General features: G+C 76.0%; 46 protein-coding genes and 1 pseudogene (1 of these 47 running past the window's edge). 14 read left to right on the top strand and 33 right to left on the bottom strand.

Translation table 11 applies throughout. The features are described 5' to 3' along the window. The 9 genes from OSB71_RS07460 to OSB71_RS07420 form a co-directional block, all read right to left on the bottom strand. Positions 1-735 carry the 5' end (the start) of a PHA/PHB synthase family protein gene (locus OSB71_RS07460; protein WP_265945554.1) on the bottom strand. 945 nt of this gene lie to the left of the window's left edge, so only the first 735 of its 1,680 coding nucleotides appear in the window; the start codon lies at positions 733-735; its stop codon lies beyond the left edge, outside the window. Continuing rightward, positions 732-1,640: an alpha/beta fold hydrolase gene (locus tag OSB71_RS07455; RefSeq protein ID WP_323055254.1), complete on the bottom strand. Its 909-nt coding sequence runs from the start codon at positions 1,638-1,640 to the stop codon at positions 732-734. The genes OSB71_RS07460 and OSB71_RS07455 overlap by 4 nt, the downstream gene beginning before the upstream one ends. Positions 1,641-2,535: 895 nt before the next feature. Then, a complete protein-coding gene (locus OSB71_RS07450; protein ID WP_416237211.1) occupies positions 2,536-3,975 on the bottom strand; it encodes a nucleobase:cation symporter-2 family protein in 1,440 nt (479 codons plus the stop codon). Positions 3,976-4,209: 234 nt separating this feature from the next. Next, a complete protein-coding gene (locus OSB71_RS07445) occupies positions 4,210-5,598 on the bottom strand; it encodes an 8-oxoguanine deaminase (protein WP_265945550.1) in 1,389 nt (462 codons plus the stop codon). A gap of 190 nt (positions 5,599-5,788) precedes the next feature. Continuing rightward, positions 5,789-6,721, bottom strand: coding sequence for a factor-independent urate hydroxylase (gene pucL / locus OSB71_RS07440; protein WP_265945548.1), 933 nt, complete (start codon positions 6,719-6,721; stop codon positions 5,789-5,791). Between the two features lie 8 nt (positions 6,722-6,729). Further along, positions 6,730-7,119: a hydroxyisourate hydrolase gene (gene uraH / locus OSB71_RS07435; protein ID WP_265945546.1), complete on the bottom strand. Its 390-nt coding sequence runs from the start codon at positions 7,117-7,119 to the stop codon at positions 6,730-6,732. 5 nt (positions 7,120-7,124) lie between these two features. After that, positions 7,125-7,631, bottom strand: a complete 507-nt coding sequence (uraD, locus tag OSB71_RS07430) for a 2-oxo-4-hydroxy-4-carboxy-5-ureidoimidazoline decarboxylase (protein WP_265945544.1) — start codon at positions 7,629-7,631, stop codon at positions 7,125-7,127. A gap of 498 nt (positions 7,632-8,129) precedes the next feature. Next, positions 8,130-8,489 (bottom strand): helix-turn-helix domain-containing protein, encoded by a 360-nt coding sequence (locus tag OSB71_RS07425; protein WP_265945542.1) that lies wholly within the window; start codon positions 8,487-8,489, stop codon positions 8,130-8,132. After that, complete coding sequence (locus tag OSB71_RS07420; RefSeq protein WP_265945540.1) at positions 8,486-8,752, bottom strand: thiamine-binding protein; 267 nt, start codon at positions 8,750-8,752, stop codon at positions 8,486-8,488. Before OSB71_RS07420 ends, OSB71_RS07425 begins: the two co-directional genes overlap by 4 nt. Before the next feature lie 169 nt (positions 8,753-8,921). On the opposite strand from OSB71_RS07420, the gene OSB71_RS07415 reads away from it, so the two are divergent. From OSB71_RS07415 to OSB71_RS07380, 8 genes and pseudogenes are all read left to right on the top strand, one after another. Beyond that, positions 8,922-9,770, top strand: coding sequence for a TIM barrel protein (locus OSB71_RS07415; protein WP_265945538.1), 849 nt, complete (start codon positions 8,922-8,924; stop codon positions 9,768-9,770). Between the two features lie 69 nt (positions 9,771-9,839). Beyond that, the gene (locus tag OSB71_RS07410) at positions 9,840-10,742 is read left to right on the top strand and encodes a 2-hydroxy-3-oxopropionate reductase (RefSeq protein ID WP_265945536.1); all 903 of its coding nucleotides are present in this window, start codon (positions 9,840-9,842) and stop codon (positions 10,740-10,742) included. 158 nt (positions 10,743-10,900) lie between these two features. Then, complete coding sequence (locus OSB71_RS07405; RefSeq protein WP_265945534.1) at positions 10,901-12,358, top strand: catalase; 1,458 nt, start codon at positions 10,901-10,903, stop codon at positions 12,356-12,358. A gap of 335 nt (positions 12,359-12,693) precedes the next feature. Beyond that, positions 12,694-13,422: a hypothetical protein gene (locus tag OSB71_RS07400; RefSeq protein ID WP_265945532.1), complete on the top strand. Its 729-nt coding sequence runs from the start codon at positions 12,694-12,696 to the stop codon at positions 13,420-13,422. Between the two features lie 275 nt (positions 13,423-13,697). Continuing rightward, positions 13,698-15,473 carry a glyoxylate carboligase gene (gene gcl, locus OSB71_RS07395; RefSeq protein WP_265945530.1) on the top strand — a complete coding sequence of 592 codons (1,776 nt, stop codon included), beginning with the start codon at positions 13,698-13,700 and terminating at the stop codon, positions 15,471-15,473. Positions 15,474-15,727: 254 nt separating this feature from the next. Next, positions 15,728-16,177 (top strand): annotated as a pseudogene (locus OSB71_RS07390) (hypothetical protein); the annotation flags it as partial. Between the two features lie 122 nt (positions 16,178-16,299). Then, complete coding sequence (locus OSB71_RS07385) at positions 16,300-17,337, top strand: endonuclease/exonuclease/phosphatase family protein (protein ID WP_265945528.1); 1,038 nt, start codon at positions 16,300-16,302, stop codon at positions 17,335-17,337. Positions 17,338-17,449: 112 nt separating this feature from the next. Then, positions 17,450-18,649: a MarP family serine protease gene (locus tag OSB71_RS07380; RefSeq protein WP_265945526.1), complete on the top strand. Its 1,200-nt coding sequence runs from the start codon at positions 17,450-17,452 to the stop codon at positions 18,647-18,649. An 84-nt stretch (positions 18,650-18,733) separates the two neighbouring features. Here the strand turns inward: OSB71_RS07380 and OSB71_RS07375 are convergent, their stop codons facing one another. The 6 genes from OSB71_RS07375 to OSB71_RS07350 form a co-directional block, all read right to left on the bottom strand. Then, a complete protein-coding gene (locus tag OSB71_RS07375; RefSeq protein ID WP_265945524.1) occupies positions 18,734-19,324 on the bottom strand; it encodes a lytic polysaccharide monooxygenase auxiliary activity family 9 protein in 591 nt (196 codons plus the stop codon). A 280-nt stretch (positions 19,325-19,604) separates the two neighbouring features. Beyond that, positions 19,605-20,777 carry an XdhC family protein gene (locus OSB71_RS07370; RefSeq protein WP_265945522.1) on the bottom strand — a complete coding sequence of 391 codons (1,173 nt, stop codon included), beginning with the start codon at positions 20,775-20,777 and terminating at the stop codon, positions 19,605-19,607. 64 nt (positions 20,778-20,841) lie between these two features. Continuing rightward, entirely contained in the window at positions 20,842-22,278 is a 1,437-nt protein-coding gene (locus OSB71_RS07365) for an NCS2 family permease (RefSeq protein ID WP_265945520.1), read from the bottom strand. A gap of 264 nt (positions 22,279-22,542) precedes the next feature. Beyond that, positions 22,543-24,939 carry a xanthine dehydrogenase subunit D gene (pucD, locus tag OSB71_RS07360; protein ID WP_265945518.1) on the bottom strand — a complete coding sequence of 799 codons (2,397 nt, stop codon included), beginning with the start codon at positions 24,937-24,939 and terminating at the stop codon, positions 22,543-22,545. Between the two features lie 2 nt (positions 24,940-24,941). Further along, a complete protein-coding gene (locus tag OSB71_RS07355; RefSeq protein WP_265945516.1) occupies positions 24,942-25,559 on the bottom strand; it encodes a (2Fe-2S)-binding protein in 618 nt (205 codons plus the stop codon). Then, complete coding sequence (locus tag OSB71_RS07350; protein WP_265945514.1) at positions 25,550-26,458, bottom strand: FAD binding domain-containing protein; 909 nt, start codon at positions 26,456-26,458, stop codon at positions 25,550-25,552. Before OSB71_RS07350 ends, OSB71_RS07355 begins: the two co-directional genes overlap by 10 nt. A 252-nt stretch (positions 26,459-26,710) precedes the next feature. Between OSB71_RS07350 and OSB71_RS07345 the strand changes: the two genes are divergently transcribed. Further along, entirely contained in the window at positions 26,711-28,402 is a 1,692-nt protein-coding gene (locus tag OSB71_RS07345; protein ID WP_265945512.1) for a PucR family transcriptional regulator, read from the top strand. A gap of 119 nt (positions 28,403-28,521) precedes the next feature. On the opposite strand, the gene OSB71_RS07340 is transcribed toward OSB71_RS07345, so the two are convergent. The 11 genes from OSB71_RS07340 to OSB71_RS07290 form a co-directional block, all read right to left on the bottom strand. After that, positions 28,522-30,336: an ATP-binding cassette domain-containing protein gene (locus OSB71_RS07340; RefSeq protein WP_265945510.1), complete on the bottom strand. Its 1,815-nt coding sequence runs from the start codon at positions 30,334-30,336 to the stop codon at positions 28,522-28,524. After that, complete coding sequence (locus OSB71_RS07335) at positions 30,333-32,066, bottom strand: ABC transporter ATP-binding protein/permease (RefSeq protein WP_265945508.1); 1,734 nt, start codon at positions 32,064-32,066, stop codon at positions 30,333-30,335. Before OSB71_RS07335 ends, OSB71_RS07340 begins: the two co-directional genes overlap by 4 nt. Further along, on the bottom strand, positions 32,060-33,418 hold the full coding sequence (locus tag OSB71_RS07330; RefSeq protein WP_265945506.1) for a nitroreductase family protein: 1,359 nt from the start codon (positions 33,416-33,418) through the stop codon (positions 32,060-32,062). The genes OSB71_RS07335 and OSB71_RS07330 overlap by 7 nt, the downstream gene beginning before the upstream one ends. 10 nt (positions 33,419-33,428) lie before the next feature. Beyond that, complete coding sequence (locus OSB71_RS07325; RefSeq protein WP_265945606.1) at positions 33,429-34,817, bottom strand: YcaO-like family protein; 1,389 nt, start codon at positions 34,815-34,817, stop codon at positions 33,429-33,431. 2 nt (positions 34,818-34,819) lie between these two features. Next, a complete protein-coding gene (locus OSB71_RS07320) occupies positions 34,820-36,448 on the bottom strand; it encodes a CocE/NonD family hydrolase (RefSeq protein WP_265945504.1) in 1,629 nt (542 codons plus the stop codon). Continuing rightward, positions 36,445-37,296, bottom strand: a complete 852-nt coding sequence (locus tag OSB71_RS07315; protein WP_265945502.1) for a hypothetical protein — start codon at positions 37,294-37,296, stop codon at positions 36,445-36,447. Before OSB71_RS07315 ends, OSB71_RS07320 begins: the two co-directional genes overlap by 4 nt. Positions 37,297-37,402: 106 nt before the next feature. After that, complete coding sequence (gene amiA, locus OSB71_RS07310) at positions 37,403-37,516, bottom strand: streptamidine family RiPP (protein WP_265945500.1); 114 nt, start codon at positions 37,514-37,516, stop codon at positions 37,403-37,405. Between the two features lie 79 nt (positions 37,517-37,595). After that, the gene (locus OSB71_RS07305; RefSeq protein WP_265945498.1) at positions 37,596-38,411 is read right to left on the bottom strand and encodes an ABC transporter ATP-binding protein; all 816 of its coding nucleotides are present in this window, start codon (positions 38,409-38,411) and stop codon (positions 37,596-37,598) included. Between the two features lie 70 nt (positions 38,412-38,481). Beyond that, positions 38,482-39,489 carry a FecCD family ABC transporter permease gene (locus OSB71_RS07300; protein ID WP_265945496.1) on the bottom strand — a complete coding sequence of 336 codons (1,008 nt, stop codon included), beginning with the start codon at positions 39,487-39,489 and terminating at the stop codon, positions 38,482-38,484. Further along, positions 39,486-40,613 carry a FecCD family ABC transporter permease gene (locus OSB71_RS07295; protein ID WP_265945494.1) on the bottom strand — a complete coding sequence of 376 codons (1,128 nt, stop codon included), beginning with the start codon at positions 40,611-40,613 and terminating at the stop codon, positions 39,486-39,488. The genes OSB71_RS07300 and OSB71_RS07295 overlap by 4 nt, the downstream gene beginning before the upstream one ends. Further along, complete coding sequence (locus OSB71_RS07290) at positions 40,610-41,593, bottom strand: ABC transporter substrate-binding protein (protein WP_265945492.1); 984 nt, start codon at positions 41,591-41,593, stop codon at positions 40,610-40,612. The genes OSB71_RS07295 and OSB71_RS07290 overlap by 4 nt, the downstream gene beginning before the upstream one ends. A 144-nt stretch (positions 41,594-41,737) precedes the next feature. Here OSB71_RS07290 and OSB71_RS07285 point away from each other — a divergent pair, with 144 nt between their 5' ends. Continuing rightward, positions 41,738-42,955: a hypothetical protein gene (locus tag OSB71_RS07285; protein WP_265945490.1), complete on the top strand. Its 1,218-nt coding sequence runs from the start codon at positions 41,738-41,740 to the stop codon at positions 42,953-42,955. 346 nt (positions 42,956-43,301) lie between these two features. Here the strand turns inward: OSB71_RS07285 and OSB71_RS07280 are convergent, their stop codons facing one another. Continuing rightward, positions 43,302-43,802, bottom strand: coding sequence for a helix-turn-helix domain-containing protein (locus OSB71_RS07280; protein WP_265945488.1), 501 nt, complete (start codon positions 43,800-43,802; stop codon positions 43,302-43,304). 344 nt (positions 43,803-44,146) lie between these two features. On the opposite strand from OSB71_RS07280, the gene OSB71_RS07275 reads away from it, so the two are divergent. Then, positions 44,147-44,929, top strand: coding sequence for a hypothetical protein (locus OSB71_RS07275; protein WP_265945487.1), 783 nt, complete (start codon positions 44,147-44,149; stop codon positions 44,927-44,929). A gap of 232 nt (positions 44,930-45,161) precedes the next feature. Here OSB71_RS07275 and OSB71_RS07270 read toward each other — a convergent pair whose 3' ends face one another. Continuing rightward, a complete protein-coding gene (locus OSB71_RS07270) occupies positions 45,162-45,986 on the bottom strand; it encodes a GntR family transcriptional regulator (protein WP_265945485.1) in 825 nt (274 codons plus the stop codon). A 129-nt stretch (positions 45,987-46,115) separates the two neighbouring features. On the opposite strand from OSB71_RS07270, the gene OSB71_RS07265 reads away from it, so the two are divergent. Together OSB71_RS07265 and OSB71_RS07260 are read left to right on the top strand one after the other, a co-directional pair. Then, complete coding sequence (locus tag OSB71_RS07265) at positions 46,116-46,976, top strand: (2Fe-2S)-binding protein (RefSeq protein WP_265945482.1); 861 nt, start codon at positions 46,116-46,118, stop codon at positions 46,974-46,976. Positions 46,977-47,118: 142 nt separating this feature from the next. Next, positions 47,119-48,096 (top strand): DUF2637 domain-containing protein, encoded by a 978-nt coding sequence (locus tag OSB71_RS07260; protein ID WP_265945480.1) that lies wholly within the window; start codon positions 47,119-47,121, stop codon positions 48,094-48,096. Between the two features lie 361 nt (positions 48,097-48,457). Here OSB71_RS07260 and OSB71_RS07255 read toward each other — a convergent pair whose 3' ends face one another. From OSB71_RS07255 to OSB71_RS07240, 4 genes are all read right to left on the bottom strand, one after another. Then, on the bottom strand, positions 48,458-49,912 hold the full coding sequence (locus OSB71_RS07255; protein ID WP_323055253.1) for a DNA-3-methyladenine glycosylase 2 family protein: 1,455 nt from the start codon (positions 49,910-49,912) through the stop codon (positions 48,458-48,460). 206 nt (positions 49,913-50,118) lie between these two features. Further along, on the bottom strand, positions 50,119-51,198 hold the full coding sequence (gene rsgA, locus OSB71_RS07250) for a ribosome small subunit-dependent GTPase A (RefSeq protein WP_265945476.1): 1,080 nt from the start codon (positions 51,196-51,198) through the stop codon (positions 50,119-50,121). A gap of 436 nt (positions 51,199-51,634) precedes the next feature. Next, positions 51,635-53,701: a SpoIIE family protein phosphatase gene (locus tag OSB71_RS07245; protein ID WP_265945474.1), complete on the bottom strand. Its 2,067-nt coding sequence runs from the start codon at positions 53,699-53,701 to the stop codon at positions 51,635-51,637. A gap of 96 nt (positions 53,702-53,797) precedes the next feature. Then, entirely contained in the window at positions 53,798-54,907 is a 1,110-nt protein-coding gene (locus OSB71_RS07240) for a YihY/virulence factor BrkB family protein (RefSeq protein ID WP_265945472.1), read from the bottom strand. Between the two features lie 126 nt (positions 54,908-55,033). Between OSB71_RS07240 and OSB71_RS07235 the strand changes: the two genes are divergently transcribed. After that, a complete protein-coding gene (locus tag OSB71_RS07235) occupies positions 55,034-56,692 on the top strand; it encodes an acyl-CoA dehydrogenase family protein (protein ID WP_265945470.1) in 1,659 nt (552 codons plus the stop codon). A gap of 70 nt (positions 56,693-56,762) precedes the next feature. Here the strand turns inward: OSB71_RS07235 and OSB71_RS07230 are convergent, their stop codons facing one another. Continuing rightward, positions 56,763-57,359, bottom strand: a complete 597-nt coding sequence (locus OSB71_RS07230) for a dihydrofolate reductase family protein (protein ID WP_265945468.1) — start codon at positions 57,357-57,359, stop codon at positions 56,763-56,765. Positions 57,360-57,406: the final 47 nt, after the last annotated feature.

Here is a 57,406-nt window from a genome sequence, read left to right as displayed (position 1 = left end):
GATGGTGTGCCCTCTGTCGAGAAGCGACTCGACGATGCTCTGCCCAGGCGCGATATCCGCAATGTAGTAGCGGTTGACCCACGGCGGACTGACCAGGATCGGCGTGGAGAACACGCTTCCTGTCTTCGCCTTGTACTGGATGACCTCCATGATGCGGTTCCGGTAGACGACGGAACCCTCCGTCGCGGCCACGTCCCGGCCCTTCACGAACTTCCCCAGATCCGTGAGCGGCGGCAGTCTGCGTACCGCTGTGATATCGGAGAGGAAGTTCCGTGCGCCAGCCAACAGACTCCGGCCGCCGGTATCCAGCGCTGTCCGCAGGGCCGCGGGGTTTCCTGCCGGGAAGTTGGTGGGGGCCAGGGCATCGGCCACGAACTGAGCGACCCCCTGCGCCACACCGCGCTCGCGGGCCCCCAACGGGAGGGCTTCCACGATCTCCGACACGCACCTCTGCGCCAACAAATGGTTCTGCTGGAGCAGATGGAAGTACGGATTGGCTGACCAGACCGGGTGTGTGAAGCGCCAGTCCTTGGGAGCCGGCTGCACCGGGTTCGCCGCAGTGTGAGACGGACCCTCGTTCCACGTGGCCCAAGCCGTCTTCGCTAGTTCCGTCGCGTACCGTTGCTCCGCCCGGACGCTCTCATACAGTGCCCGCAGCAGCAAGCTCCACTGCTCCGGCCTTCTCGGGCCGTCTTTGGCGTGCGCGCCCTTCCCGGGCTCCTCCGCGCCCCTCATCCGTGGCTACCTTTCGCGCCCTTCGCGTCACCAGAGTCCTTCGCACGCACCTCCCGCAGATCGTCACGGACGAACGGCCCCAGAGCGTCGATGAACTCCTCGTGGCACTCCAGGTAGGAGCCGTGTCCGGTGGTAGGGATGATCGCCAGGCTTCCGCTCGGCAGCCTACGCGCCGACGAAACGGCATGGCGCACGGGAAACAGGAGGTCGGTGAGCCCCCAGATGACGAGAGTCGGCACACGGATCTCGCGCAGCCGGTCCTTGTACACGTGGCGCTGGCCCAGCAGGCCGACTCCTTCACGCACTGTCCTGAACGACTGGAGGAGAAACGTCGGCGAATGGGAGAGCCGGATCTGCGTGGCCCACACATACCACGGAACCCTCCAGGGCTGACGTAGTTGCACCGCGCCGGCAGCCACCCTGCCCACATCGAACCCGGGCAGCAGCAGCACTGCGATCGCAGCCTTCGCCAGGGGCAACGGAACAAGCGCCTCGGCTATCAGCAGGGGGTTCACCGACCGGCCCAGACCGGCTGAATCCGCCAACGCCAAGCGCGTGACCCGGTCGGGGTGCGCAAGCGTGAAGGCGAGTGCCAGCGCCCCGCCTGTCGAGTGGCCCACCAGTACCGCCTTGTCCACCTTCACCTCGTCCAGGAAGGCAGCGATGAACGAGGCGAGACGTTCGGGCTCGAGGCTGTCCAGCGGGCTGGTGTAGCCGAAACCCGGCAAAGCCGGGGCGATAACCCGTTGAGTGCCCCTCAGGTCCTCCATAATCCGCCACCAGTCGCGTGGACTGGTGGCGTTTCCGTGTAAGAGCACGACCGCCGGCCCTTGTCCCGCCTCGTAGTACATGGTGGAAACACCCTGGACCGTGACACGCCGCTCCGTTGTTATCTCTGAAACCACCGGTCCTCCTCAATTTCTGACCACGCACATCACCGTACTGTCCAGTAATGCACGCGGGAGCCGTAGTTTCGGACTGTCCGGAAGTCTTACCCCTCAATTTCATGTGGCATATCCCCGAGCCCCATTCTCCTGCTTCTCAGCCCAGCAGCATGGAACTTCCGGCTACACATGATGAACCTCGACCACACACGCACCACGTCCAACTGTGAAAGCCGCGGTCGTGAGAAGAGAGCGCCCTCACGTCGCCGCCGATCACGCGCGTGTGCGGCGGTGCGCCGTACGCTCCTGCCACACGAGGGGTGCGAACAAGCCGCAGGCCGTCCGGCGACCAGCCCAGCCGAACAGCCCACATGGCGCGAACACGTCGCCCTCGGCCGGTGGGCGGGCTTGCCACGGCCCCGCCCGGCGGACGGGTGGTCGGGCGGAGGGCGGTGTGCGACGTGGAGAGACCTCGGGGCGGAGAGGGCAACGACCCGCACGCCTCTCGGGGAGCTTCCGCTGGCTTCTGCGCCCGCCTCCGGAACCGCAGGCCCCCGCTCGTTCCCCGCGCTACCGGCGGGACCGGCCAACGAAGGGCGGAGGACCTGAGCCCACGCGGCGGGCACCCGCTCGGGCACAGGAGCGGGTCGTGCCGCCGCGGACAGTCGGGCACGGGCCGTGAGGGCGCTACGCCCGGGTGCGTACGCGGCACGCGAACGGTCGTCGTCGCGCGCCGTTCGCGCCGCCGGTGCGCAACCGGTACTGCGCCGCTCAGCCCGTACCCGTCCGGGCCACGTCTCGGCGACGCCCACGCCCGGGCCGAAGCCGCGGCGAGTGCCCCGGAACGCCGCGGCCCCGGCCCGGGCGTGGGGAACGGCACGGGACGGGGCTCGCGGAGGACGCCGGACGCGCGGGGTCAGTGCAGGTGGGCGGCCGCCTGCGGGGTGACCTTCGGTTCCGTGGGGGCACCCAGCGGGGCCCGCGGGTCCCCTTTGCGTGCCCGCAGGTGGTTGAAGAGCAGGTTGAGCAGGACCGCCAGGATGCAGCCGGTGCTGATGCCGGAGTCCAGGATGATCGTGGCGCTGTCCGGGAAGCGCTCGTAGAAGCCGTGGGCCATCTCCGGGGCCAGCCCGACGCCGAGGGTGACCGCGACGATGAGGGCGTTCTCCCCCTGGTCCAACCCGGCCTGGACCAGCGTCTGGATGCCGCTCACCGCGATGGTGCCGAAGAGGACGACTCCGACGCCGCCGAGCACCGGCAGGGGCACGGCCGAGACGAGCGCGGCGGCCAGCGGGCACAGGCCCAGCACGATGAGGATGGCCCCGCCGACCGCGACGACGAAGCGGCTGCGCACCTTCGACATCGCCACCAGGCCGACGTTCTGCGCGAAGGCGCTGGCCGCGAAGCCGTTGAAGACGGGCGCGACGGCGCTGCCCAGGGCGTCGGCGCGCAGGCCGGCGGCGATGGTCCGCTCGTCCACCGGCTTGTCCACGATCCGGCCCAGCGCGATCATGTCGGCCGTCGACTCGGTCATGATCACCAGCATCACGATGCACATGGAGAGGATCGCCGGGATGGAGAACTGCGGCGGCCCGAAGTGGAAGGGGGTGGGGAAGCCGAGGAGCCCGGCCTCCCCCAGCCCGGAGAAGTCGGCCATGCCCAGCGGGACCGCGATGACCGTGCCCGCGACCAGGCCGACGAGGATGGCGACCGACTGCAGGAAGCCGCGGGCGTAGCGGCGGACGGCCAGGGTGATGACGAGGGCGACCGCGGCGAGGCCGATGTTCCCCATCGGCGCCGCACCCCCCTCCCCGGCCCCGTCGACGATCCAGCCGAACGCGACGGGCAGCAGCGAGAGCCCGATGAGGGTGATGACGCTGCCGGTGACGACGGGCGGGAAGAAGCGGACGAGCTTGCAGAACCAGCTACTGAGGGCGAAGGCCAGGAGCCCGGCGACGATGACGGCGCCGAAGATGACGGGCAGGCCCGAGCGGCCGCCCTCGGCCGCGATGATGGCGGTCATGGCCGCGACGCCGCCGAAGGAGACGCCGTTGACGAAGGGCAGGCGGGCGCCGATCCGCCAGACGCCGAGGGTCTGGAGCAGGGTGGCTATGCCCGCGGTGAACAGGCTCGCGGCCATCAGCAGCGTCGTGTCGGCCGGGCCGAGCTGGGCCGCGGCGCCGATGACCAGGGGGACGGCGACCACCCCGGCGTACATGGCGGCCACGTGCTGGAGCCCGCTGGTGATCATTTTCAGTGGGGGCAGGACTTCGTCCACGGGGTGCCGTGACGCCTCTGCTCGCGCGCTGTCGGTGCCGGTGCTGCTGGTGTTCCCGGTTCCGGGCCTAGCGGACACTCGGTCCTCCTGTCGGTTACTGCGCCGCCGGGGACGCGGCGAGGGTTTCAGGGAGGTTGTGCGGTGTGGTGCCTGGAGTGGGGGGAGCGGAGCGGAGGCGGAGGGGGTACCGGGGCGGGGGCGCGTACCGTAGGGCGCGCCCCCGCCCCGGCCGTTCGTTCAGGGCCCCGCTCGGGCCCTGAACCACCGACCGGGAGCCGTCCCTCCCGGCCGGAGTCTTGGTGGGGCGGACCGTCAGGACGCGTCGGCCGCGATCCGGGCGAGGCGCTGGGCCTGCTCCCGGGTGTCGCGCGCGACGGCGTCCTCGTCCACCGTGGTGAGGCGGCCCGCCTCGACGACGGGCCGGCCGTTGACCAGGGACAGCGTCACGGGCGCGGCCGCGCCGAAGACCAGCGCGGCGACCGGGTCGGCGATGGAGGCGTGGCCGATGCCGTCGAGCTTCCACAGCACCAGGTCGGCCAGCTTGCCGGCCTCCAGGGAGCCGATCTCGGCCGCGCGGCCGAGGACCTGGGCGCCGCCGAAGGTGCCCAGGCGCAGGGCCTGCCGGGCGTTGAGCGCGTGCTCCCGGTGACCGCCGAGCCGGTTGATGAGCAGGGCGTTGCGCAGTTCGGTGTGCAGCTCGCCGGACTCGTTGGATGCGGTGCCGTCCACGCCCAGCCCGACGGGGACGCCCGCGGCGAGCATGTCGGGCACCCGGGCGATGCCGGCGGCCAGCCGGGCGTTGGACGACGGGCAGTGGGCCACGCCCGTGCCGGTGCGGGCGAACGCGGTGATGTCGGCGTCGTTCATGTGGACGCAGTGCGCCATCCACACGTCCTCGCCCAGACAGCCGGTGGACTCGAAGTAGTCGGTGGGCCCCATGCCGAACCGCTCGTGGCAGAACTTCTCCTCCTCCACGGTCTCCGAACCGTGCGTGTGCAGCCGCACGCCCTTGCGCCGGGCCAGCACGGCCGCCTCGCGCAGCAGGTCGGTGGAGACGGAGAAGGGCGAGCACGGCGCGGCGGCGATGTGCAGCATGGAGCCGAAGGAGGCGTCGTGGTACCGGTCGATGGCCGCCTCGGTCTCCGCGAGCGCGACGTCCAGGCTCTCGACGGCGAAGTCCGGCGGCAGGCCGCCGTCCGACTCGCCGCGGTCCATCGAGCCGCGCGCGGCGGTGAAGCGCACGCCCATCTCGCGGGCCGCGCGGATCTCGGCGCCCAGCAGGTCACCGGCGCCGCGCGGGAAGACGTAGTGGTGGTCCATGGCGGTGGTGACACCGCCGCGGGCCATCATGCCCAGCGAGCCCTGGGCCGCCGCGTGGACCATCTCCTCGTCGATGCGCGCCCAGACCGGGTAGAGCGTGACGAGCCAGTCGAACAGGTTGCAGTCCTGGGCGAGACCGCGGGTGATCCACTGGTAGAAGTGGTGGTGGGTGTTGACCAGGCCGGGGGTGGCCAGGTGGCCGGTGCCGTCGATCCGCCGGACGACGTTCTCCAGGCCCCGGGGGGCCGCGCCCGCGCCGACCGCCTCGATCACGTTGTCCGCGACGACGACGTGTCCGGCGGCGTACTCGGTGTCGTCCGCGTCCACGGTGGCGATGGCGCAGTTCTCGACGACGATGCGCTCAGGTGCTGTAGCAGCCATGGGATTACCTCGTGCTTCCCAACCGTCGGTTGCGGGCCCTTGAGGTCGGGCGGGGTGCCGACCGGGCCCGGTGTGTGCTGCGCAGATGCCCCCGCTCACCCCCGGAGATGCGTGACGCCGGCGCGCGCGTCAGGGGTCCGGTGGGCGGCTCGTCCGGGTGGACGGGCCGCCCGCCGGGTGTGCCGCGGTCCTACAGGTTCGTCATGTCGACCGGGATCTGCGGCTCGCAGCCGTCCCGCAGGATGGTGGCCTCGATGAGCCCGTAGGGGCGGTCGGCCGCGAAGTACACCGCCCCGTCGGCGCTGTCGTTGGTCAGCCCGAACGGTTCGAGGTCCACCAGGAAGTGGTGCTTGTTCGGCAGCGAGAAGCGGATCTCGTCTATCTCGCTGCGGCTGTTGATGACCCGCGCGCCCATCTGGTAGAGCGTCTGCTGGAGCGAGAGGGAGTACGTCTCCACGAACGCGTCCAGCAGGTGCTGCTTGGTGCGGGCGTAGCTGCGCTCCCACTGGGGCATGCGCTGCTCGTCGCTCGTCCAGTTGTGCCGCCACCAGCCGGTGACCTCGGTCGCCAGGATGCGGTCGTAGGCCTCCTTCAAGGTGGTGTACCGGTCCTTGACGTACCCCCAGAACTCCGAGTTGGTGGAGTTCATGACGGTGAGGTCCTTCAGGCCGGAGAAGACCTGGAAGCTCTCGCCGTCGTAGGTGACCTGCGCGGTGCGCGTCTCCTGGCCGTTGCGGACGAAGGAGTGCCGCACCTCGTCGGCGCCGATGAAGCGGCCGCCGGAGTCGGAGGTGGCGATCCGGTCCCAGGCGTACTCCTCGACGCGGATGCGCGCCCGCTTGATCGGCTCCTGGGACTCGACGAAGTGCCGGGCCAGGTGGATGCCGAACTGCTCGGCGGACTCGATCCCGTGCCCCTTGGCGAAGGCGAACACCGTGTTCTTGGTGGTGTCCGTGGGCAGCACGTGGGCGTTGGAGCCGGAGTAGTGGACCTCGTCCATGTCGCCCGAGAGGGCGACCGAGACGTTCAGGTCCTTGATGTGGTGGGTGTCGCCCTCGCGGGTGATCTTGACGACGCGGTTCTCCGCTTTGCCGTACTGGTTCTGGCCGAGAATCGTGGGCATGTCAGGTGTCAGCTCCCTCGGTACACGGAGTAGCCGAACGGGTTGAGCAGCAGCGGTACGTGGTAGTGCTCGCCCGGGTTGACGGCGAAGACGATCGCCACCTCGGGGAAGAAGACACCGCTGTCCCTTGCGCGGGGGGCGTCCTGCTGTTCCTCGGCTTGCTGGGTGGAGAAGTACGGCTCGACCTCGAAGTCCAGCCGCACGTGGGTGGTGCCCTCCGGCAGCGCCGGAAGGTCCTTGCAGCGCCCGTCGCCGTCGGTCCGCGAGGCGCCGTGCGCGGTCCACGCGCCGGCGCTCCCGGCGCGGGCCGACAGCCGGACGGCCACGCCGCCCGCCGGGCGTCCGATGCTGGTGTCCAGGATGTGGGTGGACACCGAGGCGGTCGTCGGGGTGCTCATCTGGTTCAGGCTCCTTGGGCGAGGCGGGTCAGCCGGATGCGGTTGATCTTCACCAGTTCGGTGCGGACGTTCTCCCGCTCCCGCTCCGGCGTGTTCCGCATCCGGGCGCGGATCGCGTCGCGCATCTGCTCGCCGGTCAGGCCGGTGGCGCAGATGAGGAAGACGTGCCCGAACGCCTCCTGGTAGGCCAGGTTGAGTTCGAGCATCTCGGCCTGGAGCTCCGCGGAGGCACCGGCCATCCCCCGCTGCTCGCGCGAGGAGGCCGGGTCCCCCGGCTTGGGGCGGCCGATGGGCGGGTGTCCGGCCATCGCCTCGGCGAGATCGGCGTCGCTCAGCTCGGCCATCGCGGCGTCGCTCGCGGTGAACAGGGCCGCGGCGTCGGCGTACGGACGCTGGGCCAGCAGCTTGCTCACCCACGTCGACGAGGCGCAGACCTCGTGGAGCGCGGCGCGGGCCTCGCCCTCGTCAGCGGTGTTGAACCGGGTCAGCCCCGGTGCCGTACTCGAAGTCACGGGAGCCTCTCTGGCCGTGGTGCGGGCTGTGCTGCGCAATAGCTAAGCCCCCGGGGAACGCCCCGTCAACACTTTGTTGAACATTGTTGCGGCGGGGGCGCGGGGCGGCCCCGGGGCGGCCCAGCACCCGACCCGCCGCCCCAGGCGCGGGCGTCGCCGCGCCTGGGGCGCGCCCTGGTTCCGCCCCGCCCGAGGGGCCGCCCCCGGGCCCGCGCCCGCCCGCGCCGGCGCTGCGCGGCAGAGCGGAGAAGAGCGTGCGGGGTCGCCGCCGCCCGGCCGGAGAGCACGGCGAGCACCCCCGCCGCGACGGCCCGACGGAGCCGGGCGCCGTGACCCCGCCAGGCTCCTCCGGGCCGGGACGACGACCCGTGGCACGCGGGGCCGGGCGGCAGAGGCCAGCGCGCACCCGGGAAAGGGCTCCGAACCGGCGCGGGAGCACGGCACGACCCGGCCGCCGGCGCTCCGGGTGCGGGTGGCGGCGGCCGGGGCGCCGGGGAGCTACTGGCGGTTGAGGTAGTTGTAGACCGTGAAGCGGCTGACGCCGAGCGCGGTGGCGACCGTCTCGACGCCGTGCCGGACGGAGAACGCGCCCCGCGACTCCAGCAGGCGCACCACGCGCTGCTTCGACTTGCGGTCCAGCTCGCTCAGCGGGCGGCCCTCGGTCCGCTCCAGGCCGGCCAGGATGTGGTCCAGGGACTCCGAGAGGTGGGGCAGCCGGACGGCGAGGACGTCCTCGCCCTCCCAGGCGAGCACCACGTCGCCCTCGCCCGCCCGCTCCACGGCGACGATCTCGCCACCCATCGCGTCCACCAGCGGCTTGACCGCCGAGGTGAACGGGTGTTCACCCACGCTACTCATGCGTCACCGGGCCCCTGGTCGTCGGAACCGACCACGTTGACCTGCAGGGACACGCGCGTCGCCCCGGCGGTCAGGGTCCGGCGTAGCATCTCGTCCACCACGGCGAGCACCTCGTCCGCCGCCCCCTCGGCCGTGTTGCCGAAGGGCCCCACGTCGACGGCGTCCAGGCCCCCGCGCTGCACGATCTCGCGCGCCACCACCGCGTGCGGCGGGGCTTCGTCCAGGTCGAACGGCTCGGTCGTGAACTCCACTTTCAATCGCACGGGCTCAACGTACCCCGCGCCGCCCCCGCCCCCACCCCCTCGGGGCCGCCCGTCCCGGACTCGCGCGACCCGATCGGGACTCCCCCCTTGACAATGTGTTGAGCCAAGCGGCAGTCTTCCATCAGATAGAAACTAACTTCCGCAATACGGAAGGAGCGGGTCACCCCTCATGGGCTACACGGACACGCGCTTCACTGTGAACCTCTCGATCCTCTTCACGGAGCTCCCGCTGCTGGAGCGGCCCGCCGCCGCCGCGGCCGCGGGCTTCACCGCGGTGGAGCTGTGGTGGCCGTGGGTCGACACCCCCACCCCGGACCAGGCGGAGCTGGACGCCCTGCGCGGCGCGCTCACCGACGCGGGGGTCCGGTTGACGGGGCTGAACTTCTACGCGGGCCGGCTCCCCGGCCCCGACCGCGGCGCCCTGTCGGTGCCCGGCGAGGAGTCGGAGCGCTTCCGGGCCAACGTGGACGTGGCCGCCGACTTCGCCGCCTCGGTGGGCTGCACGGCGCTCAACGCCCTCTATGGCAACCGCGTGGACGGCGTGGACCCGGCCGTCCAGGACGAGCTGGCGCTGGAGAACCTCACCCTGGCCGCGCGGGCCGCCGACCGCGTCGGCGCCGTGCTGCTGATCGAGGCGCTGAACCGGCCGGAGTCGCCGAAGTACCCGCTGGTGAGCGCCCCGGCCGCCGTCGAGGTCGTGCGGCGGGTCAACGCCGCCACCGGCCTGTCGAACGCCGCGTTCCTGATGGACCTCTACCACCTGTCCATGAACGGGGAGGACCTGGGCGCGGTCATCGAGGAGTACGCGGCCGTCACCGGCCACGTGCAGATCGCCGACAACCCCGGCCGCGGCGCGCCCGGCACCGGCGACCTGGACTTCCCCGACCTGCTCGACCGGCTGCGGAAGGCGGGGTACGACGGCTGGGTCGGCCTGGAGTACAAGCCGGGCGACGCGCCCAGCGCCGGCGCCTTCGCGTGGCTGCCCGCGCCGCTGCGCCCCGCGCCCGCCGCGGGCTGACGCGCGGCACCCGCGCGGCCGCCCCACCGAACCCCGCTGTACGCACGGCACCGAAAGGCACCTGACGTCATGAGCAACGCACTTCCGAAGATCGCCTGGATCGGCCTGGGCATCATGGGCTCCCCCATGGCCGAGAACCTGATCAAAGCGGGCTACCCCGTCACCGGCTTCACCCTGGAGCGGGAGAAGCTCGACCGGCTCGCGGCGAACGGCGGCACGGCCGCGGCCTCGGTCGCCCAGGCCGTCGCCGACGCCGACGTGGTCATCACGATGGTGCCGGCCGACCCCCAGGTGAAGGCCGTCATCCTCGGTGACGACGGCGTGCTCGCCCACGCCAAGCCGGGCGCCACGATCATCGACATGTCCTCCATCACCCCGCAGACCTCCATCGCGGTCGCCGAGGCCGCCGCCGCGGCCGGCAAGGACCTGAAGGTCCTGGACGCCCCGGTCTCCGGCGGCGAGGCGGGCGCCGTCGAGGCGGTGCTGTCCATCATGGTCGGCGGCGAGCAGTCCGTCTTCGACGAGGCCAGGCCGATCCTGGACACGCTGGGCAAGACCGTCGTCCTGTGCGGCCCGCACGGCTCCGGCCAGACGGTCAAGGCGGCCAACCAGCTCATCGTGGCCGTGAACATCCAGGCGTGCGCGGAGGCCGTGGTCTTCCTGGAGAAGTCCGGCGTGAGCCTGGACGCCGCGCTGGAGGTCCTCGGCGGCGGCCTGGCCGGCTCGACCGTGCTGGCCCGCAAGAAGGACAACTTCAAGAACCGCGACTTCGCCCCGGGCTTCCGCATCGACCTGCACCACAAGGACATGGGCATCGTCACCGACGCCGCCCGCAGCGTCGGCGCCGCCCTGCCGGTCGGCGCGGTCGTGGCCCAACTCGTCGCCTCCCTGCGCGCCCAGGGCGACGGCGGCCTGGACCACTCGGCCCTGCTGCGCGCCGTCGAGCGCCTCTCGGGCGAGCGGACGGCCTGATCCACCCCGGACTCCGGGCGGCGGCGCTGACAACCTGTCCTGTCGCGCCCAGGCGCCGCCGCCCGGTAATTCAACAAACTGTTGACGTGCTGCTGTAGCCGTCCTTACGCTCCATCTCCGCGGAAGGGGTCTTCCGCGCTCCCGTACGGAAGGTCACCATGTCGAAGCCCACGCTGACGACCGAGTCCGGCGCCCCGGTCGCCGACAACCAGAACTCCGCCGCCGCAGGCGTCGGCGGTCCGCTGCTGATCCAGGACCAGCACCTGCTGGAGAAGCTGGCCCGGTTCAACCGCGAGCGCATCCCGGAGCGGGTCGTGCACGCCCGGGGCTCCGGCGCCTACGGCCACTTCGAGGTGACCGACGACGTCTCCGGCCTCACCCGGGCGGCCTTCCTGGGCACCGTCGGCCGGCGCACCGAGGTCTTCGTCCGCTTCTCCACCGTGGCCGACAACCTCGGCGGCGCCGACGCGGTGCGCGACCCGCGCGGCTTCGCGGTGAAGTTCTACACCGAGGAGGGCAACTACGACCTCGTCGGCAACAACACCCCGGTCTTCTTCATCAAGGACCCGCTGAAGTTCCCCGACTTCATCCACTCCCAGAAGCGCGACCCCTTCACGGGCCGCCAGGAGCCGGACAACGTCTGGGACTTCTGGGCCCACGCCCCCGAGGCCACGCACCAGGTCACCTGGCTCATGGGCGACCGCGGCATCCCCGCCTCGTACCGGCACATGAACGGCTACGGCTCCCACACCTACCAGTGGACCAACGCCGAGGGCGAGGCGTTCTTCGTCAAGTACCACTTCAAGACCAACCAGGGCATCCGCTGCCTGAGCAGCGAGCAGGGCGCCGAGCTCGCCGGCCGGGACGCCAACAGCCACCAGACGGATCTGCTCCAGGCCATCGAGCGCGGCGTGCACCCGTCCTGGACGCTGTACGTGCAGGTCATGCCCGCCGCAGAGGCCGCCGGCTACACGTTCAACCCGTTCGATCTCACCAAGGTGTGGCCGCACGCCGACTACCCGCTGCGCCGGGTGGGCCGCCTGGTGCTGGACCGCAACCCGGACAACGTGTTCGCCGAGGTGGAGCAGGCCGCGTTCTCGCCGAACAACTTCGTCCCCGGCATCGGCCCGTCCCCGGACAAGATGCTCCAGGGCCGCCTGTTCGCCTACGCGGACGCGCACCGCTACCGCCTGGGCGTCAACCACACCCAGCTCCCGGTGAACGCGCCGAAGGCGACGACGGCCGACAACTACGGCCGGGACGGCCTCATGGCCACCAACCCGCAGGGCCGCGGGGCCAAGAACTACGAGCCCAACTCCTACGGCGGCCCGGTGGAGACCGGCCAGGCGCTGGCCGCGCCGTTCGCCGTCTCCGGGCACACCGGCACACACCAGACGCCGCGGCACGCCAAGGACGACGACTTCTTCCAGGCCGGCGAGCTCTACCGGCTGATGTCGCCGGAGGAGCGCCAGCGCCTGGTCGCGAACATCGCCGGCGGGCTGTCCCAGGTGACCCGCGACGACGTCGTGGACCGGAACCTCGCCCACTTCCACGCCGCCGACCCCGAGTACGGCCGGCGCGTCGAGGAGGCCGTGCGCGAGCTGCGCGAGGGCTGAGCCCGCCCGCGCGCGGAGGAGCCGCGCGAGGGCCGATTGGGAGGTCGGCCCGAGCGCGTCCCGCACCGCCGGCCCGTGGACGAGGGGTGGCCGGCGGTGCGGGACACCACGGTGACCCGCTTCAGGCACCCCCTTCGGCACTCCTTCCCGCACTCCTCCGGCGCACGCCCCGGCGGCACGCCTGCGCGGGCGCCGCGGGAGGGGGCCGTCGGCAGACCCGCCCGGCGGCGCGAACGTCCTGTCGCGTCCAGCCTCGCCCCGCCGGGCGCACCACCACCCCGCCCCGGTCCCGCGGTTCGCCCGCGGGACCGCGCCGTTTCGGGGACGATGGCCCCATGGCGGAGACGACGCGGCCCGAACCCCGCTACGAGCCGGTGCGCTGCCCGGTGTGCCGGCGCGAGCACGTCTACACACCACCCGCCTACCCGTGCCCGTGCGGTGCGCCGGTCGCCCTGCCGCTGGTGCCGGGGGCGGCGCCGGTCCGGGTGCGCCACCGCACCTGGGACGCGTCCTGGGTCGCCGTCCGCTGCGGCTCCTGCGGCCGGGAGGGCGACTGGCCGCAGCCCGAACTGGGCTGCGCCTGCGGCACGCTGCTGGCCCTGCCGGTGGACCGCGCGGCGGCGGGCACCCCTCAGGCGGCGTCGGGGGCCGCCTCCGGGGTGGTCGAGAGCACCGGCGCGCGTCCGCCTGAGCGGCCCGCCTTCTCCCCCACGACGATCCGTACCGGACGCGACGCCGTGCTGGCCGCCGCGCACTACCTCCACTGGCTGGGCTTCCACGGCGTCCGGGCGGTGCACGGCTCGCCCGCGTCCGGCATCGACCTGCGCGGACCGGGCGTCGTGGCCCGCGTCGACCCGTCCACGACGGCGGTCGGCGCCCGGGCCGTGGAGACGCTGTGGCTCACCGGGCTGCACGCCTCGGTGGCCACCGCCTGCTTCGCCCTCGCCGGCTACGCGCCCGAGGCTCGGGCGCGCGGCGAACTGCTGGACGTCCCGCTGTTCGTGCTGGACCTCACCGGGACGCCGCAGCCGGTGAACCAGGCCGCGGAGCGCCTGGCGGGCTGACCCGGGGCCGGGCCCGGGGCGCGCCCGGGTACCGCCGTGCCGTGCGCGGCACGGCGCCTCGGCGGCAAGCGGCCTGGGCCCGGACCGGCGCGGCGCCGGAGGCCGCGCCCCACCCGCGCCATTATTCCGCACAGCGGAATTGCTTATTCGCATTGCGACATAAAGCTTGACGCCACCCGCTCCGGCTCCGTACTCTCATTTCATATCGTAGAACGTGAATTCCGCCATGTGGAAGTCGAGCGGAAAGCCACGCACGGTCAACCCAGGAGCACTCCATGCCTCGTATGACCGCCGCCCGCGCGGCCGTTGAGATCCTCAAGCGTGAAGGCATCGACACCGCGTTCGGTGTGCCGGGCGCGGCGATCAACCCCTTCTACGCCGCCCTGCGCGCCAGCGGCGGCGTCGAGCACACGCTCGCCCGGCACGTGGAGGGCGCGTCCCACATGGCCGAGGGCTACACCCGGGCCCACCCCGGCAACATCGGCGTGTGCATCGGCACCTCCGGGCCAGCCGGCACGGACATGATCACGGGGCTGTACTCCGCGAGCGGCGACTCCATCCCGATCCTGTGCATCACCGGGCAGGCCCCCACCGCCCGGCTGCACAAGGAGGACTTCCAGGCCGTCGACATCCAGTCGATCGCCAAGCCGGTCACCAAGATGGCCATGACGGTGCTGGAGCCGGCACAGGTGCCCGGCGCCTTCCAGCAGGCCTTCCACCTGATGCGCTCCGGGCGGCCCGGGCCGGTCCTGATCGACCTGCCGCTGGACGTCCAGCTCGCCGAGATCGAATTCGACCCGGAGACCTACGAGCCGCTGCCGGTGCACAAGCCCGCCGCGACGCGCAGGCAGGTCGAGAAGGCCATCGGCATGCTCAACCGGGCCGAGCGGCCGCTGATCGTCGCGGGCGGCGGCATCGTCAACGCCGACGCCTCCGCGCTGCTGGTGGAGTTCGCCGAGCTGACCGGCGTCCCGGTCGTGCCCACCCTCATGGGCTGGGGCACCATCGCCGACGACCACGAGCTGAACGCGGGCATGGTCGGCCTGCAGACCTCGCACCGCTACGGCAACGCCACGTTCCTGGAGTCCGACTTCGTCCTGGGCGTCGGCAACCGCTGGGCCAACCGCCACACCGGGGGCCTGGACGTCTACACCGAGGGCCGCACCTTCGTCCACGTCGACATCGAGCCGACGCAGATCGGCCGCGTCTTCGCACCCGACTACGGCATCGTCTCCGACGCGAAGGCCGCGCTGGAGCTGTTCGTCCAGGTCGCGCGCGAGCTGAAGGACGCGGGCGAGCTGCCCGAGCGCGGCGCCTGGGCGGCCTCCGCGCGCGAGCGCAAGACCTCGCTGCTGCGCCGCACGCACTTCGACGACATCCCGATGAAGCCGCAGCGCGTCTACGAGGAGATGAACCGGGCGTTCGGCCCGGACACCCGCTACGTCACCACGATCGGCCTGTCGCAGATCGCCGGCGCGCAGATGCTGCACGTCTACAAGCCGCGGCACTGGATCAACTGCGGCCAGGCCGGGCCGCTGGGCTGGACGGTCCCGGCCGCGCTCGGCGTGGCCACCGCCGACCCCGGGGCGCCGGTCGTCGCGCTCTCCGGCGACTACGACTTCCAGTTCATGATCGAGGAGCTGGCCGTCGGCGCCCAGCACCGCATCCCCTACGTCCACGTGCTGGTGAACAACTCCTACCTGGGCCTGATCCGGCAGGCACAGCGCATGTTCGAGATCGACTTCCAGGTGAACCTGGAGTTCGAGAACATCAACTCCCCCGAGCTCGGCGTCTACGGCGTCGACCACGTGAAGGTCGCCGAGGGCCTGGGCTGCAAGGCCATCCGCGTCACCGACCCGGCCGAGCTGGGGGCCGCCTTCGAACAGGCGAAGAAGCTGGCCGCCGAGCACCGGGTGCCGGTGGTCGTCGAGGCCATCCTGGAGCGGATCACCAACATCTCCATGGGGGCGGCCGACATCGACAAGGTCAACGAGTTCGAGGAGCTGGCCACCGAGGCGGGCCACGCGCCCACGGCGATCGCGCCGATGTGACCGACCGGGCGGGCCGGCCGGCCCGCCCCCGCACCCCTCGCCCGACAGGCCGGGGACAGCAGGCCGAGGGCCCGGGCACCGCCCGGGCCCTCGGCCTGTGCCGCGCACCGCCGGTGCGTGCGCGGCACCGCGCCGGCGGTGCGCGGCACGGGCGTCCGACCAACTCATCAAATTTGACTAGTTGCGGGCGGCGTCCTACCGTGAAGCGCGTCGCCCCAGGTGACGACGCCCGTTCCCGGCCGCGAGGAGTGCCCATGACGTTCCACTACGAGACCGCCGCCCGGCTGACCGACTACACGCCCACCGAGGAGGACCGGCGCAGCCTGGAGGAGTGGTTCGCCCGCTACGACGCGGACAGCGCGCGGGGCGACGTGGCGGCGCTCGCGGACGCGGCCCGCTTCCCGCTCAACCTGGTCACCGACGACTCGGCCGGGGACGCCTGGTGCGGTCGGTGGGACCGCGCGGAGTTCACCGACACGATGACGGGCGTCATGGGCGACGCGGGCGGGGAACCCGGGGAGATGTCGTTCGCCTCGGAGCGCACGCCGGTGTTCCTCGGCCCCGCCCTCGCCGTCGTCTTCAGCCGGTCGACGATGACCGCGGGCGGCGAGAGCCGGGAGCTGGTCTACGCCGACGTCCTGGTCCGGTCGAACGGGCGGTGGGCCTTCCAGACGATGATCCAGCAGGGCTGGGGCGACATGCTGAAGGACGCGGGGCCTGGCGCCTCCCCCCCACGCCGGCCCGGACACCGGCCCGGACACCGTGCGGGACATGACGGACGGGTGAGTTCCACGGCTGGGCGGCGCCGATGGTGCACGATCGGGGTGTGCGGACTCAAGAGTACGACCAGCCGACGAACGTCACCGTCGCGCCGACGCCCGTGCCGGAGCGGGTGGCCGCGCCGGTGCCCTCCCGGCCCCGGCCCCGGCGCCGCTGGCTGACCGCGTCCGCCGCCGCCCTGCTCCTCCCGCCGAGCGCCGCGCTCACGGCACGGGCGCTGGACGCGGACGGGCCCCTGCCACTCCCCCAGCTCCTGGCCTTCCTCCCCTGGTTCCTGGTGCCGGGCTGGCTGGCGCTGGCCGGGGGCGTGCTGGCCCGCCGCCCGGTGCTCGTCGGCTGGTCGCTGGCCGTGCTGGGGACGACGGTGTGGTTCCTCCAGCCCTACGGCTCCGCGCAGCGCGTGCCGAGCGCGCCGCCGCTGACCCAGGTCCGGGTGCTGACGGCCAACCTGGAGTTCGGGAACGCCACCGAGGGCCTGCTGGCGGCGCTGCGCCGCGAACGCCCCCACCTGGTCGCGCTCCAGGAGTGCGACCGGCGCTGCGCCGCCGCGCTCGGCGCCCCGCGGTGGCGCGAGGCGTACCCGCACCGGGTCGTCGTGGGCAGCGGACCGGCGGAGGGCTCGGCGCTGCTGAGCGTCTACCCGCTCGGTGAGGAGAGCCGGGTGCCGGGGACCCTGTCGATGCCGGGCGCGGTGGCCGACGTCGACGGCGTGCCCCTGCGGGTGCAGGTGGTGCACCCCATGCCGCCGCGCCTGGGCTCGATGGACGCCTGGGCGCGGGAGCTGGAGAACGTGCGGCGGGCCGCCGCGCGGCGCGGGCAGACCCGCACGGTCGTCGCGGGCGACTTCAACGCCTCCCAGGACCACGCCGCCTTCCGCGCCGTCCTGGACACCGGGCTGCGCGACGCGGCCCGCCTGCTCGGCCACTCCCGCACGCCGACCTGGCCGTCGGTCACCGCACCGTGGCTGGGCGCGCAGATCGACCACGTGCTGGTGAGCGAGGGCGTCGTCCCCGTCGACGCGAGCTTCGTCGACCTGCCCGGCACCGACCACCGGGCCCTGCTCACCGACCTCCAGCTCCGTTGACCGGCGGCGCACGGCGGGCCGCGCCGGGAACCAGCCGGGCGGCCCGCGACGTTCTGGGTGGGGAGGGCCGCGCGCGGACGGCCCGGGGGCCGAGCGAGGGAAGGGGACGGTCGTGAACCTGCTCGACGCGGTGCTGGTACTGGCGGTGCTCGCCTTCGCGGTGGCCGGCTGGCAGCGCGGACTGGTGGCGGCGGTGGCCGCCTTCGCCGGGTTCCTGGGCGGCGCGGTGATCGGCGTGTGGCTGCTGCCGTTCACGCTCGACCTGGTCGAGCGGGGCGGCGCGGCGGCCACGGTCGTCGCCGTCCTCACGGTGCTGCTGCCGGCCGGGGTGGGGCACGCGCTGGGCTCCCGGCTGGGCTGGGCGGTGCGCGACGCCGTGCGCTGGACGCCGGTGCGCTGGCTGGACGGCGCCGGGGGCGCGGTGGCCAACGCGGTCGCCGCGCTGGTGGTGGCCTGGGTCGCGGCCAGCGCGCTGGTCGGCTCGCCCTCGCCGGAGGTGGGCCAGGCCATCCGGGGCTCCACCGTGCTCGGCGCGGTGCACGAGCGCATGCCGGAGCAGGCGCCGACCTGGTTCAACCGGGCCACGGGCGCGCTGAGGACGGCGGGCTTCCCGCAGGTGTTCAACCCCTTCGAGAGCGAGCCGATCACCGGCGTGCCCGAGCCCACCGGGGACGCGGTGACGCAGGCGGCCACGACGGCCGCGCAGCGCAGCTCGGTGAAGGTGGAGGGCGTGGCGGTGGTCGACGGGCGCCGCCAGGGCCAGGAGGGCAGCGGCTTCGCGTTCGCCCCGCAGCGGGTGATGACCAACGCCCACGTCGTCGCGGGCGTGGACCGGCCCACCGTGCGCGTCGCGGGCACCGGCCCGGCGCTGACGGGCACCGTGGTGTACTTCGACCCGGACATCGACGTCGCGGTGCTGCACGTCCCGGAGCTGAGCGCGCCCGTGCTGGACTTCGCGGCCGACGGCTCGCGCGGCGACCAGGCCGTCATCGCCGGCTACCCGGAGAACGGCGGGCTGGACCTGCGGGCGGCCACCCTGGGCGGCGAGGTCACCGCGCGCGGCCAGGACATCTACGGCTCCTCCATGGTGACCCGCGAGATCCACCCGGTGCGGGGCACCGTGCGCCCCGGCAACTCCGGTGGGCCGCTGCTCACCCCGGACGGCGAGGTCTACGGCGTCGTCTTCGCCCGCTCGGTCAGCGACCCGGACACCGGTTACGCCCTCACCGCCGACCAGGTCGGCGACGCGGTGGAGGCCGGTGCCACGGCGACGTCGGCCGTGGACACCGGGGACCGCGCGGCGGCGCGCTGAGGCGCCCGGGGCCACCGGGCACCTCAGCGCCCGTGGGGCTCCCCCGGCGCCTGGCCAAAGGGAGCCCCGTGCTCGGCGCTCCGCTCAGAAGCGGACGTCGGAGCAGGCGTAGAACGCGTTGCCCGTGTCGGCGACGTTCCAGACCGCCAGGATCAGGTGGCGCCCGGTCTTGCCGCCGGGCAGCCGCCCGGTGTGGCTCTCGGTGGCGCCGGGCTGGCGGCCGCCGAGGTTCACGCTGAGGAACGGCGCGCGCTCCAGGTCGGCCCGGGTGAGCGGCCGGTTGGGGTTCCAGCCGTCCCGGGTGATGTAGTAGTCGTACGTGCTGGTGCTGTGCCGCGCGGTGTTGCGCCAGGTGAAGGTGGTCTGCTGGCCGCTGCGGAGCTGGGTGGTCGGCCAGTTGCCGCCCCGCGGGTCGTCCAGTTCGCCGAACCGGGCGTTGCCGCCCGCGCAGATGGTGCCGTCGGCGGGGCCGCGCGCGGGGAAGCCCTTGGGGCCTTCCACACTCTGCGGCTCCCACCGGATCTGCCCGCAGCCGCTGACCGTGCCCTGGGCACAGTGCATCTGCCGGCTGGCGGGGGAGGTGGAGTAACCGTGGGCGGAGGCGCTGCCCGCGGTCGTGAGGACGGTTGCGGCGGCGATGCCCAACGCCGCCGCGATGGAGGTGAGTCTGCGCATGGTCGATCGCGCTCCTGCCTGAAGAACGTGGGGGTGTTCTGTGAGCGTTGGTCCAGACCACTGCTGAAGCTAGCGGGGCGCCATGGACATGTCTAGACCTTCCGCGCACGGCGGGCGGGTGGGGGCGCGCTCCTCCCCGCGACCGCCGGGCGACGACGGCCGGTCCGGCGGATGCACGCGAGCGTCCCCCGGGCAAGGTCGACACATCCCGTTGAGGACCCTGAGTCAGTCAGGCGTTGGGTCAGACCCCGCCGGGGAACGCTCACGTACATCCTCACTGTCAGGCGGGGACGCGGGAGCGGGCGTCGTGGTGGATCGGCGTCGCGCCACCGGTCAGCGGGGCGCCGGAGCCGCCGTGCTGGTGGGCGACGATCTCGGCGGCGATGGACACCGCCGTCTCCTGCGGGGTCCGCGCGCCGAGGTCCAGGCCGATCGGCGAGCGCAGGCGGCCCAGTTCCCGCTCGCCGACGCCGACCTCCCGCAGCCGGGCGAGCCGGTCCGCGTGCGTGCGGCGCGAGCCCATGGCGCCGACGTAGGCGACGGGCAGGCGCAGCGCCCGCTGGAGCAGCGGCACGTCGAACTTGGCGTCGTGCGTGAGGACGCAGAGCACCGCGCGGGCGTCCAGGCGCTGGGAGTCCAGGTAGCGGTGCGGCCAGTCGACGACGACCTCGTCGGCCTCGGGGAAGCGCGCGGCCGTGGCGAAGACCGGCCGGGCGTCGCACACGGTGACGTGGTAGCCGAGGAACTTGCCGACGCGCACCAGGGCCGCGGTGAAGTCGATCGCGCCGAACACCAGCATGCGCGGCGGCGGCACGCTGGACTCCACCAGCAGCGTCACCGGCTCGCCGCAGCGGCTGCCGTCCGCGCCGATCTCGACGGTGGCCGTGCGGCCCGCCGCCAGCAGGGCGGCGGCCTCGGCGGCCGCGGTGCGCTCCAGGGCGGTGGGCGCCCCGTCGCCGTCCAGGGTGCCGTCCAGGGTGCCGTCGGGGCGCACGTGCAGGACGCGTCCGAGCAGCGGCGCGGGGCCGGCGACCAGGTGGACGGCGGCCGCCGCGTCCCCCCGCGCGGCGGCCGCGAGCGCGGCGGCGACGGCCGGACGGACGGACGGCCCGCCCGCGGCCCCGTCCGCGCCGGCCGGGGCCGCCCGTACCGGGGTGACGAGGATGTCGATGACCCCGCCGCAGGTCAGGCCCACCGCGAAGGCGTCCTCGTCGCTGTAGCCGAAGCGCTCGAGCACCGGCTCGCCCGTGCGCAGGGACTGCCGGCACAGCTCGTAGACCGCGCCCTCCACACAGCCCCCCGACACGGAGCCGAGGGCCGTGCCGTCCGCGTCCACGGCGAGGGCCGCGCCCGGCCGGCGCGGTGCGCTGCCGTGCGTGGCCACCACCGTGGCGACGGCGAAGTCACGTCCCTGCTCGCACCACCGGCTCAGCTCCGTGGCGAGGTCCAGCATGGCGTCTCCTTGTCGGTCTCGGGTGCGCGGCGGGCGCGGCCGTACGCGGCCCTCGGCGGGCGCGTCAGTGCCCCACGAACGCGAAGTTGTAGAGGAACACCGCGGTCAGGAGCCACATGAACAGACCCGGCTCCCGCCACTTGCCCTGGGCGAGCTTGATCGCGGTGTAGGCGATCACCCCGGCGCCCACCCCGTTGACGATCGAGAAGGTGAAGGGCATCAGCACGACGGTCAGGAAGACCGGGATGGCGACCGAACGGTCCTTCCAGTCCACGTGGCGCGCGTTCTGCATCATCATCGCGCCGATCACGACGAGCGCCGCGGCGGCGACCTGGCCGGGCACCAGCCCGGCCAGCGGGGTGAACAGCAGCATCGCGCCGAAGACGAGGCCGGTGACGGTGGCGGACAGCCCCGTGCGCGCTCCCTCGCCGACGCCGGACGCGGACTCGATGAACACCGTCTGGCCCGAGGCGCTGACCGCGCCGCCGATGGCGCCGCCGGCCCCGTCCACGAGCAGGGCCTTGTTCAGCCCGGGCATGCGCCCCTTCTCGTCGGCCAGCCGGGCCTCCTGGCCGACGGCGATGATGGTGGCCATGGCGTCGAAGAAGGCGGCCAGCACCAGGGTGAAGACGACCGTCGCCACCGTCGCCGCGCCGAGCTGCGCGAAGCCGCCGAACTCGACCTGGCCGAAGAGGCCGAAGTCCGGCGAGGAGACCAGCGCGTCGGGCAGCGCGGGGACGGCCAGGCCCCAGACGGTCTCGTCCAGGTCGGCGACCGCGGTGACCACGAGGGAGAAGGCGGTGCCCACGCCGATGCCGATGAGGATGGCGCCGGGGACGTTGCGGGCCAGCAGCATGAAGATCGCCAGCAGCGTCAGGCAGAAGGCCGCCACGGGCCACCCGGTCAGCGCCCCGTCGACACCGAGGGTGATGGGCGTGGACTCGCCGGGTCCGACGAAGCCGGACTTCTCCAGGCCGATGATGGCCACGAACATGCCGATGCCGATGGTGATGGCGTGCTTGAGTCCCATCGGGATGGCGTTCATGATCTTCTCACGCAGCCCGGTGAGGACGAGCAGCATGATCACGACGCCGTAGATGACGCACATGCCCATGGCCTGCGGCCAGGTCATGCCGGGCACCACCTGGGTGGCCAGGACCCCCGAGACGCTCAGGCCCGCGGCCAGCGCGAGGGGCACCTTGCCGATGATGCCCATGAGCAGCGTGGACAGCGCGGCGGCGAACGCGGTCGCGGTGACGACGGCGCCCGGGTTCAACGTGTCGCCGTTGACGTCCTCGACGCTCAGCAGCAGCGGGTTCAGCAGGAGGATGTACGCCATCGCCATGAAGGTGGTGATGCCGCCGCGCACCTCCCGGCCCACGGAGGAGCCGCGCGCGGTGATGTGGAAATAGCGGTCGAGCCAGCCTCTGCCCGCGGGGGGCCGCGAGCCGGTTCCCGCGTCCTCGGACGCGGTCTTCGGCTCTACGTGCGACTGTGCCATGGTGTGCCAACTCCCAAGGTTCAAAGGGGCACCCGTCGGTCCTTGCCGCCGACCGGGATTTGGGATGCACGACGCGGGGGAACGGCCCGAGACGAACGTGGGTACTGCCGGTGGGGGGTTGAGCGGGCGGCGGGCGGACGGTCCGCGCGGGGCGCGGTCGTCCGGCCGCCGGGTTCCGGGCGGCCCGGCCGATCGCGTCCGGGGCCGGTCGCGGCCCCGGGCGGGGCGGCTTCGGCGCTGCCGGGCCGATCGGCCGGGTGGGACTCAGGTGCCGGTCAGGTGCTCGGGGCGGACGGGTACCCGCCGCAGCGCCAGGCCGGTGGCCGCGCGGATCGCCGAGACCACCGCGGGGGTGGACGACAGCGTGGGCGCCTCGCCCATGCCGCGCAGCCCGTAGGGCGCGTGCGGGTCGGCCAGCTCCAGGACGTCCACCGGAATGGTGGGCGTGTCCAGGATGGTGGGGATGAGGTAGTCGGTGAAGGAGGGGTTGCGGACCTTGCCCGTCGGGTCCACCACGATCTCCTCCATGACGGCCAGGCCCAGGCCCTGCGTGGTGCCGCCCTGGATCTGGCCGACCACCGACTGCGGGTTGAGCGCCTTGCCGACGTCCTGCGCGCAGGCCAGCTCGATCACCTTCACCAGACCCAGCTCGGTGTCGACCTCCACCACGGCGCGGTGCGCGGCGAAGGAGTACTGGACGTGGCCCCGCCCCTGGCCGGTCGTCAGGTCGAACGCCTCGGTGGGCCGGTGGCGCCACTCCAGCTCGATGTCGACGACCTCGTCCTCCAGCACCTCGGCGATGCCGGCCAGCACCTCGCCGCCGTCGGTGACGACCTTGCCGCCCTCCAGCACCAGCTCGGCCGTGGCCCACGCCGGGTGGTAGGTGCCCAGCTTGGCGCGGCCCAGTTCGAGCACCTGCTCGCGCACGGCCTCGCAGGCGTGCTTCACCGCACCGCCCGTGACGTAGGTCTGCCGGGAGGCCGAGGTGGAGCCGGCGGAGCCGACCTGGGTGTCGGCCGGGTTGATCGTCACGTGGGTGACGCCGAGTTCGGTGCGGGCGATCTGGGCGTGCACGGTGACGCCGCCCTGGCCGACCTCGGCCATCGCGGTGTGCACCACGGCGACCGGTTCGCCGCCCACGACCGACAGGCGCACCCGGGCGGTGGAGTAGTCGTCGAAGCCCTCGGAGAAGCCGACGTTCTTGATGCCCACCGCGTAGCCCACGCCCCGCACGACGCCCTCGCCGTGGGTGGTGTTGGACAGGCCGCCGGGCAGGGCCCGCACGTCCACGCTGGTACCGGCCGCGTCGCCGGACTCCCACTGCTTGCCCGGCGGCAGCGGCATCGCCTTCACCCGGCGCAGCAGCTCGGCCACCGGGGCCGGGGAGTCGACCTCCTGCCCGGTGGGCATGACCGTGCCCTGGCTCATGGCGTTGAGCCGGCGGAACTCCACGGCGTCCAGGCCCAGCTCGGCGGCGAGCTTGTCCATCTGCGACTCGTAGGCGAAGCACGCCTGCACCGCGCCGAAGCCGCGCATGGCGCCGCAGGGCGGGTTGTTGGTGTAGAGCGCGACGGCCTCGATGTCGACGTCGTCGACCACGTACGGGCCCACCGCCAGCGAGGAGGCGTTGCCGACGACGGCCGGGGAGGCCGAGGCGTAGGCGCCGCCGTCCAGCACGATGCGGCACTTCATGTGGGTCAGCTTGCCGTCGCGGGTGGCCCCGTGCTCGTACCACAGCTTCGCCGGGTGCCGGTGGACGTGGCCGAAGAACGACTCGAACCGGTTGTAGACGATCTTGACGGGCTTACCGGTGCGCAGCGCCAGCAGGCAGCCGTGGATCTGCATCGACAGGTCCTCGCGGCCGCCGAAGGCACCGCCGACGCCGGAGAGCGTCATGCGCACCTTCTCCTCGGGAAGACCGAGGACGGGGGCGATCTGGCGCAGGTCGGAGTGGAGCCACTGGGTGGCCACGTACAGGTCGACGCCGCCGTCCTCGGCCGGGACCGCGAGGCCGGACTCCGGGCCGAGGAACGCCTGGTCCTGCATGCCGATCTCGTACTCGCCGGTCACGATCACGTCGGCCCGCGCCCGGGCCGCCGCCACGTCGCCGCGCACGATGGGCTGGCGGTGGACGATGTTGGGGTGCGGCACGTGCTCGGCGTGGTGGTCGTCGCGGTCGTCGTGGACCAGGGGCGCGTCCGGCGCCAGCGCGCTGGCCTCGTCGTGCACGACGGGCAGCGGCGTGTAGTCGACCCTGATCCTGGCCGCCGCGCGGCGCGCGGTCTCCGGGTGGTCGGCGGCGACGATGGCCACCGGCTCGCCGTGGTGGCGCACCCGGCCGTGCGCGAGGACCGGGGTGTCGGCGAACTCCAGGCCGTAGCGCTTGGTCGCGGTGGGCAGGTCGTCGTAGGTGAGGACGGCGTGGACCCCGGCCTGGGCGAGCGCCTCGGCGGTGTCGATGCCGTTGATCTCGGCGTGCGCGTGCGGGCTGCGCAGCGTGAAGCCCCACAGCATGTCCTCGTGCCACATGTCCGAGGAGTAGGCGAACTCGCCGGTCACCTTCAGGGTGCCGTCCGGGCGCAGCGTGGACTCGCCGATGCCGCCCTCGGTGGCGGCGCTGTCCTGGGTGAGCGTCGTCGGGGTGCGGGTCACTCCGGCCATGGTCAGGCTCCCGTTCCTGCGGTCTGGGACTCCTCGCGGGCCGCGGCGAGGCGGACCGCGTCGAGGATCTTCTCGTAGCCGGTGCAGCGGCACAGGTTGCCCGACAGGGCCTCGCGGATGTCGGCGTCGCTGGGCTGCGGGACGCGCTCGATCAGCTCGTCGGCGGCCACCAGCAGGCCCGGGGTGCAAAAGCCGCACTGCACGGCGCCGGCGTCGATGAACGCCTGCTGGATGGTGGAGAGCCCGGCGTGCTCGCCGGCCGGGGAGTCGGCGGCGCCCTGGGCGGCCTTGCCGGGGTCGGCCCGCCACCGCTGCGCGGCGTCCGGGTTTGTGCCGCCGCACGCGCCGGCGGCGCAGCCCGCCGCGCGGTCCCTGGCGTAGTCGGCCAGGCCCTCGACCGTGACGACCTCGCGGCCCTCGCACTGGCCGGCGGCCACCAGGCACGCGCACACCGGCACGCCGTCGAGCCGGACGGTGCACGAGCCGCACTCGCCCTGCTCGCAGGCGTTCTTCGAACCCGGCAGGCCCATGCGCTCGCGCAGCACGTACAGGAGGCTCTCGCCCTCCCAGACGTCGTCGGCCTCGTGCGGGCGTCCGTTGACGCGGAAGTTCACGCGCACTGTGCGCCTCCTTCGGTGGAGCGGGCGCCACGGCCCCCGCTGCGGTACTCGTCCCAGGTCCAGCCCAGCGTGCGGCGGGCCATGATGCCCACGGCGTGCCGCCGGTACCTGGCGCTGCCGCGGACGTCGTCGATGGGGTTGCAGGCGCCGGAGACCAGCTCCGCGAACTGGCGGGCGATCGAGGGGGTGATCGTCTTGCCGCTCTCCCAGAAGCCGCCCTCGGCCAGCGCCGCGTCCAGGAACTCCTCGGCGGCCGTGGCGCGCAGCGGGGTCGGGGCGGCGGAGCCGATGCCGGTGCGCACGGTGCGCGTCTCCGGGTGCAGGGCGATGCCGAAGGCGCACACGGCGATGACCATGGCGTTGCGGGTGCCGACCTTGGAGAACTGCTGCGGCCCCGACGCCTTCTTGATGTGGACGGTCTTGATCAGCTCGTCGGGCTCCAGCGCGTTGCGCTTGACGCCGGTGTAGAACTCCTCGACCGGGATGAAGCGGGTGCCGCGCACGGACGCCACCTCGATCTCGGTGCCGGCCGCCAGCAGCGCCGGGTGCGAGTCCCCGGCCGGGGAGGCGGCGCCCAGGTTGCCGCCGACGCTGCCCCGGTTGCGGATCTGCGGCGAGCCCACGGTGTGCCCGGCGAGCGCCAGGCCCGGCAGCTCGGTGCGCAGGTCCTCGATGATGCGCGTGTAGGGAACCGAGGCGCCCAGCCGCACGTTCTCCTCACCGACCTCGTACGCGTGCAGCTCGGCGACCCGGTTCAGGTCCAGCAGGTAAGCGGGCCGGCGGTGATCGAAGTTGATCTCCACCATGACGTCGGTGCCACCCGCGATGGGCACAGCCGTGGGGTGCTCCGCCTTCGCGGCGAGCGCCTCCTCCCAGCTTGCGGGGCGCAGGAAGTCCATGAATGTCTCTTCTCACGATGCGCGGAATACGAGTCGCCCCCGGCGTGCGGGGCGCTCTTGTCACGTGCCTGTTCATCTGCCGTTCATCAGGTGTGACTCAGTAGACAGTCCCGTGAATCGCCCGGTGCAGTCACGGAAGACATGAAGCGGTTGGCTGGTCACCCGCCCGGTCTTGTAGATTCGAACGAAGAGCGGGGAACGCCAACCTCGCACGATGACAGCAGCGACACACGACGGAACGGTGAGCGACGAATGCGGCTGCGCGCCCTGCTGGAGACGGCTTCGCTCGGGCTGCGCCTGCTGGGCGGCGAGCAGGAGCTCGACCGCGCCGTGCGGGGGGTCATGACGACCGACCTGCGCGACCCCAGCCGCTACCTCTCCGGCGGGGAGCTGGTGCTCACGGGGCTGGCGTGGCACCACAGCCCGGCGGACTCCGACCCGTTCGTGCGCATCCTGGCCGCCGCGGGCGTGGCGGGCCTGGCCGCCGGTGAGGCGGAGATGGGCGCCGTCCCCGACGACCTGGTGGCCGCCTGCGCCCGGCACCGGCTGCCGCTGTTCGCCGTCGACGAGGACGTCGCCTTCGCGACGATCACCGAGCACGTCGTCCGCCAGGTCTCCGGCGAGCGGGCCGGTGACCTGGCCGCCGTCGTCGAACGCCACCGGCGCCTGATGACGCCCGGCCCGGCCGGCGGCGGACCGGACGTGGTCTTGGACCTGCTCGGCTCCGACCTGGACCTGCGGGCCTGGGTACTCACCCCCACGGGGCGGCAGATCGCGGGGGCGGGGCCGGACTCGGCCACCCCCGAGCTGCCCGCCGCCGTGCGCTCCCGCCTCGCCGGCGAGCACCTGGCCGCGGTGCGCGGCGGCGGGCAGCTCGGGGGCAGCCCCTACCGGGCCACCGTCGGCCAGGTCACCTACTCGCTCTTCCCGGTGCCCGGCGAGGCCCGCGACGTGCGCGCCACGGTGCTCTCAGACTGGCTGCTGGCGGTGGAGGCCGACGCCGGCGACTGGCCGGACGAGCGCCTGGACCTGCTGCACGGCGTCACCCAGTTGATCGCCGTCGAGCGCGACCGGCGCGACGCGGCGCGCACCGTGCGGCGACGGCTCGCGCAGGAGGTGCTGGAGCTGGTGCAGACCGGCGCCGCGCCCGCCGAGGTCGCCGCCCGCCTGCGGGTGGCCGCGCCGGTGCTGCTGCCCGGGGTGGGCGCCGCCCCGCACTGGCAGGTCGTGGTGGCCGCGGTGGAGTGGGCCGGGGACGAGGGCCCGGGTGGCGCCGTCGCCCAGGCGCTCCTGGAGGAAGCGCTCGTCGACCCGGGCCTGGCCGGGCCCGACCCGCTGGACCGGATCGCCGTCGCCCACACGGGCGCGGAGGCGGTCGCGCTCGTCCCGCTGCCCCTGGCCGACGGCGAGCCGACGGGCCTGGCCGGGGCCCCCGGCACCCAGGCGGCCGGACTGCACGCCGCGTCCCTCCTCGCGGGCATCCGCGAGCCCCTGGAGCGCGGCCTCGCCGACGACGGCCGCCTCACCCTGGGCGTCAGCGCCTCCGTCACCTCCGCCGAGGGGCTGCGCGGCGCGCTGGAGGAGGCCCGGCACGCGCGCCGGGTGGCGGCCGCGCGCACCGGCCTGGTGTGCGCCGCCGGGCACGAGGAGCTGGCCTCCCACGTCCTGCTGCTGCCGTTCGTCCCCGACGACGTCCGCCGCGCCTTCACCGCGCGCCTGCTGGACCCGCTGCGCGACTACGACCGCCGCCACCGCGCCGAACTCGTCGCCACGCTGGAGGCGTTCCTCGACTCCGACGGCTCCTGGACGCGCTGCGCCGCCCGGCTGCACCTGCACGTCAACACCCTGCGCTACCGCGTGGGGCGCATCGAGCAGCTCACCGGCCGCGACCTGTCCCGGCTGGAGGACAAGCTCGACTTCTTCCTGGCCCTGCGGATCAGCTAGCGGCCTGCCCCGGGCCGGGGCAGGCGGGGCCGGAGCGGGCCGACCCCCGGGGCAGGCCAACCCCGTGCAGGCAGGCCCGCAGCGGCCGGCCCCGGGCAGGTCGGCCCCGGGCGAGCCGGTCAGCGGCCGCCGCTCCCGCGGTCCAGCAGTCGGCGCAACTCCCCGTCCCGGGCCGTCAGCTCCGCCCAGGTGCCCTCCTCGGCGATCCGGCCGCCCGCGAGGACGGCGATCCGGTCGGCGCGGTGGATGGTCGCGGGCCGGTGGGCGATCAGCAGGGTGGCGCGGGTGTGCGCGTCGACGGCGAGCGCGGCGGCCAGCTCCGCCTCCGCGGCCGTGTCGAGGTGGGCCAGCGACTCGTCGAGCACGAGCACGCGCGGGCCGCACAACAGCGCCCGGGCCAGCGCCACCCGGGCCCGCTGCCCCCCGGAGAGCGTCGCGCCCCGCTCCCCCACCGTGGCGGCCAGCCCCCGGGGTAGCGCGGCGGCGATGCGGTCGACCCCGGTGCGGCGGGCCACCTCGGCCACCTCGGCGTCGGTGGCGCCGGGCGCGGCCAGGCGCAGGTTGTCCGCCAGCGTCCCGTGGAAGAGCGGCGCGTCCTGGCCCACCACGGCGACGGCGCGGCGCAGCTCGGCGTCGGCCAGCCGCCGGAGGTCGACGGGCGCGCCGTCGCGGGGCAGCAGCTCCACCGCGCCGGAGAGCGGGTCCCACAGCCGCGCGACGAGGTGGGCGCAGGTGGACTTGCCCGCGCCGGAGGCGCCGACCAGGGCGAGCGTCCGGCCGGGCGGGACGGTGAGGTCCAGGCCGCGCAGGACGGGGCCGCCGCCGTAGTCCGCGTGCACGTCGCGCAGCCGCAGGGCCAGCGGCCCGTCCGGCAGCGGCACGGGGCGCGCGGGCGGTGGCGCCGGGGAGGGGGCGCGGACGGCCGCGCGCACCCGGGCCGCCGCCGCGCGCAGGCCGGCCGCCTGGGCCAGCGACTGCGCCGCGTCGGCCACCGGGGCGAGCACCGCCAGCGCCAGGGCGAGCGCGGCGGGCGCCCAGGGCCCGGGCAGCCGGCCGGCGGCGACGGCCTGCGCGGTCAGCGCGACGACGGCGAGCACCGCGCCCACCACGACCGCCTCCCCCGCGGCCGCGGCGCCCGCCTCCCAGCCGGCCTCCGCGCGCTGGGCCCGGCCCAGTTCGCGCCCGCGCGCGGCCAGGGCCGCCCGGCGCCGGGGCAGCGCGCCGAAGGCGAGCAGTTCGCCCAGCCCGTCGACGGTGTCCACGGTGTCGGCCGACAGCCGCGCGGCGGCGGCCCGGGTGCGCGCGCCCCGCACCGCGCGGGCGCGGCCGTCCAGCAGCGCCATGCCCAGCAGCAGCGCGGCCGCGGGGGCCACGGCGGCCAGCAGCCACGGCTCGACGGCGGCGAGCACGGCGGAGCCGCCGGCGAACACCGTGCCGCAGGCCAGGAGTTGCGCGGTGGTGTGGGCGTAGAAGAACTCCAGTGCCTCGACGTCGGCCATGGCGGTGGCCGCCAGGTCGCCGCTGCGCCGCCCGCCCACCCGGGCGGGCGCGGAGCGGGCCAGGCCGTCGAAGACGCGGACGCGCAGCACGGCCAGGACCCGGTAGGCGAGGTCGTGGGAGAGGTCCATCTCCCGCCAGGTGGCCAGCGCGCGCACGGCGACGAGGAGGACCAGGGCGGCGACGGTGCCGGGAGCCGGCGGGGTGCCCTCCAGCAGTGCGGCCCCGACGGTGTGGGCGGCGAGCGTCACCAGGGCGGCCAGCGCGGCGTGCTCGACGAGCGCGGCCAGCGCGGTGCGCAGCGCGGTGGCGCGGTGGGCGGCGAGCGCGGGCAGCAGCGCGCGCAGGGCCCCGCGCGGCGGCGGGGCGTCGGACGCGGACGGGGTGGACGCGGGCGGGGCGGCGGGCCCGGACTCGGTGGCGGGTGCGGTGCTCACGCGGCCAGCCCCCGCACCCGGCCCGCGCTGACGAGCCCGGCGTACGTCGCCGACCCGGTCAGCAGCCCCGCGTGGTCCCCGGTGGCCTCGACCCGTCCGGCGTCCAGCACGACGATGCGGTCGGCGTGCCGGACGGCGGCCAGCCGGTGGGCGACGATCAGGCACGTGCGCCCTCGTGCGGCGCCCAGCAGGTCCCGCGTGATGCGGGCCTCGCGGCGCTCGTCGACGGCGCTGGTGGCCTCGTCCAGCACGAGCACCGGGGCGTCGGCCAGCAGCGCGCGGGCCAGCGCGAGCCGCTGGCGCTGGCCGCCGGAGAGCGTGGCGCCGCGCTCGCCGAGCACGGTGGCGTAGCCGTCGGGCAGGGCGGCTATCTCGTCGTGGACCCCGGCGGTGCGCGCCGCTCGCCGGAGCGCCGCGTCGTCGGCGTCGGGGGCGGCCAGGCGCAGGTTGTCGGCGACGGTGCCGTGGAAGAGGTAGGCGTCCTGGGAGACGACGGCGATGCCGCGCCGCAGGGCGCCCAGCTCGTAGTCGGCCACGTCCCGCCCGTCCAGCAGGACGCGGCCCGCCTGCGGGGCGCGGCGGCGCAGCAGGAGCGCGAGCAGGCTGGACTTGCCCGCGCCGGAGGGGCCGACGATGGCGGTGGTGCGGCCGGCCGGCGCGGTGAAGGTGACGCCGTCCAGCGCGGGGCGCGCGGCGCCGGGGTAGGTGAGCCGCACGCCGTCGAAGACCACGGCGGGCGGGTGCGTCCACCGGGCGTCGGCGGTGCCGGTGTCGGGCACGGCCGGACGCGCGGTGCGCAGCGCGGCGAGCCCGTCGGCCGCGGACGTGCCGAGGTACCCGGCGTGCCAGGCCCGGGCGAGGTCGCGCACCGGGCGGAAGCACTCGGAGGTGAGGAGCAGCAGCAGGTAGGTGCCGGTGGCCGCGGTGGCGCCGGTGACGGCGGACCAGCAGGCGAGCAGCGCGGCGGCCACCGTGCCGCCCTGCACGGCGAGGTCGGTGAGCGCGGTGTCCACCAGGGACACCCGCAGCTTGGCGACGGTGGCGCGGTGCAGGTGCGCCGAGCGGTGCTCCAGGCGGGCGCGCACCCGGCCGACGGCGCCGGCGGCGCGCAGGGCGGGCATGCCCTGCAGCGCCTCCAGGTAGTCGGCGCCCAGCGCCTCGTAGGTGTCCCAGTGCTCGGCGCCGCGGCGGGCGAGCAGCCGGTCCCAGGCACGCGGGGCGAGCAGGGCCACCAGCAGGGCGGGCACCAGGGCGAGCAGGACCGCCGGGTGCACCAGGGCGACGGCGGCGAGCAGCAGCGGCGGGGTGAGGCAGGTGATCGCGAGCTGCGGCAGGTAGCGGGAGACGTAGGCGTCCACCCCTTCGACGCCGTCCACCAGTGTGGTGCGCACGGCGCCCGCCCGGGCGGCGGTGAGGTGGGCGGGGCCGAGCGCGCCGAGCCGGGCGACCAGCGCGTCCCGCAGCCGGACCCGGACCCGCGCCCCGGCCCGCGCGGCGGTGCGCCGCTGGCTCCAGGTGAGCGCGGCGCGCAGCAGGACGAGCGCGAGCACCCCGCCCAGCAGGGGCGCGAGGTCACCGGTGGCGCCGCGGGCGACGGCGGCGAGGGCCAGGGCGAGCAGGACCGCTTGGGCGAGGTGGGTCAGTGCGACGGCGCCCAGCAGGGCGGTGGCCGCCAGCAGTGGGCCGGGCGCGGTGCGGGCGGCGGCCCGCAGTTCGGGGTGGATCAGCATGCGGGTGGCTCCTGCGGGAGTGGTGTGGGCGGCGCGTGGGTGCCCAGGGCGAGGCCGTGCACGACCCAGCGGCGGCCGGGCGGGTCGCCGAGCGCCGCGCCGAGGTCGGCGTGCTGCCAGGAGCCGACCGGGCGGGTGTGCAGCCCGTGGGCGGCGGCGGTGGCCAGGGCCAGTCCGACGGCGTGTCCGGCGGCGAGGTGGGCGTGGCGCAGGTGGGCGGCGTCGGCGCCGTCCGGGCAGCCCGCGGCCAGGACGACGGCTCCGGCGTCGGCCAGCCAGCCCTGCCCGGCGGCCCAGGCGGCGAGCGTGGGCCTGGCGTCCCCGCGGGCCAGGCGGCGCAGGCGGCCGCCCGGTGCGGCGGTGACGAGGCCGGGGTGGGCACCGCCGACGGCCGCGCACCACTGGAGCGCGTCGCGGGCCGCGTCCTGCGCGCGGGTCAGCACGGCGGCGAGCGCGGCGGGCGCGGGCGTGCCGGTGAGCGGCGGCGGCGCGCTGCGGCGGGCGAGCAGCCGGGCGGCGCCGGACGGCGGCCCGGGGTCGGCGGGTCGGCGCGGCTCCCCGCGCTCGGGGCGGTGCCCGGGCGCCGGGGGGCCGTCCGGGCGGTGGGCCGCCTCGCGGGGCGGCGGCAGGTGGACGGTGGTCGGCACCGCGGCGTGGGCGCCGTCGAGCGTGACGGCGGGCTCCGGCGCGCCCAGCGCCCGTGCGGCCAGCCGCAGCCCGGCGGCGGCGTGCCCGGTGTCGAGCAGCAGCAGGGGCCAGGCGCGGTGGCCGTAGTGCGCGGCGGTGCGGCGCGCGGTGACCGTCAGCTCCACGCGGACCCCTGGCGCGGTGTCGGCGGGCGGCGGGCCCAGCCGGTGCACGCGGTGCCGCAGGGGGTCGTACCCGTAGCGGCCCGGGGGCAGCGGGGCGCCGGGACCCACGGTGAGGCGGGCGTCCACGGGGTGGCAGGCGCCGGCCGAGGGCACGGGACGCAGCCGGCCGGCGGGGTCCTGGGCGGCCAGGGACAGGCGCAGGTGGCCGCACAGGTCCACCTCGCCGGGGCGGGCCGCGGGCAGGCGGCGCGCGGGCCCGGGCCAGGCGGGCACCCGCGGCCCCGGCGCGGTGTCCGGCCCCGGCCGTTCGGCGCTCCGGGCGCGTGCCAGCACGGCGGCCACCTCCGCGTCGGCGGGCGCCGGCACGGCGGCCGCTTCCGCGTCGGCGGCCGCTTCCGCGTCGGCGGGCGGCAACGCGTCGGCGGGCGAGCCGGTGGGGGCGCGCGGGAGGGCGGGCGCGGGCAGGGGCCCGGAGGCGGGCGGGCCCGGGCGGGCGGGCGGGCGCCGGTCGGGGCCCGGGGGTGCGGCGTCGGTCGTCATGGTGCCCGCCTCACATGTGCGGCGGCGGGGCCAGGGTGAAGTCCGCCGGGGCGCGCGGCGGGGTGGTGCGCCAGCCGCGGGCCAGCGCGGCGTCGGCGAAGCGCGGGCAGCCCAGGTAGGCGAAGGCGGCGGGCGCGTTGGGTATGAGCCCGGAGACCAGGACGCGGGCCACCCGCAGCGGTGTCTGCGCGACGTCCTCGGTGGTGACGTCCACGCTGACGACGCGGTGGCCGCCCGCGCGCAGCCGGTGCTCCAGCCGCTCCCGGGAACCGGGCTGGAGCGCGTCGACGGGCACGGTGCCCAGCGCGGGCTCGGTGAAGCGGCGCGCCTGGGCGGCCATGCGCGGGTCGAGCCACACCTGCACGTGCGCGCCCAGGTCGCGGACGGCGGCGAACTCCGGGCCGCAGGCGTCCAGGTAGCGGGCGTCCGCGCGGTGGTCGAGGTAGAGGCCGCGGGCGAGCAGGCCGGCCTCGACCGCCTGGAACACCCAGCCGTCGGGGTCGGTGAGCCCCTGGGTGAAGACCCAGGTGTGGACGGCTTCCAGCACGGCCTTGCGGGCCGCCTCGGCGGGGTCGAAGCGGCAGGCGAACCCGGCGGCGTACAGCCCGCGTTCGGGGTCGTGGACGAGGGCGGCGAGGCAGGGGGCGAACTCCGAGGGCAGCTCCACCAGCCACACCCGCAGGCCGCACCCCGCGAGGTCCTCGCGCAGCCCGGGCACGCTGCCGGGGTCGACGCCGCGCGCGGGGCCGTCCAGGTGCCACCACAGTTCCAGCGCGTCGCGCTCGACGGTCTCCAGCAGGCCGCGCTCCACGGCGTCGTCCAGGCCCTGGCCGGTGGCGATGCCCGCGTAGTTGAGGTGGTGGGTGCGCGGGTAGGCGCGCAGGTCCCCCTGGCGCCAGTTGAGGTGGGTGAGCGCCACGGGAGCCCAGCACTCGGCGGTGGCGCCGTCGGGCAGGTGCTCGGTGCCGCGCGCCCACAGCGCGGGGGTGTGCTCGGTCAGCGGGCGGTAGGGGAAGCCGGGGCGGGCGTACTGCCAGGGGGCGTACCGGGGCAGGTCGGCGGGCCCGTAGCGGCGCAGGCCCCGGTCGGCCAGTTCGGCGGCGGTGGCGGCCAGCGGCGCGTCGCGGTGCCCGGGGGGCGGCACCCGGTTGCCGCAGTAGCGCTCCACGGCCTCGGCCACGGCGGCGATCCGGGCGCCTTCGGGGTCCCCGAAGGTGGTGCCCAGCGACACCCGGTCGGCGGGCCAGGCGCCCAGCCGTCGCGCGTCGGCGACCTCCGCGGTCACGGCGGTGTAGCGGGGCGGCGTGCCGGTGGGGTGGTCGACCGGGGCGACGGCGCGGACCAGGCCGCACACCGGGTCGACGAGGGCGTCCAGCGGCAGTTCGGGCGGCGGGGCCATCCTCATCGGCTGGTCTCCTTCACGGGGTCGATGGCGGCGGTGGGGCGGCACGCGGGGACGACGGGCAGCAGCAGCGCGCCGTGCGCGGGGTGGACGGCGCGCCGGGAGGGGTGCAGGACGGGGGCGGTGACGGGGTCCTCGCCGGTGTGCGGGTTGCGGGCGTGGGCGGGGAAGTGGTGGCCCGCGATCTCCAGGCGCAGCCGGGTGCCCGTGGGCAGCCGCCGGGCGAGGAGCCCGAGGGGCACGGTGACGTCGGCCGGGCGGGCCGGCGTGTCGTGGCGGCGGACGACGCCGGTGGCCAGGGGCCGCGCGACGCCCTCCGGGGTGAGGGCGACGAGCCGGGCGACCCAGTCGGCGCACGGGGTGTCGGCGGTCGCCCGGAGCCGGACGGCGGCGCTGCCGAGCAGGTCCACCGGGCGCGGCAGGGGCGCGCTGACCAGCAGGCAGCGGTCGGCGGGCGCGGGCGGGGCGGGCACGGCCAGGTCGTCGGAGCGCACCGGGCGGCGTGGGTCGGCGGTGAAGTGGCGGCCGGTCAGCAGCCGCAGGCCGCCGGGGCGGGCGAAGCGGTAGGCGGTGGGCGCGCGCTCCGGCGCGAGCGCGGTGGCCGGGAGCCACAGCGGGCTGCCGGCGAGCGCGAGGGCGGCGCGGGGCGCGGCGCCCAGGTTCCCGGTGAGCGCGGCGCGGGCCCACCGCGCGTACAGCTCACCCAGGGGCAGCCGGTGGGACGGCGCCGCGTCGGCGGCCGGATCGGCGGTCAGGCCGTGGCCCCAGGGGCCCAGGAGCAGCCGGGCCGGGGCGCCGGTCCAGCGCCGCCACAGCGCCAGGGTGTCGGCCAGGAACGGGTCGTGGGCGCCGCCGACGGCCAGCAGCGGCACCCGGGCGGCGGGGGCCCGGTCGGTCAGGCGGCCGCGCGGCGGCCGCGCCCACAGGGCGGGCCAGGACGGCAGCGCGCGGCCCAGGCGCGCAGGGAGGGCGGACAGGGGCAGGTGGTGCAGCAGCCGGGGGTCGGCGGCCAGGGCGCGTTCGAGGGCGCCGGGGTCGCTGTCCGGCCGGTCGCCGTGGGCGGCCCACCAGCCCGCGCGCGCCCACAGCCGCTCCGGGCCGGAGGGCTCGCGCGCGGTCTCGGCGGCGCCGAGCGCGGGCACGGCGGCCAGCACGGCGTCGGGGACGCCGTCCTCGCCGCCCGCGCCACCGGGGGCACCGTCCGCGCCACCGGGGGCACCGTCCGCGTCACCGGGGGCGCCGCCCGGGGCGGCCGCCAGGGCCGGGGCGAGGGCGCAGTGGGCGGCGTAGGAGGCGCCCGCCGCGACCAGGCGGCCGTCGCTCCAGGGCTGCGCGCGCACCCAGCGGACGGCGCTCGCGCCGTCGGCGGCCTCGCCGTGGTAGGGCCGCCAGGCGCCGGGCGAGCCGTGCCGGCCGCGGACGTCCTGGGCCAGCGCGGCGAAGCCCCGGCGCGCCCAGCCGCGCAGTTCGGCGTGGTGGGCCCGGCGGTCGTAGGGGGTGCGCACGAGCACGGCGGGGTGCGGGCCCGCGGTGGCGGGCAGGCACACGTCGGTGGCCAGCGGGGTGCCGTCCGGGGCGGGGACGCTGACGGTGTGCACGGGTGCCCTCGCGGGGCCGGGGCCGGTCATGCGCGGGTCACCGGGCGGGCGGGGAGCGGCGGGGCCACGGGCGGCACCGGCAGGACGGGGTGCTCGCTGACGGAGAGGGTGCGCAGGTCCAGGCGGCGCAGCCGGCGGGCGGCGGGCAGGGTGCCGGGGAGCGGACCGAGGTGGCCGGTGGCCCAGGCGGCGAGGTCGGCGGCGAGCAGCGCGGCGGCGCAGGCGGCGGCCGGCGCGGTGAGCGGGACGGGGGCTCCCGTGGTGCGGTGACCGCTCCAGTAGGCGGCCAGTTCGCGGTGGGCGGCGGTCGCGGCCAGACGCCGGGCGCGCACGTGCGCGGCGGTCACGTCGCCCGGTGCGGCGGCCGGGGGCTCCAACCAGAGCTGGTGGCCCTCGCGGTGGCAGCGCAGCCAGGCGACGCCACGATCGGGCAGGGCGTCGGCCTCGTCCCACAGCCCGTCGGGCACGGGGTCCGCCAGGCACCACACGACGGCGGCGGCCCGGGTGGTGGCCACGTCCGCCGGCGTCCCGGGGCGGGGCGCGGCGCCGGCCGCGGTCAGGCAGGCGGCCAGGGGCTCGGTCAGCGCGGGGTCGCCGAGCAGCAGCACGGGGCGGCGGTCCGCCGGCCAGTCGGGGCCGGAGGCGGGCGCGGGCGCGGGGACCAGGTGGCCGGCGGCCTCGAAGGCCGCGAGCAGGTGGGCGACGGCGGGCTCGGCCGGGGTGCCGGGCGGAGTGCCGGCGAGGCGGGCGAGCAGGTCGGGGACGTCCGCCGCGCCGGTGTCGATCCGGAGGAAGTCGCCGTCGGCGGTGCGCAGCGCGAGCTGCCCGCCGGGCACGGCGACGACCTCCACGCCGGGTGCCAGCGTGCTGCGCGTCATGACGGTGTCTCCTTCGAAGGGGCGCGGGTGGGCGGTGGGACGTGGCGGAGGGGGGCGGGCGGGGGCCCGGCCGGCGCTGCCGCGACCGGCCGGGCCCTGCGGGGACTTACTCCTCGGTGTCGTCGAAGGGGTTCTCGACGAGCGCGTTGGAGTGGGACGCCGAGGCGTGGGCGAGCTGGCCGGGGTCCGCGATCGGCGTGAAGACCTTCTCCTGCTCCATGGCAATTCCTCCTGAGAGACGGGTAACTGATGCGACATCCGTTCGGGTGCCGCACACCGACACTAGTTGGAAATGATTGTCATGTGCTAGTCGGCAGAGGGTGATCCGGGTAACACACCGGCCAGCCGCCCTCGGGGTCCCGGCCCACGCGCCCGGCCACGTCCAGCACCCCGGCCAGCAGTTCGGGCGTGACGACGTCCTTCGGCGCGCCGTCCGCCACCACCCGCCCGGCGCGCAGCGCGACGATCCGCTCGGCGAACCGGGCGGCGTGCCCGAGGTCGTGCAGCACCATCACCACCGTCAGCCCGCGCTCGGCCCGCAGCCGCACGACCGTCTGCAACACCTCGAGCTGGTGGTGCAGGTCGAGGTACGTCGTCGGCTCGTCCAGCAGCAGGACGCGGGTGTCCTGGGCCAGCGCCATGGCCAGCCGCACCCGCTGCCGCTCGCCCCCCGAGAGCGCGTCCACCGGCCGGTCGGTCCAGTCCTCGACCCCGGTGTCGCACAGGGCGCGCCGCACGGCCGCGTCGTCGCCGTCGCGCAGCATGCCCAGCGGCCCGCGCTGGGCGTAGCGGCCCTGCCGCACGAGCTGGCGCACCGTCATGCCCGGGACCGGGGGCGCCGACTGGTGCAGCAGCGCGACCCGGCGCGCGGCGGCGCGGCGTCCCATGCGCGCCAGGTCGGCGCCCCCCAGCAGCACCCGGCCCCGGTCGGGCCGGATCACCCCGGCGAGCAGCCGCAGCAGGGTCGACTTGCCGCAGCCGTTGAGGCCGATGAGCGCGGTCAGCTCCCCGGGGCCGACGCCGAGGTCGACGCCGTGGAGCACCGGCCGCCCCGGGTACCCGAAGTGGACGTCCGCCACGTGCAGGCCGGGCGGATCGGTGGGTTGCGTCGTCACCCTCGTGACACCTTCCTCTGGTTCCCCTTGGTCACCACTGGTCCCACTGGTTCTCCGTGGGCCTGTGGTCTCAAAACGATCGGGCCGGGGTGCGGCGCACCACGACGAGCAGCAGGACGGCGCCCAGGCAGGTGGTGAGCGCGCCGACCGGCAGCGTCAGGCGCGCGGCGTCCAGCACGAGCGAGAGCCACCGCGACAGCCCCTGCGCGGCCGCGTCGGCCCCGCACACCACGGCCGCGCCGCACAGCGCCGCGCCGGGCAGGGCGCGCCGCAGGTCGGCGCCGAACAGGGCGACGGCCAGGTGCGGCACGAGCAGGCCGACGAAGCCGAGCGCGCCCACGGCCGAGACCGCGCCGGCCGTCAGGGCCACCGCGCACAGCAGCGCCAGCGCGCGGGCGCGCCGGGGGGCCAGCCCCGCGGCGGCGGCCGGTCCGTCCCCGAGCCGCAGGAGGGTCAGCGGGCCGGACAGCAGCCAGGCGGCCACCCCCCACAGCAGCGCCCACGGCCACAGCAGGTGCCAGTGGGCCCACACCCGGCCCTCGGTGCTGCCGATGAGCCACTGCACGACGCTGCCCAGCTCCCCCGGGGCGACGAGCAGCACCATGGCCGTCAGACCGCCGAGCACGGCGCTGACCAGGACGCCGTGGACGGCCGTCCCGGCCGGGTCGCCGCGCTCACGGCCCGCGAGCAGCCACAGCAGCCCGGCCCCGGCGAACCCGCCGGCGCAGGCCGCCACGACGACGGCGGCCGGTGACTGCCAGCTCGCCAGGCCGAGTCCGGTCGCGCTCACCGCGCCCAGCACCGCGCCCGGGGTGACGCCGGTGACCTCGGGCCCGGACAGCGGGTTGCGCAGCGCCGACTGGAGCACCAGCCCGGCCACCCCGAGGGCCGCGCCCGCGACGAGGGCGACCAGCAGCCGCGGCACGCGCAGGTGCAGCACGACGTGCCGCGCGGTCTCCCCTCCCCCGCCGGTCAGCACCTCCAGCACGGTGCCCGGCGCCAGCGCCCGGCCCGCGACCAGGTCCGCGGCGGCCGCGAGCACGACGACCGCGGCGAGCACGAGGAGCCGCCCGCTCACGACGCCACCTCCGGAGCCGCCGCACCGTGCCCCGTCGCCGCGCCGTGCCCCGCGGCCGCGGCGCCGTCCCGGGGCGCCGGGTCCCCGGTCCCGGGTGCCGCCGCGCCGTCCGGGGGACGGCGACGCCCGGCGCGGCGCGGGGTGTGCGGGCCGCGCCGGGCCCTGAGCAGCGCCACACCCGCCGGGACGCCCAGCAGCGCGGTCCACGCGCCGACCGGGGTCTCCACCGGGCCCAGCGCGAGGCGGGCCGGTACGTCGGCGACGGCCACCACGCAGGCGCCCCACCCCGCGGCCCACGGCAGCCGGCCGACGGCGTCCGCCGCGGGCAGCAGCCGCCGGGCCAGGTGGGGCGCGAGGAAGCCGACCCAGGCCACGGGGCCGCAGACGGCGACGACGGGGGCGATGAGCACCACCGCGACGGCCAGCGCCGCGAGCCGGGCGCGGCGGGTGCGCACGCCCAGCGCCTCGGCGTCGTCGTCCCCCAGGCGCAGGACGGACAGCACCGGGGCGCACAGCACGAGGGCGGGCAGCGCCACCACCAGCCACGGGCCCAGTCCGGTGACGTCGGACCAGGTGCGCGCGGCGAGCGAGCCCAGCAGGTAGCGGTAGATGACCTGGAGGTCGAGCTGGTCGGCCAGCACCATGAGCACCAGCAGCGCCGCCTGGAGCGCCGCGGAGACGGCGGCGCCGGTCAGCAGCACCGCGGACGGGCTGCGGCCGAACCCGGCGGCGAGCAGGGTCAGCACCCCGCCCGCGGCGGCCCCGGCGAGCGCCAGCAGCGGCGCCACGGCCGCGGGGAGGGTGAGCGCGAGCACCAGCGGGGCGGCGACGCCGAGCGCGGCGCCGGAGGAGACGCCCAGCATCTCGGGGACGGCGAGGTCGTTGCGCAGGGCTTCCTGGAGCACCAGCCCGGCGGCGCCCAGGCAGGCCCCGGCGAGCAGTGCCAGCACCAGTCGGGGCAGCCGCAGTTCGCCGACGACGACACCGGCGAGCCCGTCCCCGCCGTCCAGCAGCACGCCGGGCAGCTCGGTGGGCGCGACCACGGGGGTGCCCAGGCAGAGCGTGGCGAGCGCGGCGGCGGTGAGCAGGCCGCCCAGCGCGAGCAGGTGGCGGCGGTGGCTCACCGCAGGGCTGCCGTGGCCTGGTCGAGCACCAGGGACAGGGAGCGGGTGCCGCGGCCCTTGGCCCACACCTCGGAGTCGACCTCGTGGACGTCGCCGTTGCGGACGGCGGGGATGCGGTTCCACAGCGGGTTGGCGGCGAGCGTTTCGGAGAGGGCGCCGGTGTCGTCGCCGAAGGAGAGCGTCTCCACGAAGAGCACGTCCACGTCCCTGGCGAGGATCTCCTCCATGCTGTAAGTGCCCGACACCCCGCGCGACTCCCAGGGGTAGTCGGCGATCTTCGGGAAGAGCCCGGCCGCCACGTCGGTGCCGGGGGTGGCGACGCCGAAGTTCTCGTCGCTGCCGTAGATGATCAGCGCCGTCCTGTCGCTGGGCGTGCGCTCGGCGGCGGCGAGCGCGGTGCGGAAGGCGCGCTCGGCCCGCTCGCCCTGCTCGGTGCGGCCGGTCAGGGCGGCGAGGTCGCGCAGGTAGGCGACGCTGTCGCGCCAGGTGCCCGGCTGGACGGGCCAGAAGGTGGTGGCCCCCTCCAGCGCGGGGGCGAGCTTGCCGTGGGTGTCCTCCAGGCCGATGACCAGGTCCGGCTCGTGGGCGAGCACCGACTCGACCTCGGGCGCGAGGAAGCCACCGGGGACGACGGGTATCCCGGCGGCCCGGTCGGGGCCGAGGAAGTCGGGATGGGCCGCGAGCGCGCTGTTGGTGGCGGCGGGGGTGAGCCCCAGCTCGATCAGCATGTCGTCGCACAGGGCCACCAGGCAGACCACGCGCCGGGGCTCCTCGGGCGTGGTGACGGTGACGCCCCGGACGTCGGTGATCTCGCGGGCGGGCTCGATCGGTTCGACGGTGACCTCCGTGGTGTCCGCGGGGCCGCCGTCGGCCCGTGCGTCGTCCACGGGGTCGGCGGTGGCGCCGCACCCGGTCAGCAGGGCCCCCAGGACCGCCGCGGCGAGCCACCGGCGTGCGGTGCGGATCGGTGAACGCGTCATCGGCGCCCTTCCGTTCTTCACGTGCCGGGGCGGTGGATGCGGTGCGCGGAGGGCGGCCCCGGGCGCCCACGCGGACCGCAGACTACACATGATAATCATTTTCCACACAGCCCACCGACCCCGTCACGCCCCTGGAGGCACCCGATGACCCCTGAGCCGCTGCTGCTCGTCGCCGACCATGTGACGGGCGGGATCGAGGTGTTCGCCGTGCCCGGCGGGACGCGGGTGGCGCGGCTGCCCGGGCCCCGGGTCAGCGAGCACGCCGGCTTCCTGGCGCTGCCCGGCGGCCGGGTGGCCTGCGTGGACGAGGCGGCCGGGGAACTCCTCGTCCTGGACCCGTCCGCGGCCCTGGCCGGCGGCCCGCTGGTGGCGGCCACCGCGCCCGTCGCGGTGCCCGGCGAGCACCTGGCCGCCGACGCGACCGGGGAGCGGATCGCCGTCACCACCGGCGTCGGGGAGCGCGCGGAGCCCTGGAGCGACCTGGTGACCGCCGTCGACCTGCGGGCCGGTGCGGCCACGGCGGTGCGCGCCCGCACCGGGGAGCCGGGGGTGACGGTCGTGGGCGCGGGCGCCGCGGCGCTGGTGCTGCTGCGGCAGCGCGAACCGGGCGAGCTGGCCCTCTACCGGCACGCCGGACTGCTGGCCGCCGGCCCCGGCCACCCGCGCGCCGTCCCCCTGGCGCGGCTGCCGCTGCCGGACGACGGACACGGCGACGCCCACGACCCCGCCACCGGGCTGGTGTTCGCCGCGACGGGCGAGGGCGTGTACCGCGCGCGGGTCCGCGGTACCGCGCTCCTCCCGGAGCCGCCGCTGCCCTGGCGGGGCGCGGGGCGCGGCTACTTCCTGCGCCTGGACCCGGGGCGCCGCCTGCTGTGGTCCTGCCTGCGCGGCGGCCCGGGCGACCCGGCGCGCTGGCCGGAGTGGACCAACACCGCCTGGTGCCACGGGCTGGACTCCGGCCGCACCGCGCTGGTCGACCTCGGCCCCGGGCTGGTGTTCCGCATGGCACTCGCCCGCGGCGCGGCGGCCTTCACCCGCGTCCACCCCGACGGGGACGAGCTGCTCCTGCTCGATCCCGCGCGCCCCCGGGTGGCCGCCCGTACGCCGCTGGAGCCGATGAGCGGGGCCCCGCGCCGGGGCGGCACGCCGTGGGACGGCGTCCAGCGCCGCGCCGTGGCGGCGTCACCGGGGGCCGACTGGGTGGCCGTCAGCCGCGGCGGCCACGGCGAGGTGCTGATCGTCGACGCCCGGACGGGACGCCCGGGCACGGTGTTGCGGACGAGAACACCGCTGCCGGAGGGCGGCCGACTGGCGATGGTCAGCGCCGGGGACCGCGGCCACGAGGACGCCGTGGGACGGTGAACGGCCGGAGCCCGCACGGGAGACGGGCCCGGACACGCGAAGGCCCGCCCGGTGCGACGGGGGATGCACACCGGGCGGGCACAGCTCATTTCTACCGCATGGACCCCGCTTCGCGCAGCCCGCGCCCCCGTGAACGGCCCGATTGCGGCACCTCATCAGCGATTTCCAGCCACGCATCGGGGCGGGGCGGCCCGGAAAGCGGAACGGTCGCAGGGCGTGCGCCGGGGAGCAGGACGGCGCCGGACCGGCCTGCCGCCCGGCGCCGCCCTGGTCGCAGGCGGCCCAGACCCCCGTGCAGGGCCACCTCGTCGCGAGGCGTGACGTTCACTGGCCGTCCTCCCGGCCGTCACGCCTCCCCTGGCGGGCGGTCACCGCCCGGCTCGGGTGGTTCCAGGGGCAAATTCATGTGCTGTCGAAACTGGCCGATAATCGCGGTCAGGCTGTCCTGGACCTCGGGGGGCAGGCCGACCGAGCGCAGGGCGATCCGGCGCACCCGCTGGTCGCGCATGGCCGCGAGGAAGCGGACCTCCTCCTCCACGTAGGCGGCCTGACGCTCCGACAGGTCTCCGAGCAGGTAGCCCACCGGCACGCCGAAGAACCGCGCGAGCGCCCGCAGCACGTCCGAACTGGGGTTGGCCCGGCGCCCGTTGCGGAGCATGGACAGGTACTGCTCGGTGAGCCGTACGCCGCCGTACTCGCCGGGGCTGCCGCTGATGGCGTCGGCGACGTGGGCGTTGGTGTACGGGGCGCCCGCCGGGTGCATGGTGGCGAACAGGTAGCCGAGCCGCTGGGCGAGCGTCCCGCCGGCGGCCCCGCCCGCGGACTCCGCGTCCTCGCCCGCCGCCATGGCCACCGCCCTTCCCGCCTCTCGTGCGCCCCGCCTCACGAGCAGTTAAGCCACGTGGCGCGTTCGGCGCGTCGTCCCCCGCATCCTGCCACGGGAGAGACGGAATCACTAGATCCGGTCACCACCGGAACACGCGTACCGGGCTTAACGGCTGGTTGATGCGGTGCCAGTGCGGCCGCACGGGCGACGGCGAGGGTTTGTGAAGGCTTTCACACCGCCCTCTTGGCTCGATGCGCCCTTCCGTGCTGTGATCGATGCCACCCGGCTCACCCGGGATTCTTCCGGCTCACCTGCACAACCGGCTCGATGACGCGCTTGGGGAGGGCACTGTGGCGGAGTCCGCCATGTCTCGTTCGGTACGGCTGGACCACGGGGAGGGCGGCGACGACGGCGGTCCGCTGCACCACGCCGTGTGGCGGCTGCGCTCGCGGGGCTGCTGGGAGGACGCTGCCGCGCTGCTCGCCCCGCACGCCGCGGACGACGCCGCCGCGGCGGTGCGCCGGGCGGGCCTGCTGGTGGAGCGCTGCATGTTCACCGCCGCGGGCTGGGCCGAGGCCGAGGACGCGCTGCGCGCCGCCGAGGCGCTCGCGGTGGACGACACGCTGCGCGGGGCCGCCGCGTGCGAGCGCGGCCACCTGGCGTACGCGGCGACGGTGCTGGGCGTGCGCGACCGCGCCGACGAGGCCCGCTCCGCACTGGGCCGCGCGGCGGCGCTGCTGCCCCCGGCCTCCCCGGGCCGCGCCGTCCTGGACTTCCGCCGCGGGCTGCTGGCCGAGCACCTGGCCGACACCCCGCAGGCCGTGCAGGCCGCCAAGGCCGCCTACCGGCGGGCGCACGCCGGGGCCACGGCGCACGGTGACGCGCTGCTGTGCTCCTTCACCTGGCGGCACCTGGCCGGCCTCGCGCTGCGCGCGGGCGAGCTGACCGAGGCGCGGCACGGGTTCACCGAGTCCCTGCGGCTGCGCGAGGAGCTGGGCTTCCTGGTGGGGATGGCACCGGCGCTGGCCGCCCTGGCCGACGTCCAGCCGGACCCGGAGGCCGGGCGGCTGCGGGCCGAGGCGCAGCGCCTCTTCCGTCTCCTGGGCGGCGTCCCCACCTGGCTGGCACCCCACCTGGCGGCAGCCTGACGTCACCTGACGTCACCTGAAGCCGCCCCCGCCCGCGCACGGCGCCCCGCGCCGGGACGGCCTGGCGCCACCGCCGCCACCGCCGCACGCGGAGTCCGTACGGCGCACCCGGGCCGCCCGCGGCGCCCCCGGGGGCCGGGGCGCGGCGCACGCGGGGCGGGCCGCACACGGCACGCCGGGGCGCGCCGGAACCGCGCCGCCCCGGCGCGGGGCCGGGGTGCGGGGGCGGGCGTCAGCCTGCCAGGTGCCGACGCAGGAGCCGCTCGACACCGGCCACGTCGCCCTCGCCCAGCGCGTCGACGAGGGCCACGTGCTCGTGTGCCGCGGTGCGCAGCTCGGCGAGCGGACGGGCCCCGCCGCCCCGGCGCCGCAGCTCCGTGGCGATCCGCACGAGCTGCCCGTTCCCGGCCGGTTCCAGCAGCGCCGCGTGGAAGGCGCGGTCGGCCTCGGCGAACCCGGCGCGGTCCCCGCGCGCGGCGTGCGCGACGGTGGCCTCGGCCAGCGGGCGCAGGGCCTGCCAGTGCTCTCTCGGCACCGTGCGGGCCAGCCGCAGCAGTGGCGGGACTTCCAGCAGGGCACGGACCTCGGCCAGTTCCGCGCGGTCGCTCACGGAGTGCTCGGCGACGCGGAACCCCCGGTTGGGCACGGTCTCCACCGCGCCCTCCCCGGCGAGCTGCTGCATCGCCTCGCGCACCGGCGTGGGCGAGACGCCGAAGCGCTCGGCGAGGGCCGGGGCGGAGTAGACCTGGCCGGGGGCCAGCTCGCCGCTGTGCAGCTTCTCACGCAGCGCGCTGAGCACCTGGCCCCGCACCGAGTGGCGCTGGGGCGTGCGGCGGGCGCCGGACCGGGGCGGCTCACCGTGCACGCGCTCGCCCCGGGCCGCCTGGGCCGGTCCGGCTGCCGGGGCGGGCGGGTCCGGCGCCCCGGCCCGGCCGGGCTGACCGGGCCGACTGGGCCGACTGGACTGACCGGACTGACCGGGAAGGCCCGGGGCGGCGGTGCGGACGGGCGGGCGGGCGGAAGCCGTTATCTCCGAGTCCGATCGGGTACGCGCCATGTGCCCGCTCCTGTCCGCGCCGGGTGTCCGAAGAGCACCATAGGCGGAGAGTGCCGGAGATCAAACCTCCCGAAGACCGGGTAAGGTTAGGCTTACCTGCCAACGATCGTGGAATCGGGAACCGTTCTCATGGCCGTCACCACCCTGGTACGAGCACCGCAGCCACCGACCGCGGAGTCGCCGCTCGCGGCCGCCTACGCGCGGCTGGGCGAGGTGCTCCCGGGGTTGCGGATCAGCGAGGTCGGCGCCGGCTCCCCGCTGCCCAGGGGCGAGGGCTGGGCGCACGCCACCGAGCTCGCGGCGGGCGGCGCCGTGCTGGACGCCTTCCTCACCTGGGACGCGGAGCAGGTGCGCGGCGACTACGGCACCGAAGCCCGCCCCGACGTCATCGCCTCCTTCGGCCTGCACCGCTACGCCTGGCCCGCGACGCTGCTCATCACGATCCCCTACTTCCTGCTGCGCCGGGTGCCGCGCTTCCCGGTGGACGCGGTGGCCTTCCACCGTGCCACCGGCCGGCTGGCGGTGCGGCCGGCCGGATACGCCTGCCTGCCCGACGACCCCGCCGCGTCCTTGCCCGGTGCCGAGGTGGTGCCGCACGAGGAGGCGCTGCGCGCGGCCGTGCGCGCGGCGGTCGCCGAGCACCTGGCGCCGGTGTTGGAGGGCTTCGGCCCCCGGATGCGGCGCGGCCCGCGCGCGCTGTGGGGGGCGGCGTCGGACGAGATCACCGAGGGTCTGTGGTACGTCGGCGGCCTGCTCGGCGAGGAGCGGCGGGCCATCAAGGAGGCGGAGCTGCTGCTGCCCGGCTCCACCGCGCCCTACCCGCGCGGCGCCGGGTTCCGCGAGCTGACGGCCCCCGACGGCACGGTGCTGCCCACCCGGGACCGGGCGAGCTGCTGCCTGTTCTACACCCTGCGCCCCCGGGAGACCTGCGTCACCTGCCCGCGCACCTGCGACGCCGAGCGGGTCGAGCGGCTGACCGCGCCCCGCTGACACGTTCGACCCTCCGGGCGTCCACCGGCCCCGGCGCCCCCGTTGCGGTGGGCGGTATGCGAACTCGCCCGTGCGCCTGTGCGGTTCGGCCAGTATGCTCCGCGAGCGGCCGAACGGCCGCACACGGCACGAGGGGCAGCGGATGGAACTGACGGACGGATCGCTGAGTTGGGTGGTGGCGGGCGCGGTCATGCTCGCCGGACTCGTCGGCGCGCTGGTACTCATGGCGCGGGGCCGCGGGTCCGGTGCCGCCGAGGACGCCGCGCCGACCGACTCCTGGGAGCGGATGGAGGAGCGGCGGCGGCGCAAGGAGGCCGTCTACGCCACCGCCTCGTACCTGCTGCTCTTCTGCTGCGCGGGCGTCGCCGCCGCACTCTCCTTCCACGGGCTCGTCGGCTTCGGACGCCAGAACCTCAACCTCTCGGGCGGCTGGGAGTACCTGGTGCCCTTCGGCCTGGACGGCGCCGCGATGTTCTCCGCCGTCATCGCCGTGCGCGAGGCCAGCCACGGTGACGCCTCGGTGGGCTCGCGGCTGCTGGTGTGGGTCTTCGCGGGGGCCGCCGCCTGGTTCAACTGGGTGCACGCGCCCCGGGGCGTCGACCACGCGGGCGCCCCGCACTTCTTCGCCGGCATGTCGATCTCGGCGGCGATCCTCTTCGACCGCGCGCTCAAGCAGACCCGCAAGGCCGCCCTGCGCGAACAGGGCCTGGTGCCGCGCCCGTTGCCGCAGATCCGGGTGGTGCGCTGGCTGCGGGCCCCGCGCGAGACGTTCCGCGCCTGGTCGCTGATGCTGCTGGAGGGTGTGCGCACGCTGGACGAGGCCGTCGACGAGGTGCGCGAGGACCGGCGCCGGCGGGAGCAGGAGCGCTCCCGGCAGCGGGAGCAGCGCAAGCTGGAGCGGGTCCGGCTGAAGGCGCTCGCCCGTGGTGGCGCCGCGCCCGCCCCGGCCGTGCTCCCCGAGGCGGACGTGGACGTCTCGGTGGAGGTGGACAAGCCCGTCCGCGTCCGGCCCGCGCTCGGTCGCTCCGAGGGCGGCGACCAGGCCGACCTGGGGACGGCCCGGCCCCGGCTGGACACCCTGGAGGAGAAGCTCGCCGCGATCGAGAAGCAGTTCGGCTGACGCGCGGCGCCGGACACCCCGCGCAGGCGCCGGCGCCGCCCGGCCCGACGCGGCGTCCGGGGCCGAGGCGGGCTCCGGACTGAGGTGAGCTCCGGACTGACGTGACGGCCCGACGGACACGCCACCCGGCCTGACGCGCCGCCCGCAGTGACACGACGGCCGCAGTGACACGACGGCCGCACTGACACGACGGCCGCACTGACACGACGGCCGGACTGGCGCACCACCGCGCCGGTGGCCGCGTCGACCGGTGCCGTGGCGCGGAGTCGGCCGCCGGTCGGACGGGACGGCGTGCGCCTCCCCCGGCCCCGCCCCACGCCCGTCGCTTGCCGCCCGGCCGCCGGGGCGCGGGCCGCGCGGCTCAGCCCGCCGCCGCCCGCCACAGGTGGTGCACGGCGTAGGAGCGCCATGGCCGCCACCGGGCGGCGAGTTCGCGCCCCGCGCGCGGACCGTCGGCCGGGGCACCGAGCGCGGCCAGGCCGTGCCGGACGCCCGCGTCGCCGAGCAGGAAGACGTCCGGGTCGCCCAGCGCCCGCATCCGCACGTACCCGGCCGTCCACGGGCCCACCCCGCGCAGCGCGAGCAGTTCCGCCTCGGCCGCGTCCCGGTCGGCGCCCGGGTCGAGGCGCACGGCGCCGTCGGCGAGCGCGGCCATCACCGTGCGCAGCGCGGCACGGCGGGCGCCGGGCATGCCCAGCTCCGCCAGGCTCGCCCCGGCGAGGGTGCCGGGGTCGGGGAACAGGTGGGTGAGGGCGCCGTCGGGGGCGGGCAGCGGCTTGCCGTAGGCCGTCACCAGGCGCCCGGCCAGGGTGCGCGCGGCCCCGATGGTGACCTGCTGGCCGAGCACCGCGCGGGCGGCCAGCTCCGGCCCGTCGGCGGCGCCGGGCGAGCGCAGGCCGGGGTGGGCGGTGACGCGTGGGCCGAGCACCGGGTCGTCGGCCAGCCGCTCGGCGACGGCGCCGGGGTCGGCGTCCAGGTCGAACAGGCGCCGCAGCCGCTGCACGGCGGTGGCCAGGTCGCGCAGGTCGGCCAGGCGCAGGCGGCACGGGAGCCAGCCGGGCCCGCCGCGCTCGCCCACCTCGGCGACGGCGTGCGCGTGCGGCAGGGCCAGCGTCCTGCGGTACCGGCGCTCCCCGGGCTCCCCGGTCACCTCCTCCACGCCGGGGACGGCCCGCGGCGCGAGGAAGTCGAAGACGCCGCGCGCGTCGTAGGGGCCGCGGTGGGCGAGCCGGAGTGCCACCCCGTCGCCGTCGTGCGGGAGTCGGGACGCGCCCCGCAGGGCGGAGGGGCTCGCGGCGTACACCGCGCGCACGGTGTCGTTGAACTGGCGGACGCTGGCGAACCCGGCGGCGAAGGCGACCTCGGTGACCGGGAGTCCCGTGGTCTGCAGCAGCACCCGGGCGGTGTGGGCGCGCCGGGCGCGGGCCAGGGCCAGGGGGCCCGCGCCGAGCTCGGCCGTGAGCTGGCGCTGCACCTGGCGCGGGCTGTAGCCGAGCCGGGCGGCCAGGCCCGCGACCCCCTCGCGGTCCACGACGCCGTCGCCGATCATGCGCACGGCGCGGGCGACCGCGTCGGCGCGGGCGTCCCACTCCGCCGAGCCGGGCACGGTGTCGGGGCGGCAGCGGCGGCAGGCCCGGTAGCCCGCGCCCTGGGCGGCGGCGGCCGAGGCGTAGAAGGCGACGTTGCGCCGCAGGGGGGTCTGCGCGGGGCAACTGGGGCGGCAGTAGATGCCCGTCGTCCGGACGGCGGTGAAGAACACCCCGTCGAACCGGCCGTCCCGGCTGCGGACCGCCTCGTACCTGCTGTCGTCGTCCATCACCCCTCCAGTCTGCGCCGCCGCCCGGACCGGTACCGGCGGAATTCGGACACGGCCGTCAGCAGGCAGGGCACCGCCGCCGCGGACAGCGCGCCGGGCCCGGCGGCCGTGGAGCCCAGCGCGTACCCGGCGAAGGCCGGCACCGAGACGATCTCGCGGTGCCGAAGCCCGCGACGGATGCCGCCGTGGCCCGCGCCGGGTCGCCGTCAGCGCAGCCGGCCGCGTTTGCGCTCCATCGCGTGGCGGCCCTCCTGCTGGCGCCGCTTGAACTCCTTGCGCTGCTCGGCGCGCAGGCGGGCGTCGGTGCGCGCGGCCAGCCGGGCGCTCTCCCGCTGGAGCTTGCCGTAGCTCTCCCAGCGGCGGTGCGGCAGCGAGCCGTCCGCGAGCGCCGCCAGCACCGCGCAGCCGGGCTCGGACCGGTGGCCGCAGTCGGGGAAGCGGCAGCGCGCCACCAGGGCCTCGACGTCGGTGAACGCCTGCTCCACGCCCGCGTCGGCGTCCCACAGGCCGACGCCGCGCAGGCCCGGCGTGTCGATGAGCACGCCGCCGCCGGGCAGCGGGAACAGCTCGCGGTGCGTGGTGGTGTGCCGCCCCTTGCCGTCCCGGTCCCGGGTCGCCCGCACGGCACTGGCCTCCTCGCCCAGCAGCGCGTTGACCAGCGTGGACTTGCCGGCCCCCGAGACGCCGAGCAGGACGCCGGTGCGGCCGCGCAGCCGCTGGGCGAGCTCCGCGGTGCCGGTGCCGGCCACGGCGCTGAGCGTGAGCACGTCCACGCCGGGTACGGCGGCCGCGGCGTCGTCGTACAGGTGCGTCACGTCGGGCACCAGGTCGGCTTTGGTGAGGGCGAGCAGCGGCTGCGCACCGCTGGCCCAGGCCAGCGCGGCGAACCGCTCCAGCCTGCCGAGGTCCAGCTCGACGGCGAGCGAGACGGCGATGATCGCGACGTCGACGTTGGCGGCGAGCACCTGGCCGTCGGAGCGCTTGGAGGAGGTGGAGCGCAGGAACGCCGTGCGGCGCGGGAGCAGGGCGTGCACGAGCGGGCCGGTGGGCCCGTCGGCGAGGACGGCCCAGTCACCGGTGCAGGGCTGGGCGGTGGGGTCGGTGCCGGGGGCCGGGCCGGTGTCGGCGCGGACGGTGCCGTCGCCGGTGGCGGCCAGGCAGCGGCCGCCGCGGTCGACGCGCAGGATGCGGGCGGGACGGAACCCGGCGGCGGCGTGGGGGGCGTAGCCGCGCTCGGCGTGCTCGTCCCAGCCGTAGCGGAGCAGGGGGGTGTGCGGCGTGTGCAAGGTGGGTGACCCTTCGGCGGCGGGTCGTCGGCCGTTGGCGCTGGGCGCCGGTGTCAGCCGAGGACCGCGGGAACAGGAGTGGGGGAAGCGGTACGGAAGCGGGAAACGACGGTCATCGCGCTTCACCTCCTGTCGGGTCACCGGCGCGGCCCCGTCGGCCGCGCCGTGCGGCACGGTAGTCCCGCTCGGGGACGGCCCGCCACGGGTTTTTCCCGGCGGCCCGGCGCGGCGGGCGCCGTGCGGCACGACCGGCCAAGCGGCGCGGCCGGACAGCCGGGCGCCACGGCCAGGCGCCACGGCCAGGCGCCACGGCCAGGCGCACGGCCAAGCGGCGCGGCCGGGCGCACGACCGGGCGGCACGACGGGCGCACGACCGGGCGGCACGACGGGCGCACGACCGGGCGGCACGGCGGGGGCGGCGCGCCCGAGCACCCGGTCAGGTCAGCGGGCAGACGAACTCGCACCACACGCACTTGCCGGTGCCGCGGGGGTCGACGCCCCAGACGTCGGCCAGGCGGTCCACCAGCAGCATGCCGCGCCCGGTGACCCCGATGTCCTCGTCGGCGCCCAGCTCGGGCTGGTCGGCGGAGGTGTCCTCGACCTCCACGCGCACCCGCCGGTCCGCGCCGTCCAGCAGGCGGAAGGTGACCACGGCGCCGCCGTCGGTGTGCCGCAGGGCGTTCACCGTCAGCTCCTGGGTGGCCAGCTCCACCGCGTCCGCGCACCGGTCGGCGTTCCAGGCGCGCGCCGCCGCGCGGGCCGCCTGCCGCACGCCCGCGACCGCGCGCAGGTCACCGGCGGCGACGTGCCGGCGCAGGCGGCGCCCGGGCCGCGGCCCGGGGGCGGTGTCCCGGCGCAGCAGGACGAGGGCGATGTCGTCGGCCCCGGCGTGGTCGCCGGGCAGCTCGCACAGCCGGTCCGCGAGCGGGCCCAGCTCCCCGGGGCCGTGGGCGGCCGCCCGCAGCAGCGCGCGCACGCCCTCGTCCAGGTCGGCGCCCGGCCGCTCGACCAGGCCGTCGGTGAACATCAGCAGCGTCTCCCCCACCTCCAGTTCGACGGAGGTGACGGGGAAGTCGAGCGCGGCCAGGTGGGGCAGCCCGAGCGGGAGTGCGCCGGCGACCGGCAGCGGGCGCGCGGTGCCGTCGCGGCGCAGCAGCACCGGGTCCAGGTGGCCGGCGCGCACCAGGCGCAGCCAGCCGCTGGCGGGGTCGGCCTCGGCGTACAGGCAGGTGGCGAAGCGGTCGGTGTCCAGGTCGTGCAGGAACGTGGAGGCGCGGGCGAGCACGGTGGGGGCGGTGTGGCCCTCGGCGGCGTAGGCGCGCAGCACGATGCGGAGCTGGCCCATCACGGCCGCGGCGTGCGTGTCGTGGCCCTGCACGTCGCCGATGACGGCGGCGACGCGGCCGCCGGGCAGGGGGATGACGTCGTACCAGTCGCCGCCGATGTCGCGGCCCTGGCGGGCCGGGCGGTAGCTGACCTCGGTGCGCAGCCCGGGCACGGCGGGGATGGTGTGCGGGAGCATGAAGCGCTGGAGGCTCTCGGCCAGCTCCAGCTCCTGCTCGTAGAGCATGGCCCGCTGCAGGCTCTGCGCGATGGTGCTGGCCAGGGCCGTCAGCAGGGTCTGCTCGCTGGGCGGGAAGGTGTGCTTGTCGCGGAAGAGCAGCCCGAGGGCGCCCAGGGCCCGGCCCTGCGCGATCAGCGGCAGGTAGGCGGCGGCGGACGCGCCGAGCGGGGCGACGTAGGGCCACAGCAGCGGGTACCGGGAGGCGAACTCGCGCTGGGAGACGAAGAAGCGCGCGGTCATGGTGCGCACGACCTCGCTCATCGGGAAGTCGGCGTCCAGCCGGGTGTACTCCAGCTCCGGCACCAGGCTGGCGGTGCGGCCCTCGGCCATCTGCCGGATGTGGTGGTCTTCGACCAGGCCCATCATGAGGCTGACGGCGCCCAGCCGGCCCAGGCCCCGCGCGCTCTCCAGCACGTCGATCACGTCGCGCACGGTGCGGGCGTGGGCGAGGGCGGCCGTGGTCTCCTCCACGACGCCGGCCTCGCGGGTGCGCTCGGTGTCGAAGGCGAGCCGGTCGGTGACGTGGCGCAGCTCGTCGGTGGCGTCGCGGACGATGCCGACGACCCGGTGCGGACGCCCGGAGGGGTCGCGCCGGATGTGCCCCTGGGCGTGGGTCCAGCGCGGCGTGCCGTCCCGGCGGCGGATGCGGAAGTAGACGCCGAAGGTGGTACGGCCGTCCTTCATCGCCTGGGAGACCAGCGTGTCGAGCCGGACCGACTCCTCGGACGGCAGCCGGACGCCGAGCGACCCGGGGTGCTCGTCGTACTCCTGGGGCCGCAGGTCCCACACGGCCAGGCCGGGGGCGTCCAGGTGCAGCACCCCGCGGTCCAGGTCCCAGTCGAAGGTGCCCGTGCCGTTGAGGGCGAGCGTGGTGGCGGGGTCGGCGGGCCAGTCCCGGGGCGCGGCGGGCGTCCCGGGTGCCGCTCCTTGCGTGTCCATGCCGCACCCCCGGCCGGAAGGCGATCCCCTTCACTGTGGCACTGTTCGGCCGGAACTTCGAGCGGGCGGGGGCCGCCCGGGCCACGCGCCGGGCGGTCAGCTCCTGGGGTGGCCCTTCAGGCGGGAGCGCAGGTCGTCCGGCGGCAGGAAGCGGGCCCAGCGCTCGGGGAACTCGGCCGGGCCCGGCGGGCCCGGCCCGTCGTCGTCATCGCCGTCATCGTCGTCCTCCAGGCCCTCGTCGCCGTCGTCGCCCCCGGCGCGGCGGCGGGCCTCGGCCGCGGCGACCAGGGCCGCGGCGTCCTCCTCGCGCTGCCGGTCGCGGGCCCGGCGGGCGGCGGCGGTGGCCAGCGAGGGCCACACCCGGTCGACGGCGGCGTTGACGGCGGCCCCCACCAGGACGGCGAACGCGGAGATGAAGATCCACAGCAGCACCGCCACCGGCGCGGCCAGCGAGCCGTAGATCGTCGGGCCCTCCACCTGGCTGGCCAGGTACAGGCGCAGCAGGAAGCTCCCGCCCACCCACATCAGCAGCGCGACCAGTGCCCCGGGGATGTCCTCGCGCCAGGGCGAGCGCACCGGCACCGAGACGTGGAACAGCGTCGTCAGGAAGGCCACCGACAGCAGCAGCACCGTCGGCCAGTAGAAGACGCGCACCAGCAGCGCGGCCTGCGGCACCCAGCCGATCACCGTGTCCGGTCCGACGACCAGCAGCGGCAGTGCCACCGCCCCCAGCGGCAGCGCGACGACGTACAGCACGAAGGCCAGCAGCCGGGTCTTGACGATGCCGCGGTGCCCGTCCAGCCCGTACATCACGGTGATGGTGTCGATGAAGACGTTGACGGCGCGCGAGCCGGACCACAGCGCGAGGGCGAAACCGAAGGAGATGATGTCGGGCCGCCCGCCCTCGATCACGTCGTCCAGGAGCGGCGCGGCGATGTCGTTGACGCCGCGCTCGGACAGGACGGTGGCGGTCGCGTCGAGGATGTTGGCGCGCACCGAGTCGATGGTGTCGGTGCCGATCCAGGCGTCCAGGTAGCCCAGCAGGCCGATGAGGCCGAGCAGCAGCGGCGGCAGGGAGAGCAGGGTGAAGAACGCCGCCTCGGCCGCGAGCCCCACGACTCGGTACTCCATGCAGGAGTTGACCGTGTCCTTCAGCAGCAGCCAGGCCAGCCGCTTCTTGGGCACGTTCCGGTACAGCCGGCTCATTCTGCTTTGCCGCCCGGCTCGGTGGCGGGGGGACGTTCGCACTGCTCGCACCCGCCCAACGTATCCGGCCCCGGGCCCGCGCCACGCACCGGTGACGCCCGGCGGCCCCGGCCCTACGGTGGGCCCATGCCCTCGCCGACGCCGCACGCCACGCACGCCGTCACCAACCAGCCGCCGCCGCTGGTGGACTACGACGTCTACACCACCGACGCCGCGCTCACCGAGGCCGTGGCCCGGCACGTCGCGCCCGAGCGGGCGGCCGAGGTCCACGCGGAGCTGGCCGCGCTGGGCCGGGCGGCCGGATCGGCGCCGGTCCGCGAGGCGGGCGCGCTGGCCAACGAGCACCCGCCTCGGCTGCGCACGCACGACCGCTACGGGCACCGGGTGGACGAGGTGGACTTCCACCCGGCCTGGCACGACCTGCTGCGGCAGGCGGTGGCGGCCGGGCTCACCGACGCCTGGTCGCGACCGGAGGGACACCTGCGGCGGGCGGCGGGCTTCCTGGTGTGGAGCCAGGCGGAGGCCGGGCACGGCTGCCCGGTGTCCATGACGCACGCGGCGGTGCCCGCGCTGCGCGCCGAACCGGCGGTGGCCGCGGTGTGGGAGCCGCTGCTGACCTCGCGCGCCTACGCCCCGGGCCTGCGCCCGGCCGGCGACAAGGGCGGGGCGCTCGCCGGGATGGGCATGACCGAGAAGCAGGGCGGCTCGGACGTGCGGGCGGGCACCACGCGCGCCGAACCGCTGGCCGAGGAGGGCTGCTACGCGCTCACCGGGCACAAGTGGTTCTGCTCGGCGCCCATGTCGGACGTCTTCCTGGTGCTCGCGCGGGCGCCCGGCGGTCCGACGTGCTTCCTGGTGCCGCGCGTCCTCGCGGACGGCACCCGCAACACCTTCCTCATCCAGCGGCTGAAGGACAAGCTGGGCAACCGCTCCAACGCCTCGGCCGAGGTGGAGTTCGACGGCTCCACCGTCGCCCGGCGCGTGGGCGACGAGGGCCGCGGGGTGGCCACGATCATCGAGATGGTCGCCGCGACCCGGCTGGACTGCGTGCTCGGCTCGGCCGCGCTCATGCGGCAGGCGGTGGCGCAGGCCGTCCACCACACCACGCACCGGTCGGCGTTCGGCGGGCCGCTGGTGGACCAGCCGCTGATGCGCACCGTGCTGGCGGACCTGGCGCTGGAGTCGGAGGCGGCCACCGCACTCGGGCTGCGGCTGGCGGCCGCCTACGACGCGGCGGAGGCGGGCGCGCCGGGTGAGCGGCTGCTGCTGCGGCTGGCGGTGCCCGCGGCGAAGTACTGGGTGACCAAGCGGTGCGCCCCGGCGGTCGGCGAGGCGCTGGAGTGCCTGGGCGGCAACGGCTACGTGGAGGAGTCCGGCATGCCCCGGCTGCTGCGGGAGGCGCCGCTGAACTCCATCTGGGAGGGGTCGGGCAACGTCCAGGCGCTGGACGTGCTGCGGGCGCTGCGGCGCGAGCCCGGGGCGCTGGACGCGTACCTGGGCGAAGTGGGCGCGGCGCGCGGCGCGGACCGCCGGCTGGACGCGGCCGTGGGGGAGCTGCTCGTCGAGCTCGCCGACCTCGACGGCGCGCAGGCCCGCGCCCGGCGCCTGGTGGAGCGGCTGGCGCTGGTCCTCCAGGGCGCGCTGCTGGTGCGCCACGCGCCGCCCGCCGTGGCCGACGCGTTCTGCGCCTCCCGGCTGGGCGGCGACTGGGGGGCGGCGTTCGGCACGCTGCCGGCCGCTCTCGACCTGCGGTCGGTCGTCGCCCGCGCGGCGGTGGACCGGTGAGCGCCCGCGCCGGTGCCGCGACCGGCGTGACCGCGCGGCCCCGGCGCCCGCGCGGCGCTCACCGGCCGGCTCACCCCCGGGCGGCCGGGCGGTAGACGCACACCAGGGTCCCGGCCGCGTTGGCGGCGGTGGAGACCAGTTCCAGGGTGCGCAAGGCCCCGTCCTCGGGGAAGATCCGCTTGCCCCCGCCGAGCAGCACCGGCATGACCAGCAGCCGCATCTCGTCCACCAGGTCCTCGGCGAGCAGCGTGCGCGCGAGGGCGGAGCTGCCCATGACCACCAGGTCCCCGCCCTCGGCGGCGCGCAGCTCCCGCACCCGGGCGACGGCCCCGGCCCCGGGGATCACGGTGGTGTTCCGCCACGTCGGCCCGGCCTCGTCCAGAGTGCTGGAGACGACGTACTTGGGCAGCGCGTTCATCCGGTCGGCGAACGGGTCGCCGGCCCGCTCCGGCCAGGCCGCGGCCATCGTCGCCCAGGTGCGCCGGCCGAACAGCAGGGCCTCGGCGTCGCCCAGCGTCTCGTCGAAGGCGCCGCCGACGACCTGGTCGTCGAAGAACGGCCCCGTCCAGCCACCGTGCGCGAAGCCGCCGTCGGTGTCCTCTTCCGGGCCGCCGGGGGCCTGCACGACGCCGTCCAGGCTCATGAAGTCCACGATCACGATGCGCATGGGTCCGTTCCTCTCTCCTCACCGAAGGGCTACGGCGGGACAGACGT

The organism is Streptomyces marinisediminis (assembly GCF_026262575.1).
Lineage (GTDB): Bacteria > Actinomycetota > Actinomycetes > Streptomycetales > Streptomycetaceae > Streptomyces > Streptomyces marinisediminis.
The sequence above is the reverse complement of the archived record's forward strand: the minus strand, read 5'-3'. Positions and strand labels throughout refer to the sequence as shown.

What these genes read in the sequence shown, in the direction of transcription:
- gcl (WP_265945530.1), top strand. Translation starts at nt 13,698, where the DNA reads ATGCCTCGTATGACCGCCGCCCGCGCGGCCGTTGAGATCCTCAAGCGT.
- OSB71_RS07345 (WP_265945512.1), top strand. Translation starts at nt 26,711, where the DNA reads ATGCGGCTGCGCGCCCTGCTGGAGACGGCTTCGCTCGGGCTGCGCCTG.
- OSB71_RS07230 (WP_265945468.1), bottom strand. Translation starts at nt 57,359, where the DNA reads ATGCGCATCGTGATCGTGGACTTCATGAGCCTGGACGGCGTCGTGCAG.
- OSB71_RS07320 (WP_265945504.1), bottom strand. Translation starts at nt 36,448, where the DNA reads ATGACCGGCCCCGGCCCCGCGAGGGCACCCGTGCACACCGTCAGCGTC.
- pucD (WP_265945518.1), bottom strand. Translation starts at nt 24,939, where the DNA reads ATGGCCGGAGTGACCCGCACCCCGACGACGCTCACCCAGGACAGCGCC.
- OSB71_RS07270 (WP_265945485.1), bottom strand. Translation starts at nt 45,986, where the DNA reads ATGGCGCGTACCCGATCGGACTCGGAGATAACGGCTTCCGCCCGCCCG.
- OSB71_RS07290 (WP_265945492.1), bottom strand. Translation starts at nt 41,593, where the DNA reads ATGACGCGTTCACCGATCCGCACCGCACGCCGGTGGCTCGCCGCGGCG.
- OSB71_RS07375 (WP_265945524.1), bottom strand. Translation starts at nt 19,324, where the DNA reads ATGCGCAGACTCACCTCCATCGCGGCGGCGTTGGGCATCGCCGCCGCA.
- pucL (WP_265945548.1), bottom strand. Translation starts at nt 6,721, where the DNA reads ATGCCCACGATTCTCGGCCAGAACCAGTACGGCAAAGCGGAGAACCGC.
- OSB71_RS07265 (WP_265945482.1), top strand. Translation starts at nt 46,116, where the DNA reads ATGGCCGTCACCACCCTGGTACGAGCACCGCAGCCACCGACCGCGGAG.
- OSB71_RS07255 (WP_323055253.1), bottom strand. Translation starts at nt 49,912, where the DNA reads ATGGACGACGACAGCAGGTACGAGGCGGTCCGCAGCCGGGACGGCCGG.
- OSB71_RS07315 (WP_265945502.1), bottom strand. Translation starts at nt 37,296, where the DNA reads ATGACGCGCAGCACGCTGGCACCCGGCGTGGAGGTCGTCGCCGTGCCC.
- OSB71_RS07410 (WP_265945536.1), top strand. Translation starts at nt 9,840, where the DNA reads ATGAGCAACGCACTTCCGAAGATCGCCTGGATCGGCCTGGGCATCATG.
- uraH (WP_265945546.1), bottom strand. Translation starts at nt 7,119, where the DNA reads ATGAGCACCCCGACGACCGCCTCGGTGTCCACCCACATCCTGGACACC.
- OSB71_RS07350 (WP_265945514.1), bottom strand. Translation starts at nt 26,458, where the DNA reads ATGGACTTCCTGCGCCCCGCAAGCTGGGAGGAGGCGCTCGCCGCGAAG.
- OSB71_RS07425 (WP_265945542.1), bottom strand. Translation starts at nt 8,489, where the DNA reads ATGAGTAGCGTGGGTGAACACCCGTTCACCTCGGCGGTCAAGCCGCTG.
- amiA (WP_265945500.1), bottom strand. Translation starts at nt 37,516, where the DNA reads ATGGAGCAGGAGAAGGTCTTCACGCCGATCGCGGACCCCGGCCAGCTC.
- OSB71_RS07415 (WP_265945538.1), top strand. Translation starts at nt 8,922, where the DNA reads ATGGGCTACACGGACACGCGCTTCACTGTGAACCTCTCGATCCTCTTC.
- OSB71_RS07330 (WP_265945506.1), bottom strand. Translation starts at nt 33,418, where the DNA reads ATGACGACCGACGCCGCACCCCCGGGCCCCGACCGGCGCCCGCCCGCC.
- OSB71_RS07280 (WP_265945488.1), bottom strand. Translation starts at nt 43,802, where the DNA reads ATGGCGGCGGGCGAGGACGCGGAGTCCGCGGGCGGGGCCGCCGGCGGG.
- OSB71_RS07400 (WP_265945532.1), top strand. Translation starts at nt 12,694, where the DNA reads ATGGCGGAGACGACGCGGCCCGAACCCCGCTACGAGCCGGTGCGCTGC.
- OSB71_RS07240 (WP_265945472.1), bottom strand. Translation starts at nt 54,907, where the DNA reads ATGAGCCGGCTGTACCGGAACGTGCCCAAGAAGCGGCTGGCCTGGCTG.
- OSB71_RS07405 (WP_265945534.1), top strand. Translation starts at nt 10,901, where the DNA reads ATGTCGAAGCCCACGCTGACGACCGAGTCCGGCGCCCCGGTCGCCGAC.
- OSB71_RS07335 (WP_265945508.1), bottom strand. Translation starts at nt 32,066, where the DNA reads ATGCTGATCCACCCCGAACTGCGGGCCGCCGCCCGCACCGCGCCCGGC.
- OSB71_RS07445 (WP_265945550.1), bottom strand. Translation starts at nt 5,598, where the DNA reads ATGGCTGCTACAGCACCTGAGCGCATCGTCGTCGAGAACTGCGCCATC.
- OSB71_RS07325 (WP_265945606.1), bottom strand. Translation starts at nt 34,817, where the DNA reads ATGGCCCCGCCGCCCGAACTGCCGCTGGACGCCCTCGTCGACCCGGTG.
- OSB71_RS07365 (WP_265945520.1), bottom strand. Translation starts at nt 22,278, where the DNA reads ATGGCACAGTCGCACGTAGAGCCGAAGACCGCGTCCGAGGACGCGGGA.
- OSB71_RS07260 (WP_265945480.1), top strand. Translation starts at nt 47,119, where the DNA reads ATGGAACTGACGGACGGATCGCTGAGTTGGGTGGTGGCGGGCGCGGTC.
- OSB71_RS07235 (WP_265945470.1), top strand. Translation starts at nt 55,034, where the DNA reads ATGCCCTCGCCGACGCCGCACGCCACGCACGCCGTCACCAACCAGCCG.
- OSB71_RS07245 (WP_265945474.1), bottom strand. Translation starts at nt 53,701, where the DNA reads ATGGACACGCAAGGAGCGGCACCCGGGACGCCCGCCGCGCCCCGGGAC.
- OSB71_RS07275 (WP_265945487.1), top strand. Translation starts at nt 44,147, where the DNA reads ATGTCTCGTTCGGTACGGCTGGACCACGGGGAGGGCGGCGACGACGGC.
- OSB71_RS07370 (WP_265945522.1), bottom strand. Translation starts at nt 20,777, where the DNA reads ATGCTGGACCTCGCCACGGAGCTGAGCCGGTGGTGCGAGCAGGGACGT.
- OSB71_RS07285 (WP_265945490.1), top strand. Translation starts at nt 41,738, where the DNA reads ATGACCCCTGAGCCGCTGCTGCTCGTCGCCGACCATGTGACGGGCGGG.